At 42.4% G+C, this 57,671-nt stretch carries 51 protein-coding genes (1 of these 51 cut by a window edge); 25 read left to right on the forward strand and 26 right to left on the reverse strand.

All coding sequences use genetic code 11. The features are described 5' to 3' along the window. The first annotated feature begins 128 nt into the window (after nt 1–128). The gene (gene hemB / locus ACFOHL_RS12090; protein WP_376920494.1) at nt 129–1,127 is read left to right on the forward strand and encodes a porphobilinogen synthase; all 999 of its coding nucleotides are present in this window, start codon (nt 129–131) and stop codon (nt 1,125–1,127) included. 51 nt (nt 1,128–1,178) lie between these two features. Here the strand turns inward: hemB and panC are convergent, their stop codons facing one another. The 6 genes from panC to dksA form a co-directional block, all read right to left on the reverse strand. Beyond that, nucleotides 1,179–2,033: a pantoate--beta-alanine ligase gene (gene panC / locus ACFOHL_RS12095; protein WP_376920495.1), complete on the reverse strand. Its 855-nt coding sequence runs from the start codon at nt 2,031–2,033 to the stop codon at nt 1,179–1,181. A gap of 5 nt (nt 2,034–2,038) precedes the next feature. Beyond that, nucleotides 2,039–2,833, reverse strand: a complete 795-nt coding sequence (gene panB / locus ACFOHL_RS12100; protein ID WP_376920551.1) for a 3-methyl-2-oxobutanoate hydroxymethyltransferase — start codon at nt 2,831–2,833, stop codon at nt 2,039–2,041. Nucleotides 2,834–2,871: 38 nt separating this feature from the next. Further along, nucleotides 2,872–3,390 (reverse strand): 2-amino-4-hydroxy-6-hydroxymethyldihydropteridine diphosphokinase, encoded by a 519-nt coding sequence (gene folK, locus ACFOHL_RS12105; RefSeq protein WP_376920496.1) that lies wholly within the window; start codon nt 3,388–3,390, stop codon nt 2,872–2,874. Nucleotide 3,391: 1 nt separating this feature from the next. Then, nucleotides 3,392–4,672, reverse strand: coding sequence for a polynucleotide adenylyltransferase PcnB (gene pcnB, locus ACFOHL_RS12110; RefSeq protein WP_376920552.1), 1,281 nt, complete (start codon nt 4,670–4,672; stop codon nt 3,392–3,394). 97 nt (nt 4,673–4,769) lie between these two features. After that, nucleotides 4,770–5,699: a tRNA glutamyl-Q(34) synthetase GluQRS gene (gluQRS, locus tag ACFOHL_RS12115; RefSeq protein WP_376920497.1), complete on the reverse strand. Its 930-nt coding sequence runs from the start codon at nt 5,697–5,699 to the stop codon at nt 4,770–4,772. Between the two features lie 49 nt (nt 5,700–5,748). Continuing rightward, entirely contained in the window at nt 5,749–6,195 is a 447-nt protein-coding gene (gene dksA / locus ACFOHL_RS12120) for an RNA polymerase-binding protein DksA (protein ID WP_376920498.1), read from the reverse strand. A gap of 628 nt (nt 6,196–6,823) precedes the next feature. Here dksA and pepB point away from each other — a divergent pair. Further along, nucleotides 6,824–8,107: an aminopeptidase PepB gene (pepB, locus tag ACFOHL_RS12125; protein WP_376920499.1), complete on the forward strand. Its 1,284-nt coding sequence runs from the start codon at nt 6,824–6,826 to the stop codon at nt 8,105–8,107. A gap of 76 nt (nt 8,108–8,183) precedes the next feature. Here the strand turns inward: pepB and ACFOHL_RS12130 are convergent, their stop codons facing one another. Beyond that, a complete protein-coding gene (locus ACFOHL_RS12130) occupies nt 8,184–8,366 on the reverse strand; it encodes a helix-turn-helix domain-containing protein (protein ID WP_376920500.1) in 183 nt (60 codons plus the stop codon). 125 nt (nt 8,367–8,491) lie between these two features. On the opposite strand from ACFOHL_RS12130, the gene ACFOHL_RS12135 reads away from it, so the two are divergent. Then, nucleotides 8,492–9,085 (forward strand): DUF416 family protein, encoded by a 594-nt coding sequence (locus ACFOHL_RS12135; RefSeq protein WP_376920501.1) that lies wholly within the window; start codon nt 8,492–8,494, stop codon nt 9,083–9,085. Here the strand turns inward: ACFOHL_RS12135 and rsmD are convergent. After that, entirely contained in the window at nt 9,074–9,703 is a 630-nt protein-coding gene (gene rsmD, locus ACFOHL_RS12140; protein ID WP_376920502.1) for a 16S rRNA (guanine(966)-N(2))-methyltransferase RsmD, read from the reverse strand. The two genes, ACFOHL_RS12135 and rsmD, sit on opposite strands and share 12 nt — an antisense overlap. A gap of 144 nt (nt 9,704–9,847) precedes the next feature. Between rsmD and ftsY the strand changes: the two genes are divergently transcribed. From ftsY to ftsX, 3 genes are all read left to right on the forward strand, one after another. Next, nucleotides 9,848–11,062: a signal recognition particle-docking protein FtsY gene (gene ftsY, locus ACFOHL_RS12145; RefSeq protein WP_376920503.1), complete on the forward strand. Its 1,215-nt coding sequence runs from the start codon at nt 9,848–9,850 to the stop codon at nt 11,060–11,062. A gap of 82 nt (nt 11,063–11,144) precedes the next feature. Beyond that, on the forward strand, nt 11,145–11,834 hold the full coding sequence (gene ftsE / locus ACFOHL_RS12150) for a cell division ATP-binding protein FtsE (RefSeq protein WP_376920504.1): 690 nt from the start codon (nt 11,145–11,147) through the stop codon (nt 11,832–11,834). Further along, on the forward strand, nt 11,831–12,811 hold the full coding sequence (gene ftsX / locus ACFOHL_RS12155) for a permease-like cell division protein FtsX (protein WP_376920505.1): 981 nt from the start codon (nt 11,831–11,833) through the stop codon (nt 12,809–12,811). The genes ftsE and ftsX overlap by 4 nt, the downstream gene beginning before the upstream one ends. Nucleotides 12,812–12,818: 7 nt before the next feature. Here the strand turns inward: ftsX and ACFOHL_RS12160 are convergent, their stop codons facing one another. After that, complete coding sequence (locus ACFOHL_RS12160; RefSeq protein ID WP_376920506.1) at nt 12,819–14,045, reverse strand: EAL and HDOD domain-containing protein; 1,227 nt, start codon at nt 14,043–14,045, stop codon at nt 12,819–12,821. Between the two features lie 114 nt (nt 14,046–14,159). Continuing rightward, nucleotides 14,160–15,401, reverse strand: coding sequence for an EAL and HDOD domain-containing protein (locus tag ACFOHL_RS12165; RefSeq protein WP_376920507.1), 1,242 nt, complete (start codon nt 15,399–15,401; stop codon nt 14,160–14,162). Nucleotides 15,402–15,727: 326 nt separating this feature from the next. Between ACFOHL_RS12165 and rpoH the strand changes: the two genes are divergently transcribed. After that, the gene (gene rpoH, locus ACFOHL_RS12170) at nt 15,728–16,579 is read left to right on the forward strand and encodes an RNA polymerase sigma factor RpoH (RefSeq protein ID WP_376920508.1); all 852 of its coding nucleotides are present in this window, start codon (nt 15,728–15,730) and stop codon (nt 16,577–16,579) included. Nucleotides 16,580–16,668: 89 nt separating this feature from the next. On the opposite strand, the gene ACFOHL_RS12175 is transcribed toward rpoH, so the two are convergent. The 3 genes from ACFOHL_RS12175 to pip form a co-directional block, all read right to left on the reverse strand. Beyond that, complete coding sequence (locus ACFOHL_RS12175) at nt 16,669–17,577, reverse strand: bifunctional GNAT family N-acetyltransferase/hotdog fold thioesterase (RefSeq protein ID WP_376920509.1); 909 nt, start codon at nt 17,575–17,577, stop codon at nt 16,669–16,671. Between the two features lie 101 nt (nt 17,578–17,678). Beyond that, entirely contained in the window at nt 17,679–18,116 is a 438-nt protein-coding gene (gene dtd / locus ACFOHL_RS12180) for a D-aminoacyl-tRNA deacylase (RefSeq protein WP_376920510.1), read from the reverse strand. An 11-nt stretch (nt 18,117–18,127) separates the two neighbouring features. Continuing rightward, nucleotides 18,128–19,054, reverse strand: coding sequence for a prolyl aminopeptidase (gene pip, locus ACFOHL_RS12185; protein WP_376920511.1), 927 nt, complete (start codon nt 19,052–19,054; stop codon nt 18,128–18,130). A gap of 158 nt (nt 19,055–19,212) precedes the next feature. Here pip and ACFOHL_RS12190 point away from each other — a divergent pair, with 158 nt between their 5' ends. Then, nucleotides 19,213–19,866: a DUF2959 domain-containing protein gene (locus tag ACFOHL_RS12190; RefSeq protein ID WP_376920512.1), complete on the forward strand. Its 654-nt coding sequence runs from the start codon at nt 19,213–19,215 to the stop codon at nt 19,864–19,866. Nucleotides 19,867–19,877: 11 nt separating this feature from the next. On the opposite strand, the gene metJ is transcribed toward ACFOHL_RS12190, so the two are convergent. After that, entirely contained in the window at nt 19,878–20,189 is a 312-nt protein-coding gene (gene metJ / locus ACFOHL_RS12195; protein ID WP_376920513.1) for a met regulon transcriptional regulator MetJ, read from the reverse strand. Nucleotides 20,190–20,438: 249 nt separating this feature from the next. Between metJ and ACFOHL_RS12200 the strand changes: the two genes are divergently transcribed. Then, the gene (locus ACFOHL_RS12200; RefSeq protein ID WP_376920553.1) at nt 20,439–21,314 is read left to right on the forward strand and encodes a virulence factor BrkB family protein; all 876 of its coding nucleotides are present in this window, start codon (nt 20,439–20,441) and stop codon (nt 21,312–21,314) included. Between the two features lie 104 nt (nt 21,315–21,418). On the opposite strand, the gene mutH is transcribed toward ACFOHL_RS12200, so the two are convergent. Beyond that, on the reverse strand, nt 21,419–22,093 hold the full coding sequence (mutH, locus tag ACFOHL_RS12205) for a DNA mismatch repair endonuclease MutH (RefSeq protein ID WP_376920514.1): 675 nt from the start codon (nt 22,091–22,093) through the stop codon (nt 21,419–21,421). Between the two features lie 93 nt (nt 22,094–22,186). Here mutH and rppH point away from each other — a divergent pair, with 93 nt between their 5' ends. The 4 genes from rppH (at nt 22,187) to ACFOHL_RS12225 (ending at nt 26,780) form a co-directional block, all read left to right on the forward strand. Further along, nucleotides 22,187–22,723, forward strand: a complete 537-nt coding sequence (rppH, locus tag ACFOHL_RS12210) for an RNA pyrophosphohydrolase (RefSeq protein ID WP_376920515.1) — start codon at nt 22,187–22,189, stop codon at nt 22,721–22,723. Nucleotides 22,724–22,741: 18 nt separating this feature from the next. Beyond that, complete coding sequence (gene ptsP, locus ACFOHL_RS12215) at nt 22,742–25,036, forward strand: phosphoenolpyruvate--protein phosphotransferase (protein WP_376920516.1); 2,295 nt, start codon at nt 22,742–22,744, stop codon at nt 25,034–25,036. Nucleotides 25,037–25,129: 93 nt separating this feature from the next. After that, nucleotides 25,130–25,942: a prolipoprotein diacylglyceryl transferase gene (gene lgt / locus ACFOHL_RS12220; protein ID WP_376920517.1), complete on the forward strand. Its 813-nt coding sequence runs from the start codon at nt 25,130–25,132 to the stop codon at nt 25,940–25,942. After that, nucleotides 25,929–26,780, forward strand: a complete 852-nt coding sequence (locus tag ACFOHL_RS12225; RefSeq protein WP_376920518.1) for a thymidylate synthase — start codon at nt 25,929–25,931, stop codon at nt 26,778–26,780. The genes lgt and ACFOHL_RS12225 overlap by 14 nt, the downstream gene beginning before the upstream one ends. A gap of 77 nt (nt 26,781–26,857) precedes the next feature. Here the strand turns inward: ACFOHL_RS12225 and ACFOHL_RS12230 are convergent, their stop codons facing one another. After that, on the reverse strand, nt 26,858–27,283 hold the full coding sequence (locus ACFOHL_RS12230) for a type II toxin-antitoxin system VapC family toxin (RefSeq protein WP_376920554.1): 426 nt from the start codon (nt 27,281–27,283) through the stop codon (nt 26,858–26,860). Beyond that, nucleotides 27,283–27,531, reverse strand: coding sequence for a type II toxin-antitoxin system Phd/YefM family antitoxin (locus tag ACFOHL_RS12235; protein WP_376920519.1), 249 nt, complete (start codon nt 27,529–27,531; stop codon nt 27,283–27,285). Before ACFOHL_RS12235 ends, ACFOHL_RS12230 begins: the two co-directional genes overlap by 1 nt. Before the next feature lie 305 nt (nt 27,532–27,836). Here ACFOHL_RS12235 and ACFOHL_RS12240 point away from each other — a divergent pair, with 305 nt between their 5' ends. Both ACFOHL_RS12240 and ACFOHL_RS12245 read left to right on the forward strand, forming a co-directional pair. Continuing rightward, nucleotides 27,837–28,856: a response regulator gene (locus ACFOHL_RS12240; RefSeq protein ID WP_376920555.1), complete on the forward strand. Its 1,020-nt coding sequence runs from the start codon at nt 27,837–27,839 to the stop codon at nt 28,854–28,856. Further along, a complete protein-coding gene (locus ACFOHL_RS12245; protein WP_376920520.1) occupies nt 28,857–29,825 on the forward strand; it encodes a sensor domain-containing diguanylate cyclase in 969 nt (322 codons plus the stop codon). Between the two features lie 51 nt (nt 29,826–29,876). On the opposite strand, the gene ACFOHL_RS12250 is transcribed toward ACFOHL_RS12245, so the two are convergent. From ACFOHL_RS12250 to rapA, 4 genes are all read right to left on the reverse strand, one after another. Beyond that, nucleotides 29,877–30,200, reverse strand: a complete 324-nt coding sequence (locus tag ACFOHL_RS12250) for a hypothetical protein (RefSeq protein WP_376920521.1) — start codon at nt 30,198–30,200, stop codon at nt 29,877–29,879. Nucleotides 30,201–30,417: 217 nt separating this feature from the next. Continuing rightward, entirely contained in the window at nt 30,418–31,332 is a 915-nt protein-coding gene (locus ACFOHL_RS12255) for a DUF3530 family protein (protein ID WP_376920522.1), read from the reverse strand. Nucleotides 31,333–31,382: 50 nt separating this feature from the next. Beyond that, a complete protein-coding gene (locus tag ACFOHL_RS12260; RefSeq protein WP_376920523.1) occupies nt 31,383–32,066 on the reverse strand; it encodes an RluA family pseudouridine synthase in 684 nt (227 codons plus the stop codon). Next, a complete protein-coding gene (gene rapA / locus ACFOHL_RS12265) occupies nt 32,066–34,888 on the reverse strand; it encodes an RNA polymerase-associated protein RapA (protein ID WP_376920524.1) in 2,823 nt (940 codons plus the stop codon). Before rapA ends, ACFOHL_RS12260 begins: the two co-directional genes overlap by 1 nt. A gap of 344 nt (nt 34,889–35,232) precedes the next feature. Between rapA and ACFOHL_RS12270 the strand changes: the two genes are divergently transcribed. The 3 genes from ACFOHL_RS12270 (at nt 35,233) to ACFOHL_RS12280 (ending at nt 40,601) form a co-directional block, all read left to right on the forward strand. Next, nucleotides 35,233–36,663: a PhoH family protein gene (locus tag ACFOHL_RS12270; RefSeq protein WP_376920525.1), complete on the forward strand. Its 1,431-nt coding sequence runs from the start codon at nt 35,233–35,235 to the stop codon at nt 36,661–36,663. A gap of 310 nt (nt 36,664–36,973) precedes the next feature. After that, nucleotides 36,974–37,915: a diguanylate cyclase gene (locus ACFOHL_RS12275; protein WP_376920526.1), complete on the forward strand. Its 942-nt coding sequence runs from the start codon at nt 36,974–36,976 to the stop codon at nt 37,913–37,915. 301 nt (nt 37,916–38,216) lie between these two features. Continuing rightward, complete coding sequence (locus ACFOHL_RS12280) at nt 38,217–40,601, forward strand: DUF5060 domain-containing protein (protein ID WP_376920527.1); 2,385 nt, start codon at nt 38,217–38,219, stop codon at nt 40,599–40,601. A gap of 145 nt (nt 40,602–40,746) precedes the next feature. Here the strand turns inward: ACFOHL_RS12280 and ACFOHL_RS12285 are convergent, their stop codons facing one another. From ACFOHL_RS12285 to gorA, 3 genes are all read right to left on the reverse strand, one after another. Next, nucleotides 40,747–44,262, reverse strand: a complete 3,516-nt coding sequence (locus ACFOHL_RS12285; RefSeq protein ID WP_376920528.1) for a hypothetical protein — start codon at nt 44,260–44,262, stop codon at nt 40,747–40,749. A gap of 4 nt (nt 44,263–44,266) precedes the next feature. Continuing rightward, entirely contained in the window at nt 44,267–44,893 is a 627-nt protein-coding gene (locus tag ACFOHL_RS12290) for a hypothetical protein (protein ID WP_376920529.1), read from the reverse strand. A 361-nt stretch (nt 44,894–45,254) separates the two neighbouring features. After that, entirely contained in the window at nt 45,255–46,613 is a 1,359-nt protein-coding gene (gene gorA, locus ACFOHL_RS12295; RefSeq protein WP_376920530.1) for a glutathione-disulfide reductase, read from the reverse strand. A gap of 456 nt (nt 46,614–47,069) precedes the next feature. On the opposite strand from gorA, the gene prlC reads away from it, so the two are divergent. From prlC to ubiB, 5 genes are all read left to right on the forward strand, one after another. Next, nucleotides 47,070–49,127 (forward strand): oligopeptidase A, encoded by a 2,058-nt coding sequence (gene prlC / locus ACFOHL_RS12300; protein WP_376920531.1) that lies wholly within the window; start codon nt 47,070–47,072, stop codon nt 49,125–49,127. 2 nt (nt 49,128–49,129) lie between these two features. After that, the gene (locus ACFOHL_RS12305) at nt 49,130–49,834 is read left to right on the forward strand and encodes a DNA-3-methyladenine glycosylase I (protein ID WP_376920532.1); all 705 of its coding nucleotides are present in this window, start codon (nt 49,130–49,132) and stop codon (nt 49,832–49,834) included. 173 nt (nt 49,835–50,007) lie between these two features. Next, complete coding sequence (ubiE, locus tag ACFOHL_RS12310; RefSeq protein ID WP_376920533.1) at nt 50,008–50,796, forward strand: bifunctional demethylmenaquinone methyltransferase/2-methoxy-6-polyprenyl-1,4-benzoquinol methylase UbiE; 789 nt, start codon at nt 50,008–50,010, stop codon at nt 50,794–50,796. Nucleotide 50,797: 1 nt separating this feature from the next. Then, nucleotides 50,798–51,472: a ubiquinone biosynthesis accessory factor UbiJ gene (locus ACFOHL_RS12315; protein ID WP_376920534.1), complete on the forward strand. Its 675-nt coding sequence runs from the start codon at nt 50,798–50,800 to the stop codon at nt 51,470–51,472. Between the two features lies 1 nt (nt 51,473). Next, the gene (ubiB, locus tag ACFOHL_RS12320; RefSeq protein WP_376920535.1) at nt 51,474–53,102 is read left to right on the forward strand and encodes a ubiquinone biosynthesis regulatory protein kinase UbiB; all 1,629 of its coding nucleotides are present in this window, start codon (nt 51,474–51,476) and stop codon (nt 53,100–53,102) included. Here ubiB and ACFOHL_RS12325 read toward each other — a convergent pair. Further along, complete coding sequence (locus ACFOHL_RS12325) at nt 53,086–54,600, reverse strand: Ppx/GppA phosphatase family protein (protein WP_376920536.1); 1,515 nt, start codon at nt 54,598–54,600, stop codon at nt 53,086–53,088. The two genes, ubiB and ACFOHL_RS12325, sit on opposite strands and share 17 nt — an antisense overlap. A 28-nt stretch (nt 54,601–54,628) precedes the next feature. Beyond that, entirely contained in the window at nt 54,629–55,915 is a 1,287-nt protein-coding gene (gene rhlB, locus ACFOHL_RS12330; protein ID WP_376920537.1) for an ATP-dependent RNA helicase RhlB, read from the reverse strand. 102 nt (nt 55,916–56,017) lie between these two features. On the opposite strand from rhlB, the gene trxA reads away from it, so the two are divergent. Both trxA and ACFOHL_RS12340 read left to right on the forward strand, forming a co-directional pair. Then, the gene (trxA, locus tag ACFOHL_RS12335) at nt 56,018–56,344 is read left to right on the forward strand and encodes a thioredoxin TrxA (protein ID WP_376920538.1); all 327 of its coding nucleotides are present in this window, start codon (nt 56,018–56,020) and stop codon (nt 56,342–56,344) included. Between the two features lie 362 nt (nt 56,345–56,706). Continuing rightward, nucleotides 56,707–57,671 carry the 5' end (the start) of a DUF1553 domain-containing protein gene (locus ACFOHL_RS12340; protein WP_376920539.1) on the forward strand. Its footprint extends 2,293 nt past the window's final position, so 965 of the gene's 3,258 nt are visible here — the first part of the coding sequence; the start codon lies at nt 56,707–56,709; its stop codon lies off the right edge, out of view.

A 57,671-nucleotide genomic window follows, 5' to 3' on the forward strand; every position in this document is an offset into this window, starting at 1 on the left:
GTAAACGGCCAAGTATAATAACGCACGTATTAGTGCGTTTGTAGACGGTGTAAAAAGATCGCAATCAAACCAGCCGTGCTGCATAATACGCATACTTGCTTACTTTTTTTCATAGTTTTTTAATCATCATGTTTCCTTATCAAAGACCTAGACGCTTGCGTCGCACTCATTCTTTACGTGGACTTGTTGCTGAGCACCGTCTAACGACGGATGATCTTATATTTCCCATGTTTGTTTTAGAAGGTAATAATTGTACAGAAGACATAGCTTCAATGCCCGGCATACAACGTTTTAGTATTGATCGCCTAATTGCTGAGGTAGCCGATTGCTTGAATTTAGGGATTTCTCGTTTTGCATTATTTCCGGTCGTGTCAGAGGGTAAAAAATCTTTGTTGGCCGAAGAATCCTACAATAGTGACGGCTTGGCGCAGCGCGCGATAGTGGCACTTAAAGATCAATTTGGCGATGATATTACCTTGATTTCTGACGTCGCTTTGGATCCTTTTACTACTCATGGGCAAGATGGCATCATTGATGAGAATGGCTATGTGCTAAACGACACAACAATGGAGGTACTGGTCAAACAAGCCCTTAGCCATGCGCGTGCAGGTGTGGATGTTGTTGCACCCTCAGACATGATGGATGGCAGGGTTGGCGCGATTCGTGAGGAACTAGAAGCGAACGGTTTTATCAATACCTGCATTATGGCATATTCAGCAAAATACGCGTCAAACTACTATGGCCCTTTTAGAGACGCTGTTGGTTCAGCTGGTAACCTCAAAGGTGCAAACAAAAATACTTATCAAATGAACCCCGCCAATGCAGAGGAAGCATTGCACGAAATTGCCCTTGATATCGATGAGGGCGCGGATATGGTAATGGTAAAACCGGGCATGCCATACTTGGATATTGTTTCTCGTTGTAAGGAAGAGTTTGCTGTGCCTACCTTTGCATATCAAGTAAGTGGTGAATATGCTATGCATAAAGCAGCGTTTGCTAAGGGGTGGCTATCCGAAGAAAAAGTTATCCTAGAGTCCCTACTTGCGTTTAAGCGAGCCGGCGCAGATGGTATTTTGACGTATTTTGCTAAAGATGCCGCTAAGCTGATCCGTGCCGCTGGATCATAATTAGGTCTTTTGGGGCTAGTCGCCAACTAAAAGTTGGCATTCACTCCTTATTCATTGAAACAGCTTGACCTGTAAGTTATCAATAAGACGGGTCTTGCCTAAAAATGCCGCTGCTAGGATAACCAAACTTGTGTCTTCATGGCTGGGTGGCATTAAGCTCTCTGCGCAGCGTATTTCCAAATAATCTGGTTTGAAGCCAAGCGCTGCTAAATTTTCTTTTGCTTGCGTCAATAATTTTGTGTAATCGGTTCTGCCGCTTTCAATGGCGCTTGCGACCTTGACAATCTCTTGATACAGCTTGGGGGCAATACTCCTTTCCGCGTCACTGAGGTAGTGATTTCTTGAGCTTAAAGCTAAACCGTCTGCACTTCGCTGAGTGGGCACGCCATATATGCTTAGGTTCATTGATAGATCCGTTACCATGGCGCGAATGACTTGCAGCTGTTGGAAGTCTTTTTCGCCAAAATATGCTTGGTTGGGTTGCACCATGTTGAATAGCTTACATACTATAGTTGCCACGCCCCTAAAATGACCCGGGCGGCTAGCTCCACATATCATGTAGGATATGCCAGGTACTTCCACAAACGTTTGTTGTTCTAGGCCCCTTGGGTAAATGTCTTCGTTGTTTGGCAGAAACAGTAAATCAACACCTAATTCTCGCAATTTGCGGCTATCTTCTTCTAAAGTACGGGGATATGCATCTAAATCCTCGTCTGGCCCAAATTGAAGTGGATTAACAAAAATAGATACGACCACGATATCGGCGCCTTGTTTTGCATGTTTTACTAGCTCCAAATGCCCATCATGCAAATTGCCCATAGTGGGTACAAACGCAATACTCGTTTTAGCGGCTTGCCATTTTCGGCGGATTTCTCGAAGTTGATTAATGTCGCTGACTATTTCCATACTACTTACTCAAATGAATGCTCAGGCCCCGGAAATGCGCCGCTTTTTACTTCTTTTATAAACTGATCCACAGAAGAGCTGATATCGCTACTTTCTAGCAGATAGTTCTTCGAGAACTTAGGCATGTAGTTAGCACTAATACCAAACATATCGTGCATTACTAGAATTTGCCCGTCTGTGTCCGGTCCGGCGCCAATGCCAATGACTGGAATGCTTAACTTATCACTAATGAGCTTTGCAAGCGAAGTGGGGACACATTCTAAAACCAATAACTGGATACCTGCTTCTTGAAGTTCAATGGCCGCTGTCAGCATCGCTTCTGCCTTCTCGGCGTTTCTGCCTTGCACTTTAAAACCACCAAATACATTGACAGACTGTGGGGTTAAACCGAGGTGACCGCAAACAGGGATCCCTCGCTCAATCAAGCCTCTTACGCTTTCGAGTAACCAGGTACCACCTTCTACCTTTACCATGTTAGCGCCACTTGCCATGAGTTGACTGGCATTGGCATAGCATTGCTCAGGTGTGGCGTAACTCATAAATGGCATATCGGCGACAATCAGTGCTCTTTCGACACCATTTTTGACACTTTTAACGTGGTAAGCTATTTCATCTACGGTCACACCTAGCGTGCTATCTTCCCCTTTTAACACCATGCCAAGTGAATCACCGATTAGGATCATATCGATACCACAGGTATCGAATAACTTAGCAAAACTTGCGTCATACGCAGTTAAACAAGCGATCTTGTCGTTCTCTTGTTTCATTTTCATTAGCGTTGTCAAGCTTACCTTTTTCATCATCTCACCATTCTCTTTTATCTTGCTCTACAACGTTTTTAAGCGTCTAAACGCGTCGTGTCTATTTTAATACCGGTACGTTTTAGTCCTTGTAGTTGGCACTTACTTACCCATTTTGCTATGCTTCTTCCATCATGCATTATTAAATCTGGTTCAATTTCAAATAAGGGGACGAGCACAAACTCTCTCTCTTGCATACCATAGTGCGGCACTTTGAGCCTTGGTTCGTCTATGTTTATCCTATTATACAATAGTATATCCAAATCGAGCGTACGAGGTCCCCACCTATCACCGTCGCGTGTACGATCATGAATATTTTCTATGCTTTGTAATGCATCGAGTAGTTCAATTGGAGAAAACGAAGTTGTAATTTTACATACAGCATTGGTGTAATCAGGTTGTCCTGCTGGTCCCATTGGTTTGCTCTGATAAAAATGAGAGCAAATTTGTACTGATATTTGCGGCAGGCGATGCATTTTCTCCAGAGCACCCGTGAGTTGTTCGCTTGGGTTAACCAAGTTGCTCCCAAGACCAATATAAGCCGTTTCTGTTAGCATGCTAATCCTTGCTCGGTTTTTTGCGGGGGCGGCGAGCTTTGTGTTTGTTTGCGCCTAACATTTTTCTTCGCTTAGGTTCGTCTGCTTTTTGGAAGTCAGTCCACCATTCTGCCAGCTCTTGAGTTGCCCCGCCTTCAACTTGTCCACGCAATGCCAAAAAGTCATAGGCGGCTCTAAATTTAGTGTGAGTGAGTAAAACAAAAGGTCGCTTCGATGTGCGTTTGCTTAGGCGATACTGTAAAGCCCATATATCCCGAATAGTACTCGTAAAGCGTTTCGGTATCATTACGCGTTGAACTTGCCTGTTAAGTACTTCAACACCTGCGATATTGATCGCATCGTATTCAGACATACCTGATTCAAAGCGCAATTTATGCGATAACTCTTCGAGTGGGTACCACAAAAATGACGCATACAAAAATGCAGGAGTGACACGTAAGTTTTGAAGCAATCGTGCATCGGTGTTTTCGAGCATAGCTTGTATAAACAAGTATTCTTTTGATGATTGATCGCGTAAAGACGCGGATAAACATGGGAATAGTTGGTAGATTAAGTTAAGCGTCAACAGTTTGTTGAAGGCCTTGGCACCGTATGTCGATAATAAGAGTTTGTTTGTTTCTTCAAACAAACGCGCTGGGGGAATATTGGCCAATAGTCCCCCCATTTCGTCAATAAGTGCAACCATGTTGTCACTTATTAGCATATTCAATTTAACAGAAAAACGGGCTGCTCTTAGCATTCTGACGGGATCTTCTGCAAAACGTGTTCGAATATCGCCGATCATGCGAATTTCTTTTTTGTTAATTGCGTCTATGCCTTCTGCAAAATCGAGTATTTCTTCTGTTTGCGCGTTGAAGTACATTGCATTAAATGTGAAATCACGTCTAGCTGCGTCTTCCTCTATTGTACCGAAGACATTGTCACGTAAAATTTGGCCGCTGTCGGCTGATAATGCGCGCCTATCAGTACTGTCTTCGTCATCTTGCGCTTCGGTGTGGTGACCCCGATAGGTTGCCACTTCTATTATTTCCCGCCCAAAATGAATATGTGCAAGTCGGAAGCGTCTGCCAATCAGTCGACAGTTTTTAAAAACACTTTTGACCTGTTCTGGGGTTGCATTCGTTACTACATCAAAGTCTTTGGGATGGTATCCCATGAGCCTGTCTCTAACGCATCCGCCTACGGCATAGGCTTCATATCCTTTTTCGCATAATCGATCCAATACATTGAGGGCGTACTTTGACAAGTCTTCGCGGCGCATACAGTGCTTTTCGCGAGAAATAAGGGTGGCATTTAGCTTTTTGATAACTTCGGTACTCTTCAAATTATTATTGTCTTGTCATCATTGATTCAAGTTTAATTTACCTAGCAGACCTGTTTCAAGGCTTCATCACTGAGTATATGCCATTTGCTTCAGAAACTATAATTTCAGCATGCTTTGGCAATAAATCAGGGTGCCAGTTGTCAATGCTCCATGAGAGTAACTCAGGCGATGCGGTGGTTTTTGGTATACGAGTATGGTGAATACCAATAAATTCCAAACAAGCGTGCAAGTTTTGTAAAAACATATTGTTGTCAATGGGTGTGGAGAAGGCCTGTTTTGCATACTTTACACCTGCACTGTGCACAGCAAGGGGAAAATGAGCGTAACTCGGTTGTACATGTGACAAGGCTTTGTATAGCTGTATGTGCAATGGTGTGACTGACAATAAATCCATCCCCCTGACAACTTGCGTAATGCTTTGCTCAATATCGTCTGCTACTACTGCTAGATGATAAGCCGAAATGCCGTCAGCTCTTTTTAACACTGGGTCTTCGTATGTAAGATAGTTTTGAATAGTCGCTTGACCCAAAAATAAATCCGCAAAGCTTTGAATATCACCTGGATTTTTAAATCTTAAGGCGTGTTCGGTAAGCGGTATATTACGGGTTCGGCAATATTGATCATAATGATCTGCTCTTGATTTAATTGCTTTTCTAGAGCAATTACAGCCATACAAATACTCTTTTGCTTCAAACTTTGCAAGATAGGCACGGTAGATTTCCGAGCGCTTTGATTGATAAACTACTTCGCCGTCCCACAACAAGCCATGTGCTTCGAGAGTACGTAAAATAGAGTCAGCATATTTGTCTTTGCATCGTTCTCTATCTACGTCTTCTATACGAACAAGCCATTTTCCTTGTTCTCGTTTTGCCATAATGTAGCTCAACAAAGCGCAAACCAGAGAACCAAAATGGAGAGGGCCAGTAGATGAAGGGGCAAAGCGCCCGATAGTTTGTCTAGATGAAAAATCAGATGAGGCGTTCATGAGTAGGCTGTAAGAGGGAGCATAAATCTCCCTCAACTAGAAATAACAACTAACCTTGTAATTGCTTTTCTTTGATCTCAGCCATTGTTTTACAATCAATGCAGAGATCGGCGGTTGGGCGCGCTTCCAATCGTTTAATCCCAATTTCGATACCACATGAATCGCAAAAACCAAAATCATCCTCTTCAATACGTTTGAGGGTTTTTTCAATTTTCTTTATTAATTTGCGTTCTCTATCGCGAGTCCTGAGTTCAAGACTGAATTCTTCTTCTTGCGCTGCTCTATCAACCGGATCAGGAAAGTTTGCAGCTTCATCTTGCATATGATGAACGGTTCTATCTACTTCTTCACGCAGTTGGGTGCGCCACGCAAAAAGAATGGTTTTAAAGTGCTCAAGTTGAGCCTCATTCATGTACTCTTCACCGTCTTTTTCTGCATACGGCGCCAAGTTTGCTAGGGCTAGCAATCCGATTGACTTATTTTTTTCTGTTGGCATCTGCCTTTCTCCTAACCAAATACGCGACATTTTCACGCTAGCGAGTAGCTTGGATAAAATGACTTTGAGTCAGTTCCGTTATGTACTTAACCCGAGTTCAGGTTACTTATTGAGTGCAAATTTGCCCGTACTGCAAACAACTAAAGGCTTGAGTTGCAACCCAAAAAAAATCAAGGACGGTAATATGGGGATTTTTTGAAAAAAAGCAATCTTTTTTTCAATCTTTTTCCTTTGCATCAGTATTTGCATTGATACTTTTGTATGCGTTTTGCACTCTACTGAATAAAAATACACTAGCTATCCCCTTCCAAGTGGGCAATATGCCCATACTAGGGTCTGTTGATCTTTGATGTGCAATTTTGCAGCGGTTTGTGCTTCATTTATACAATGCAGAGTGACTGTCATGTAGTTGTTCTACATCAAGGAGCGATAAAACAGTAGAAATGAAGCACAAGCCCTGCCCAGAAGGGTTAAATTATAGTCTATCTGCTCCTTGTTGCAGCCTTTTGACTTAACCCATTAGGCCTGCAAGTCTGCGCCGCGATCAGATAGACTATAATTGAACAAAACTTGTACACCAAAGGTCAACAGACCCTAAAGATAAACAATCCCGAAAAGTGAGAAAATAATGTTAGCGTTAAAGATTCAACTTAGACAGTACGAAAACCATGTGAATCCTGAAGAATATAAAGCACTGGACTTTACATCAGGCGCTGTAACGATTGGGCTTAAAGGGGAAGACACACTCAGAGGTATTCAGTTGGCAGCTAGAAAGCTCGTCGCGATTGGTCTGACAGAAGCATGTTTAGTAGGTGTGTGGTCGCGTGAGCAGCAATATGCGTTTTTACAAAGTTTTGTGTCTCCGTCAGCTAATAGAACCTTACACTTTTCGGAAGCATCCTGCGAAGAGGATAAAGTGTGGCTTGAGCAACATAAAAAAGCCCTCTTATTCTTGCGCACTTTGGTGAATGCTACGCCAGAACAATTGAGTCCAGAGAATCTTGCTTACGAGGTTGAGTCATGGCTTAAGTCATTGGCTCCCGAACATATTAGCGTAAGAACTTGGGTGGGGGATGCGCTTCAACAGGCGCAATACAATGGAATTTATCACGTGGGGAGAGGCAGCGATCGCCCGCCGGTATTACTTGAACTAGATTACAATCCCTCAGACTCGAAACAAACTGATCTTGCACTTGTGGGCAAAGGCATTACTTTTGATAGCGGTGGTTACAGCATGAAAAGTAGCGAAGGCATGTTAGACATGAAGTGCGATATGGGCGGTGCGGCTACTGTTACGTGTGCCTTAGGCTTAGCAATAATGCAAGGGCTAAACAAGCGAGTGAAACTATATTTGTGTTGCGCGGAAAATTTGGTAAGCGGTCATGCATACAAATTGGGTGATGTTATTCAGTACAAAAATGGCACGACGGTAGAAATAGTGAATACTGATGCGGAAGGGCGACTGGTTTTGGCCGATGGATTGCTCGCCGCGTCTGAGAATAACCCCGATCTCATTGTTGATGCGGCAACCCTTACGGGAGCCGCAGTCACCGCATTGGGAAGTGACTACAATGCCGTATTCTCCATGAGTGATGAATTGAGCGACCGTTTCATCGCGGGGGCTAGGGCTGTCAACGAAGCGCACTGGCGATTACCACTTGGCTTAATACATCAGACCAAATGCCCATCTCCGTTTGCAGATACTGCTAATAGTCGTCCGCAAAAAGGGGGTGGTTCTGGTGGCGCATCCAACGCAGCGGGCTTTTTATCTAGGTTTGTTGGACAGCACCTTGATAAATGGCTTCACCTTGACTTATCAGCTGCCTACAATAGAAATGGATCAGATACCATGCCTGAAGGAGCGACAGGTATCGGCATGAGGGCAATCACTGAGATATTGAAAAACGCGTAGGCAGACGACGCAACAATTGTCAGCCGCAGGGACGCGGAGACGGTTGGAGATGTAATGGCGGTAAGCTTAAGTGTGCTTAAATCCCACCTAGCCTTTCTGCCAGTTCTTTATACTTTTCTACATCTTCTCTTTCGAAAAGTGGATTGCCGTCTCCATCTTTGTCTTTTGACATAAGCAGGCTTTCGCGCTCTAGCCGTTGTACTCTTACTTCTTGAATAGATAAAAACTCAGCAACTTCGGTTACACTCATTAGTGCCATATAAAACTACCTTTATTTAAATATGTTTGGTTTACAATATAACGACCATGAACAACAAACTATTAGTATAAAATTGCAATTATTTATTCATAATGATTGGTATAACAACGAATAGGAAACTAGGTTTGACCGCACAAAAATTAAATACCTTCGCTCGTTTACGTGAATTAGATTTAGCAAAGAGCTTGTTGATAGCCACCGCACTAACGCAGCGGATGGCTGTTAATGCGGTTTTATATTTTTCTTCCACCAAAAACAGTGATGCCTTGAGCCATATAGACAAAGTCCTCGATGGATTATGGGATGTTTGTCTTAAGAGACGAAAAAAGCTTAATGCAGAGTCTCTGTTGGATAAGTTGGAAACATTTATTCCTGATCCGGAGAAGGACGACAATATTGCCTCTTTCTCGGTCGTTGATTTTTGCGTTGCTCTCAGTACTTGCGTTTACGCAACGCAAAAGGAAGAAGATAATCCCGCTGTAGTTGTTGCTAAGTTAAGCCAAGGGGATATTGAACGCTTTTTGAGAATTACCGGAGGTCGAGACATGAGTACACAAGAACTTCGTGAAACGCCTTTGTTTACGTATGAGATTGATATTGTTGAATCATTTTTAGCTTTTGTAGAGAGTGATGACTTGGCAATCGAGGACATTGCTGATTTTAGAGCTTTCATTGTTGATCAAGATTTGAGTAACCTCGGCTTAGCTTCAGATATCTGAAGCTTGGTATTCGAGTAGCAATGCGCGAAGTGTCTTACTGGCTTTTTCTTTGATAATTTTTAGCTCCTTCGGTGGATTGAACGATAGATCTGACTCAAATTCAAGGTACAACTTAGCAGCCGGATTGAGGTTTTTGGAAGCGAGCAAGGCTTCTACACTCTTGTCAAGGAGCCCCATATTAAAAGGTGGGTCAATAAATACCAAGTCGACAGGCCTCGTAAGCTTGTTGGCTAATTGCAAGGCATCGCCTTGCAGTATATGAACATACTCGTTTTCTTTTAATTGCTTTGCATTTTCGCGTAATAAATCCGTTGTTTTAGGATCCAGCTCAAAAAACGTCACGTTGTCAGCATGACGTGACAAGGCTTCAAATCCCAAGCTACCGCTTCCAGCAAACATATCCAATACTCGTTTACCGGCCACATCACCGATTAACCAATTAAAAAGTGTTTCTTTAATGCGATCAGTGGTTGGTCGCAGTCCCTGAGCATCTCTTACAGTTAACTTTCTGCCTCGGTGTTTACCAGAAATGATCCGTACGAAGCCGAGTTGAGGTTTATGGTTTGGCGCATGTTTTATGCCGCGAGACAGCTTGTTACGTTTACTATTTGATGGCATCTTGTCGCTATGAAATGCTATTATTGGCGGCAATTCTATATAATTCAGTAAATTTTAACTAGGGCTGTTGCTTCGTTGAAACGAAAGGCAAGCGGACTTTCTCTTGTGGAAGTCAAATCTTGTCTATGGTTATTGCGGTTTAAAATGGCTCCGAAAACACGTAGAGGATTGATCTTGTTCAGTTGGTTTAAAAAAGATTCCACATCAAAAAATGCAGACAAACAGCAAGTACCCAGTTCTGACTCAGTTGAACAAAACGCACCAAAAAATGAAGAAGAAACTGTCGAGCCAATAGAGCGGTGCGAATCAGTAGACTCTCCATCTGCAATAGAAGAGGAAGCAACGCGTGACTCAGCACCACAAATAGACGCAGATAACTCAGAAAAGCAAAGCTATGCTGAGCAAACTACGCCTACAGAAACAGACAAAAAAGCCGGCTTTTTCACTCGCTTAAAAGAACGTCTCTCAAAAACACGTGAAAACATAGGTAGTGGCTTCGTCGCCTTGCTAAAAGGCAAAACGATAGACGAAGAGTTATACGAAGAATTGGAAACCCAATTGCTTGTTGCCGATGTTGGAATGAAAACAACTCAAAAGCTAATTAGCAATTTGACGCAAGAAGCCAAGCTATCACAATTAAAAGACGGTGATGCCTTAGCTTCACTCTTAAAGAAACAACTCTCAAGCATTGTGCGCCCCGTTAACGTGCCGCTTGATCTCGAGGTGACCGATCAACAAGGTGAAAAATGCCCATTCGTTATCCTCATGGTGGGTGTGAATGGTGTCGGAAAAACGACAACCATCGGTAAACTCGCCAAGCAATTTCAGCAGGAAGGTAAGTCTGTTATGTTGGCTGCAGGTGATACCTTCAGAGCAGCTGCAGTAGAGCAACTTGAAGTATGGGGAGAGCGCAATGATATTCCCGTCATATCTCAATTTACGGGTGCTGATAGTGCATCTGTAATTTTTGACGCTGTTGCTTCTGCAAAGGCCAAAGGCGTGGATGTACTGATTGCAGACACCGCTGGACGATTGCAAAACAAAGATAACCTTATTGAAGAGCTCAAAAAGGTCGTACGTGTTATGAAAAAACAAATGCCAGACGCCCCGCACGAAATCATGCTGACTCTGGATGCTAGCACTGGACAAAATGCAGTGAGTCAAACCAAAATTTTCAATGAGGCTGTTGGCGTCACTGGGATAAACCTCACAAAGCTAGACGGTACTGCAAAAGGGGGAGTGATCTTTGCTTTGGCAGACGAGTTCTCAATTCCAGTTAGGTACATTGGTATTGGCGAAGGTATTGATGACTTGCGTCCATTTGACGCTGACGATTTTGTAGAGGCGCTTTTTGACTAAGCGTGGTAAATTTAAAAAAGACATAGAGCCTGTATATTTGCAATTCAAGTGAACACAGCCAATAACAAAAAGCGCGTGAGCAATGATTAAGTTTGAGGAAGTTAGTAAAACTTACCCTGGGGGGCAACAAGCTCTTTCAAAAGTCAATTTCCATTTAGAGCCGGGTGAAATGGCGTTTTTAACGGGTCATTCGGGCGCTGGCAAGAGTACTCTACTCAAACTTATTAGTATCATGGAACGCCCAACTGTCGGCAATGTACTCATTAATGGGCACAATCTCAATAACATTACACGAAAACAAATTGCCTACATTCGCCGTGATATAGGCATGATTTTTCAAAGTCATCAATTGCTGATGGATAGATCGGTGTTTGATAATGTTGCGCTTCCCTTAGTTATCGAAGGCCATACACGTAAAAATATTTCTAATCGAGTCATGGCTGCACTCGATATGGTGGGCTTAAAAAGCAAAGCTAAGCACTCTCCTGTGATGCTGTCAGGTGGTGAGCAGCAGCGTGTCGGTATTGCACGTGCCGTAGTGAATCGCCCTCCTTTGTTACTCGCTGACGAACCCACAGGCAACTTAGATCCCAAATTATCGATGGAAATCATCCGGCTATTTGAAGATTTCAATCAAGCAGGGGTGTCCGTATTAATTGCTACACATGATCTAGGGCTGATTGCCCGCATGAAGTACCGCACACTTACCTTAAAACGCGGAAAAATGATTACCGATGGCTTGGATCAAACTAGCGAGGAAACTTACTCGTGAGTATTCTTTTTAAAGGCCGTCAGCACGGTGCTACACGCCAAAATGTAGGGATCGTGCAAGCATTTTTCATGTTTTTCGTTGATCATGTTCGCCAAGCATTGTATAGCCTCGGAGAATTGTATCGAACGCCATTTGCTTCATTAATGACGATTGGTGTGTTGGGGTTTAGCTTAACCTTGCCTGGGACTTTGTACATTGTTGTTAAAAACACTGAACAAATCAGTCAACAATGGCAACAAGCTTCTGAAATATCTTTGTTTTTGCGGCAAGACATTTCTGATGCCAATGCACAACAGTTGGTAAAGAGACTCAATGTTTGGCCAGAAATTCAAAGCGTGAGCTACTTATCTGCAAGTGAAGCATTGACTGAGTTTGAGCAACTTTCTGGTTTGGGCGATGCGATTGGTTATTTAGAACGGAATCCCTTACCCGCCGTTGTATTAGTTGTGCCCACATCACGCCACGCCGCACCGACAGCAGCAAGTTTGTTGCTTGACAAACTGCGGCAAGAGCGAGAAGTCGAACTCGGTAAGTTAGATATTGAATGGTTAGAACGGCTATATGCTGTTTTAGACGTGGCAAAAGAGCTTGTATTCCTTCTCGCCATCCTACTTTTCTTTGCGGTAGTGCTCATTATTGGCAATACCATTCGCTTGAATATTATGAATAAACGGGACGAAATTCTTGTTATGAAATTGGTTGGGGCAACGGATGCCTTTATTCATCGCCCATTTATGTACACTGGGTTTTGGTTTGGCTTGGTTGGTGGTTTATTCGCGTGGTTCATGATCAGTTTGGTGCTTTTTTGGATTGATTGGAATTTACAAGAAATGCTATCGCTCTACATGTTAAATTTAGATATTACCGGAATGGATTTTGGTGCCATTGGCATCATGCTGTTAATTTCGGTGAGCTTAGGCTTAGCAGGCTCCTTTCTCTCTGTGCAGCGTCATGTTAGAGATATAGAGCCGGAGTAAAGTAGTACTAACGGACTTTAGTGACTGGGTAGTCTTTTGACACGGGGATAGAAAAATCGTTTGCCCAGCGAATAGCTTGTAAAAAATAATCACCCGCCTCCTCTGTTGACACGGATAACTCAGCAGTAGAAGCGAATGTGCTTGCCCAGTGAGCTGACTCCAAACCAATACAGAGTCTAATCATATTGTGTAGCTCTCCTTTTTTGTCTACTAACGCCGTTTCAATTTCTGGTGCAAGGGTAACTTTTTGCATCAACTCTTGGATGTCTCTGTCCAAAATGACGTCGATCAAAGAAAATAATCCGGCTAAAAAACTTGTTAATGCTGTTTGCTTATCGCCTTTGTGTGAGGAGATAAGTTCGCAAAAACGCGCTCTGATCAGTGAAACTTGTAGCAACTCTACCGTGTTACCTTCGTTGATGTGAGTCAGTGAAACAATGGCGACGAACTTTCGAAGCATCACCTCACCCAAGTAAGTAATGGCGTGTTTGATGGATTTGATTTGATGCGATTTGTTAACCATTGGATTGTTAATAAAACGCATCAGCAAGTATGATAAAGTGGCATCATGTTCAAAAATAGACTTTATGCGCATGATATTGAGCTCGGGTTTGGCCAATTCTGATATGAGATCTAGCATGGCTAAACGACTTGCTGGCAAGTCTTTACTTGGTTTGTCTTTCCTCGATAGAAAGAAGAAACCTTGATAATAATCAAACATGAGCGGTTTGCAGCGATCAAAATTATCGTGTGTTTGTACGTCAGTGACTATAATTTTTAATTGAGGATTAATGGTTTGAGAGCGTAAATTAGATACATCCATCGGTGCTACGTTATTCATGCTCACCTTCACATAGTCAACAAACTTGAGTGTAAGGTCGTTGATACGCTTTTTGTCACTGCATACAAATCTAAACCCTACTTTCTTTAAGTCTAAGATTCGATTGATGAGTGCGTCATCATTGACTTCAAGCGTATCTATTTCAAAAAAGGTGTCTTCAGGCGTCAAGTCTTCTGGAATGTCATCGAGTAGCTGTGAGAACGAAACACTGATAATGCTCTGATAACCCTCTAATAATTCAGTCCAGGATACCTTGTTGGTTTGACTGTTTTCCAGATTGTGCTCGGCGACGGATGAAGCAAATGCGTTACCTATACCGTCTCTGAAAGTCAGTTGATAGGCAAATACTCGGCCATTTTCAGTAAAGATAGGTTCGCGAGCGAAAACAATCATTTTGATCCTTTTTTGTTGAGCATGAGGTGTAAAACTATGGCTATCTACACCTAAAGGGAGCACATACAACACTATTTGTACTAGATATCGACAATCGACGGGATTTTTATAGTTTTATTGTGCGCACTTTCTCATTTCTTCAGCCCAAAGCATAGATGCATAGTAGGCTTCAAATACATCACTTTCACACATATTCAGTTGTTTACATAACTCGGCAATTTTGTGGAAGTCGGCATGCTCAAATGCTTTACACATCAGCAATTGTTTGCCAAATACGCAGCTTGGTGTTTTGTCTTGACTTGCGCTGCACAATGCAGACTTAATTTCATCTGAGAAAGGCAGTGTTTGCGTCACTTTTTCCATTGGCATATCGATTAGCGCATCGACGAAGGAAAAGAGGCCCATAATCAAACTGCTGGGTGGGTTTTGCGCCATGCTCATTAAATCGGCTTGTATCTTACAAAATTGTCCTCTAACCAAACTCATCACAAGCAATGCTTCAGGTTTACTGCCCCTTAAATTGGCAATGGCTAATAGGGCAATGAATTTTTTTAGTTCGACGCTGCCTAAATACTTTAGGGCGTGTTCCAAAGATTCGATTCGTTCGCGTTTGTTAAAGGTCGGGTTATTGATAAAGCGCATGAGTTTGAAACTCAAGCCCAAGTCTTTTTCGAACACGGCATTAAGTTTGGCAAAATCAAACTCAGGCTCTGAGCTTATGCTGATGAGCTCCATAACGGACGAGGCAGCAGCATCGAGGCTTTTATGCTCAATCATTTCAGGCTTAGATAAAAAATAGCCTTGAAAGAGTTGAAAGCCGAGTGCTCGGCATGCGTTAAACTCTCGTTGGGTTTCGACTTTTTCAGCTATCAGCGTAATGCCAAGCTGCTTAAATGCTTTGATTTTCTCTAAGACAAATTGTTTTCCCGACAATACGTAATCAACTTCTATTTTTACATAGTCAACAAGGGATTCTAACGCCTTCCATTGTTCTGAAAAGTCATAGTCGTCTAGGGCTAGTTTGTATCCCATGCCCTTGATATGCTTGCAAGCTTTTACTAGTTCATCTGTAACGTTTACTGTTTCTACTATTTCAATAACGGTGCGTTTGGGGTCGAGAGTAGTCGGAAAATGATGGATCAAGGTATCTTTGTGGAAATTAATGAAGGCTGTTTTATGGGTCGTGATGTTTTCTAAGCCGATGCTCAAATGGCTGTTTGCAAGAATATTACTCGTTGCTTCATCTGGCGATATGTCTGGGAAGCAGTTTTCTTTACCATCACGAAATAACAACTCATAGGCGATAACATTTGCATCAATGTTATAGATTGCCTGACGGGCAATATGGGTGATCATATCGTTGATCTCATCGGCATAGATGGCATAAATACCTCGTTACAAATTTTAAGCAAAAATCCAAGAATGAAGTACTACAGCGATTAGAATTTCTTTAGATTCTGTTGATCTTTAGCAGGGCAGAAACTGTAAAACAGCAAACAGTAAACTTCATACTAAACTCGTTATTTAGGATTATCAGTCGATATTGAAAAAACTTTAATATTGGGACTTGTGTTTTTGGTATTAATCCTTATATTTACATATCGGACATATTGAAAGAATAACCATCATCCTTTGGTCTAGTAATTTGGTCATTGTAATAAGTTGAATAAACTGGAGTAATAATGAAAGAAAACATGCAATCTTTTGCTCTTACAGTACCTGCTAGTGGTAGCTTAGAAAGCTATATACAGGCAGTGTCCAGTATCGACATGTTAACAGCAGAAGAAGAAAAACGCCTTGGTGAGCGTCTTCAAGCAGACGGCGATCTAGAGTCAGCACGTAAACTGGTTATGTCGCACCTGCGCTTTGTTGTACATATTGCAAAATCATATTCTGGTTATGGCCTGCCTCAAGCCGATTTAATCCAAGAGGGCAATATTGGTTTGATGAAGGCGGTAAAGCGCTTCGACCCTACCGTAGGTGTAAGGTTGGTATCTTTCGCAGTGCATTGGATTAAAGCTGAAATACACGAATACGTCCTCAAAAACTGGCGTATAGTAAAAGTAGCTACGACCAAGGCGCAACGTAAATTGTTTTTTAACTTGCGAAAAGCAAAAAAGCGTTTGGGCTGGTTTACTCATGAAGAAGTGCAAAAAGTAGCAGATGATTTAGGTGTCAGTACTAAAGAAGTGCTGCAAATGGAATCTCGCATGAGTAGTCATGATCAGGCATTTGATTTAGCCAATGACGATGATGATTCGACTAATTTTAGTCCTGCGCAATATTTAGAAGACACGTCTCAAGATGTTGAGACTACAGTTATAAATAATGATTGGGATACAGCTGCAACTAAACGTTTGTATGCAGCGCTAAGAACACTTGATGAGCGCAGTCAGCATATAATTGAAACACGTTGGCTAGCAGACCAAAAGGCGACCTTGCAAGACTTGGCTGATGAATATCAAGTATCTGCTGAGCGCGTGCGTCAGATAGAGAAAAACGCGATGAAAAAATTACAGTCTGCAATGATGTAATTCAAACGCCTAACAAAATAAGTAAAAGCAGCTTCATAGCTGCTTTTTTTTGTGCTAAATATTTAATTATTTTATTTTTTGAGCATGATTTATTTAGGTTCACGCTCAGGTAGTACCCAATACTGCCCAGAAAACTCAGCAACAGACAAATCGTTGTCTAGAATATCAACCTTTAATGAAACAGGTGATTTTTTGCCCTTTGCTAATAGCTCAAACCTTGTATGTAAACTCTCAATATTACATATGGCTCTGGGACGCAGAGTAATGGGTTTGTGATAATGAATAGAGGCGTCACCGAGTACTATTTCTCCTGCTAGGCCTTTTTGCTTAAGTTGCAAAAAAATCATTCCCCAGCCAGTCAGTGTGGCCAACGAATAAATGCTGCCAGCAAACATACTGCCATGTAGATTAATATTTTTGTTCAATGAGGCGCGGGTTTCAATTGTGCGTTCAGTATATTGGTGCAGCTTTATTCCCATGTGTTCACTAATGGGGATTTTTTCGTGCCAAGTAAGTTGGAGTTCTTTGCACCACTTAGGGTGCAATACAAGGGCGTGTTTGTCCGTCAACAACTTGCGCATTTGTTTGCGTTTGAGTTCGCCCAATTCATTGGGTGCATCATCAATAATTTCAAAACCACATGATTCGAAAAAGCTCAGCGACGCTTCTCTAGAATTCGTCACGGCGCGCTCTGCGCCAAGTTCTCTGGCAACAGACTCCAGTGCATCCATTAGCAATTGCCCAACCCCCTGACGGCGATGCGAATCACTCACTGCAATGTAGCGAATTTGCGCTTCTTCAGGTGTGTTTAAATGGACTCTGCCACAAGCTACAATATTCCCAGCGTGGTCTTTTATTATTCTGTGTTCGCTGACATTCTCATATTCATCTTTTTCTGAGCCTAGCGGGTAATTCCAAGGCTTTCTCAATAAGGCCCATCGGAAACAAAAATAACTATCCAGCTCCTCTGCAGTTTGAGGTTTGTAAACAATCAGCAAATTTTACTTCCATTTAACATGGTCAGAATTGCCTTATTGTATCTCTTAATTGCCTAAACTGCACTTGTATCAATGGTGCCACAAACAAAGCCAGAGCTAAGTCAAACCTTAAAATAAAATGTCACGGGGCCATCATTCACTAGGCTAATCTGCATGTCCGCACCAAATACGCCTGATTCACAGTCTTGATAGTGTGCATTTACGTGACTTAGAAAGTCTTCATAAATGCGTTTACCCTTCTCAGGGGGGGCGCCATCAGAAAAGCCTGGGCGGTTACCTTTATTGGTTTGTGCGACCAGAGTAAACTGTGATACGACAAGTAATTCACCGCCCACATCCAGTAAACTGAGGTTCATTTTGCCGTCTTTGTCGGAAAATATCCGATAGTTCATGACTTTTTTGGCTAATTTTTCTATCTGCTCTTGACTATCATGCTTTTCAACCCCTAAGAGCAATAGCAAGCCTTGATTGATATTGCCAACGCAATTGCCGTCGACCTCAACACTTGCATGCTTGACACGCTGAATTAATCCTATCATTTGTTTCTCGACTATTTGGCGATATGTTTCATTATTCTTAATATGGTTTTTTTAATGCCGGCTTCTTGGGCGCTGTGCCCAGCGTCGTCGATCACAAACAGTTGTGAATCATTTAAGGCTTGGTCTAGCTTAATCGACGCGCTGACCTTACAAACAAGATCATATCTACCATGCACAATGTAGGTGGGGATGTCTGCAATTATATGTGCGTTATCCAGTATGTAGTTTTCTGCAATAAAGCATTGATACTTGATGTAGTGGCATTCGAGCAAGGCCAAGCTTTTCATTTGTAGAGTAGAGGCGGATTGATGCTTATGATTCGCTTCGGGAATTAACTTAGATATGGCCACTTCCCAGCTAAACCATTTATTGAAAGCCTCTTGTCTTACTTCGGCACTTTTATCCTGCATCATTTGGTAGAAGGTGCTACAAATCGCTTGCCAACAGTCGACCTTGTTCAAACCTCTAGTAAAGCTTTCATACTCTTTTGGGAACAATTGTGCCGCTGCCCCCTTGTTGGATAAAAACCAATCGTAATCTACACTACGCGCTAAAAAAGTCCCACGCAGCACAAGCTGGCTTGTGTACTGGGGGTGCTGAATCGCATATAGCAAAGCTAAAGTTGCGCCCCAAGAACCACCAAAGACGAGCCATTTTTCGATTTTCAAGTGCTGCCGAATCGACTCCATGTCAGCTATCAAATGATCAGATGTGTTATTAGTCGTATCTGCAAAAGGTTGCGACTGCCCACATCCTCTTTGGTCAAAGGCAATCACATAATATTTGCTCAGATCGAATGGCCATTGATAGCAACTATTGAGCCCCGCGCCGGGGCCGCCGTGCAAAAACACAACGGGTATACCGCAGGGATTTCCCGTTAGTTCGACGTGCAGCACGTGGCCATCAGATACTGGCTGCTTGAACGACTTAGTCGTCATAAATAGGTTTTCCCCATTTTAAGGAAGGCTTACTCCGTTAAAAAATGTGTTTAATTGATTTTGTTGATGCATAATATATCCAGAGTAACAAGAAAAAGAAGATGAACTCAAATGCTGTTCATTAATCCATCATGTTTTTCGCTAAAAGGACGTCACACATGCGTAAATTTTTAATTTTAATGAGCTGTACTTTTCTTTTGTTAAGCGGATGTGGTTCGACAATACAAGACACCTATTTTGATTTATGGGAGAAGGTCGGCGTCGAAAAAAGAGACATCTTGGTAGACAGAGTTGAGGATGCTCAGGAAACTCAGCAAGAAGCACAAGAGCAGTTTTCCAGCGCTTTAGAAGAATTCAGTGCTTTAATTAATTTTGAAGGTGGAGAGTTAGAGAGCGTTTACAACAATTTAAATGACCAATATGAAGCGAGTCAGAGCACTGCACAAGATGTGAGCAAGCGCATCGATAAAGTCGAATCAGTGGCGGATTCGCTTTTTAGGGAGTGGGAAGAGGAGCTGGAACAAATTTCTAACCAAACACTCAGGCGTGATAGTCAAAAGAAACTGAGTGCAACGAAAAGGAATTATGCATCACTAGTGCGCTCGATGCGCAAAGTTGAAGGTAGCATGGAGCCAGTGCTTCGTTCTCTAAAAGATAATGTCTTGTATTTAAAACACAATTTGAATGCTAATGCCATTGGTGCATTAAAAGGTGAACTAAGCACAATACAGCGTGATGTAAAATCCTTGATTGCTGAGATGTCGGCGGCGATAAAAGAGTCTGACGCGTTTATCGATACATTGAAAAATTAGCGGCTGGGTAATTATTCCTCGTCATCACTGTTATTCATTGCCGCCATAATGGCGCGTGCTTCAGCCGGAATACGATGGGTGTTGTCTTTACGCAGGTCATCATCATTAGGTAAGGGTTGTCCTGTAAAGGCGTGTAAGAAAGCCTCGCACAACAACTCTGAGTTTGTAGCATGTCGAAGGTTGTTTACTTGGCGACGTGTTCTCTCATCAGTCAGGACTTTGAGGACATTGATGGGGATGGAAACGGTTACCTTTTTTACCTGTTCACTTTTTTTTCCATGCTCTGCATAGGGATGCAAGTATTTACCGTTCCATTTTGCCATTTTATATCTTGTTTGTTTTTCTCATTTGTTCGAAATTTTAACTGGATAAAATAAAAGATCAATCTAGACGTGTAAACTTCTGTACGTCTATACGACAAAATTTTGCCTCAGCTTTGAGCTGTCAATGATCACACTACTCAAAAACTCGAAAGTAGTTAGATTGTGCTCGCTAGCAAATCGCCAATTAGCCTTGTAAACTATGACATATTGGGATTTGAGCCTTTTGGTTGTTGATGGAGTTGTTTCTTGATTAATAAAGCTGACGCAGTCGCATATTACCGAGCCCGAAAGCCATTAGTTTGGGATATTTTAAAAACGTTTTTTGTTTACGTTAAACGTGAGCGCATAACTGTATCTGCCGGCCATTTGGCTTATGTTAGCTTGTTGTCATTGGTGCCAGTAATCATGGTATTTTTCATGATTATGTCAGCGTTTCCTGCTTTTGCTTCGATCAGAGAGCAATTTGAAAACTTCATTTTTACAAATTTTGTGCCGACCGCTGGTGATGTTGTTCAAGAGTATATGGGAGACTTTGTTGCCAATGCTTCAGGTATGAGTGCGGTCAGTATATTTTCTTTATTAATTGTTGCCCTAATACTGATATCTCACATCGACAAGACATTTAATCACCTTTGGAAAACAGAAGTGCAGAGGCCACTAATATACACCTTTGCAATTTACTGGATGATCATTACCTTGGGTCCCTTGCTAATAGGGTTGAGTATTGCGGTAAGTTCCTACTTAGCGACAATCGCAGCATTTGCTGATGACTACACTCCAGGCTTCGGTACTTTGTTTTTGAAGGCTGTCCCTAGTATGGCTGCAATTGGTGCTTTCTTAATTTTGTACATGGTTGTCCCCAACCGCCCCATACGTGCAAAGTATGCGTTTGCTGGCGCTATTTTAGCCGCTGTGTTGTTTGAGCTGTCCAAAAAAGCATTCGCATTTTATGTGGCGAGCTTTCCCTCTCATCAGGTTATCTATGGGGCACTGGCAACCGTCCCGATACTTTTTATGTGGGTGTATTTATCTTGGATTGTGGTGTTGATTGGTGCTGTTTTTACCTATGCGATTACCACGACATGTGAAGGTGGTAGCGAGTCAAATTCGTTGCAAAGCGAATAAAAGCCTTTTCGGAATCACCATGGATGGGGTAATGACGACTTTGATTTTTAGCATAAACACTTCACCAGAACACAGTCTCTGTAAAACCCGTATCGCTTGTTATATCAACAAAATACTTCATCGAGTATATGTTGAGTAAAGTTTTTACGTAAGTAAAATCCTCTAGGACGAGTGGTAATCGGGCGGCCGTCTTTACCAATGGCGTCAGTTAGTGCCTTACCATTCGCGGCCTTCGGTCGAATTTGCAATACTTCCCCTATGCGAGCTGTTATTTGTTCAACTTTTCCTAGACATATCATGTCCATCAGTTCTTCCCAATCTTGTTGCAACAGCTGTTGCTGACGTTGATTTGGCTGCCAGATAAATCCTTGCCCGATTATTCGATCTTTGGGAGGGATTTCTCGTTCACCCTGAATAGGCACCCAGAGCACCTTTTGAAGTTTGTTTTTGACATTACTGGTCTCCCAGTGAATACCAGACAGGCCTGTCAGTGGCGCATAACAAACGTAAGTAGTTTCCAGAGGTTGGTTATTGTAAGACAGTGGCAAGGTTTTTAATTCGATACCGAGTTCGGGAAAATCTTGCTGAGGTTTACTTCCTGCACTTGCGCCCAAAGCCAGTTCAATAAGTTGACCACTCCAACCTTTTTCTCGCTTAAAATTTTCGGGAACTTTAACGTTTAACTGCGCGGCTAACTCGCCAAAAGTTAGCCCTGCGATATCCCCAACACGCTTCATTAGCTCTTTTTCATTCGTGGGTGAGAGGGCAAAAGACCCCATTTCGTTAACCCTTTGTTAAGTTATGCTTTGATTAAGTCTAAGTTTATGAAAGAATGCAGTATTATTAAAGATTTAACGCGCTAGGTAATCTGTGTGATTGATACCGAAGGATTCCGCGCGAATGTTGGCATTATTATCTGCAACAAGCAAGGCCAAGTCTTCTGGGCAAGACGGTATGGTCAACATTCATGGCAATTCCCGCAAGGTGGGATTGACCAAGGCGAAACAGCCGAACAAGCTATGTATAGAGAGTTATACGAAGAGGTTGGGCTAAAACAAAAAGACGTTAAAATCCTTGCCGTAAGTCGAAATTGGCTACGATACAGACTACCTAAACGCTTAGTGCGAAAAGGCAGCGACCCAGTGTGCATTGGACAAAAGCAAAAGTGGTTTTTACTTTCACTGAGTTGTAACGAGAAAGATGTAGACTTATCTTTATCAGGTCATCCAGAGTTTGATGATTGGCGATGGGTCAGTTATTGGTACCCGATTAGAAATGTTGTCTCGTTCAAACGCGATGTGTATCGCAAAGTCTTGAGTGAGTTTTCGTCTGTAGCTATGAGCGTACATCGGCAAAACTCTCAGCACTACCGAAAAGGAAGAAAGAAGCAAAAAAGCTCGCCTAAATAACGACTTGCTGGAAATGATATGCTCACGACACTCAAACAAATTATCCAAGAAGTCAGTCAACTACCAAGCTTGGAAGAGTCCTTAGATCGCTTAGCTACTTTAGTTAAACAAACAATGGGTGTCGATTCATGTGCCGTATATTTAGCAGATTGGCAGTCGCGTAGGTACGTGTTAACTGCCACAGATGGTTTAGATAAACGAGCGATTGGACAGGTAAAGATTGGCTTTGATGAGGGGTTAATCGGTCTTGTCGGTGACCGTGAAGAGCCGCTCAATATAGAAAACGCACCTGCCCACCCTAGTTTCAAGCATTACCCTGAAGTCAAAGAAGACAACTACCATGCTTTTATTGGTACGCCTATTGTGCACCAAAGAAAAGTACTCGGTGTTATTTCTTTACAGCAAGAGATTAGCCGTCGATTTAGTGAAGATGATGAAGCGTTTTTAATTACGCTTGCGGCACAAGTCGCGCTCTACATTGCTAATGCTGAAATGCAAGGCCAGCTAAAGTTTTCAGAAGAGCAAGCATTAGAAGATAAAGACAAAGGAATACGGGTATTAAATGGTATTCCTGGCTCACCTGGTTTGGCTATTGGTATCGGCTATGCGGCTAACTTTCAACACGAATTGCGAAATCTCGTCACTAGGCGAGCACCTGATACCGAAGTACAAATAAATAGATATCGCCAAGCCGTTGAACTCACTAGAAAAAGTGTTGAAGAACTCTCTTCTGGACTGAGTGAGGCCTTACCCGATGACGTGAAAGCTATTTTCCAGCTTTATCACCAACTACTCGACGCAAATAGTTTAGGACGCGAAGTAGAAAACAAGATCAGAGAAGGTTGGAACGCCTCCTCTTCGCTCAAGTTTGTGGTTGAAGCTTATGCGGCTCGGTTTGAAAACATGGATGACCCGTACATGCGAGAGCGTGCCGTTGATATCATCGATTTATCAAATCGTATTTTGGCTAACATTATTGGGGATGTCGAAAAGCCGCAAACATTGGAAGCCAACGTAAAATACATTTTGGTGGCAAAAGAAGTCAGTGCGCCTATGTTGGCAGAGTTTCCGCCAGAGCAACTTGCCGGTATTGTGTCAATAAAAGGCTCCAATAACTCTCATGCTGCTATTCTTGCCCGAGCGATGGGGGTGCCGGCAGTGATGGGCTTGCCCCATATTTCTGTTAATTTGTTGAAGTCTCAAGAATTGTTCATTGATGGGTATTCTGGTCGTTTGGTTCTGAATATCGACACAAACACGATGGCTGGCTATCAGCACTTAATTAATGAAGAGCAAGCGTTATTTGAAAAAATAGACAGTGAAGCTGATGCGCCGCCTATTACTCAAGATGGTCAACGCGTATCTCTGATGGTAAATGCTGGTTTATCAGCCGACTTGGAATTGGATCAATACCGGCAAGGTGATGGTGTGGGTTTATATCGCACCGAAATTCCTTTTATGATGCGCGAAAGGTTTCCATCAGAACGTGAACAATATGAAATTTATAAACATGTTTTGGTCACGCATCCCAACAAAGAAATCACTATGCGGACGCTGGATGTTGGCGGAGACAAGCCTCTCGCGTATTTTCCAATTTCAGAAGAAAATCCATTTTTAGGTTGGCGCGGTATTCGATTAACGCTGGATCACCCCGATATTTTTCTTGTTCAGGTCAGGGCTATGTTGAGAGCAAGTATTGGCCTGTCCAACCTGCACATACTCTTGCCCATGATATCCAGCCTTAATGAAGTTGATGAAGCGAAGCGACTAATAAAACAAGCGTTTTTAGAAGTGAAAAGCGAAGCGATGGAACAAGACCAAATGCTGTCTAAACCAGCTGTTGGCGTTATGTTAGAAGTGCCTGCAGTATTGTTCCAATTGCCTCAACTTGCTGAACGCGTGGATTTCTTTTCGGTCGGCACTAATGATATGACGCAATACTTGCTCGCTGTTGACAGGAACAACCCTCGCGTCGCGTCTTTGTATTCTAGCTATCATCCGTCAGTATTAAATGCCTTACAGCAAATTCAACAAGTGGCGGCGCAATACAACGTTCCCGTTACTGTTTGTGGTGAGCTAGCCGGTGAACCCAGAGGCGCGCTAATATTGATCGCCATGGGGTACAGAAAACTCAGTATGAATGCACATTCCTTGCGTAAAATCAGTTGGGTAATTCGCAATATGTCAATTCATGATAGTAGGCAAATGCTGAGTGAAATTCTTAATTATGATTCTCCGATGGCGGTGCAAGAGGCGCTGTCTGAGTATTTAGAGGCAAAAGGCCTTGGTGGTTTGGTGCGGGCAGGCAAGTAGATTGGCCTGTTGTTGCAACCATAAACAAAGATAAACACCCTCTAGTGCTTGTGTTAAAATCATGAAATAGCTTGCAAAGGAATAAAATAATACATGTCAGTTGGTCAGCACCTCGTTTTTCCTGATATCAATCCCATTATTGTTGAAATTGGCCCCTTGGCTCTGCGTTGGTATGGTCTGATGTACTTAGTCGGGTTTGCAGCAGCTTATTGGCTGGCAAATCGACGACTCAGTCGTATGGCTTGGACAAAAGAGCAGCTCAGTGATTTGTTGTTTTGGTGCTTTATGGGCGTGATTATTGGCGGGCGTTTAGGTTATGTTTTTTTCTATCAATTTGCGCACTTAGCAGAAGACCCATTGTATTTGTTTCGCATTTGGGAGGGCGGTATGTCCTTTCACGGGGGCTGCATCGGTGTGATTGCGGCAGCTTATCTTTATGCAAAAAAACAAAGTTGGTCATTTTTACAAGTTGGCGATTTTATTGCCCCATTGGTGCCGATTGGTTTGGGAGCCGGTAGAATCGGAAACTTTATTAATGGTGAACTATGGGGGCGAACAACTGATGTGCCTTGGGCATTTGTTTTTCCCACTGGGGGGCCAGAACCACGTCACCCATCACAGCTATATGAGTTTTTTCTGGAAGGTGCAGTTCTCTTTGTGATTTTGTGGCTGTATTCGGCTAAACCAAGACCTGTTGGCTCGGTAGGCGGTGGTTTTTTATTGGGATACGGTATTTTCAGATTTATCGTCGAGTTTTACCGTGAGCCAGATCAACACTTGGGACTCTATTCGACAGGTTTAAGCCAAGGTCAAATGCTCTGTATACCAATGATTTTGGCTGGGCTGGGTTTAATTGTTTATGCCCTGAAAAGTAGTAAAAAAGGGGCAAGCAATGAGTCAGTATGAAACGCTTTGTCGGCGTATTATTGAAGAAGGGCAGTGGGTGAGCAATGCGCGTACGGGTATTCGTTGTTTAACCGTCATTAATGCAGACTTAACTTATGATGTAGCTAACAATGCTTTTCCACTAGTTACCACTCGGAAATGCTTTTACAAAGCCGCTATCGCTGAATTATTAGGGTATTTGAGAGGGTACGACAATGCCGCACAATTCAGAGCTATTGGTTGTAATACATGGAATGCAAATGCCAACGAAAACCAAGCATGGTTGAATAATCCCGCACGCAAAGGCGAAGATGACATGGGGCGCGTCTATGGCGTTCAGGGGCGTCGCTGGCAAAAGCCAGATGGTGGGAATCTCGATCAATTAAAAAAAATAGTGGATAACCTATCTGCCGGCATTGATGACAGAGGAGAAATTCTAACTTTTTACAACCCTGGGGAATTTCACCTTGGATGTTTGCGCCCATGTATGCATACCCACACCTTTTCATTGCTGGGAGACACCTTATATTTAACGAGCTATATGCGAAGCTGTGACGTCCCGCTCGGGCTTACTTTCAACATGCCTCAGTGCTTTGTATTACTAGCTTTGGTTGCACAAATTACCGGGCATAAACCGGGCAAAGTCTTCCACAAAATTGTTAACGCGCATATCTATGAAAACCAATTGCATTTGATGCAAGAAGAACAGTTAAAACGAACGCCTTTTTCTGCACCGAGCTTATGGATAAACCCCAAAATCACATCTTTAGAAGATATAGAAACATGGGTGTCAACCGACGATTTCAGAGTGGAAAACTATGAATATCACCCCGCTATCGCATATCCGTTTGCGGTTTGAGTTGGATAATATAGAGTCAACGACAAGCCCTTTTATCATGCAGTGATAGGCGGGTGAAGAAGGAGCCGAGACTGCGTTTACTTAATTGTTTTCCATGGATTTATCAATTGAACATCAATATGTTGAAAATCACGCTCGTTGCGGCTTACTAATGTAAAACCATGGACTATGCTTGTCGCTGCGATCATTGCGTCACGTTCTGACTTAGGGTCTGGTACATGCAATTGTGCGCATTTGAGCGCAATGCTCGTATTAAATGACAAAATGCGTTCTGAAAAGGCCTTTAACACTTGGTCGTTTAGCCACATTTTATAAACTGAAGCCTGCTTAATATCTTTTCGCTCTAATTGCAAAACACCCAATTCGATTTCCAGTATTGAGATCGAAGAAATAAACATATTGCTTGTCGATATGCTCTGAGCCCATTTTATGACGTTTTTATTTGCTCTATTGGTTCCTGCTTTTCTAAGCTCTGAAATGACATTAGTATCTAGCAAATACATCAATCAAACTCTAAAGGTTTAATTGAACTGACATTCAGTTTTTCAAATTCAAAATTATCAACCTCGGCGCGCATTGCTAACATATCCACTATATTTACAGATTGTCCTGTAATAGCTTCATAGTCATCAATTGAAAGTAATACATGGGAAACCTTACCACGCTCGGTGATCCTTACAGGGCCTTTATTGGCTGAACGTTTTACTGCTGTAGGATTCTGATTAAACGCTTGGCTAGTAACTGTTTGCATAATAGGCTCCAAACAATGGTTTCATGTAGTGATTATATTACATTGATAGTTAAAATCAAATTTGTAGTTATATAACTACTTTATTTAAATGGCTGGTGGTAGGTAATCACACGCGAATGTGATTACCTTAGATTTGTAGAGCAGAAGCCTCAAGGTATAAAAAACTTAATTCATCAAAATCTATCGAATACGTATTTAGCTATTAATTTTTTTCGCGTCATGCAGATAACCCTTTTATCGATTGAATGGTTTTTGACCAAAACATGACACTACCACAAGCTGGTAGCTTGGAAGATACTACGCTTATGTCTTTACCTGTGCTAATTTGTGATGACTCGGCCTTTGCGCGAAAGGCAATGGCGCGCTCTCTGCCTGATGGCTGGGATGTGGAGGTTTCCTTTGCTTCTAATGGGCAGGAAGCCATTGAGGCAATCGAGCAGGGTAAAGGCGATATGCTGTTCCTCGATTTAAACATGCCTGTAATGGATGGCTATGAAACCATGCAAGTCATTCGAGAGCGCGATTTACCTACCATGGTTATCGTTGTATCCGGTGATGTACAAGAAGAAGCGCATAGGCGAATGAAGTCAATGGGGGCCATCGACTTTATTCGCAAGCCCATCGATAACGCCAAATTAACGGATATTTTATCTAAGTATGGTATCTACAATGGCGAAAAAACTGCGGCTAAGCGAGCTGCGCAAACTGATGTAAAAATCGGTTCTAGCCTTGAAGAAAAGATGGATGCCTTTAGAGAAATTTCAAATGTTGCCATGGGCCAGGCTGGAGAAAGTCTCGCACAAGTTTTTAAGCAGTTTGTCAATTTACCTATTCCCAATGTCAGCATGGTGCACACCAATGAACTTGCGATGACTTTGGCCTCTATCGACAGTGAACAGCAGGTCTCAGCGATATCCAAGGGGTTTGTGAGCAAACACATAAAAGGCGAGGCCATCATAATATTCAATGATGCAAATATTGCCTCGGTCAGAAACTTATTGGGTCGACAAAGACATGCGACACTGCCGAGTGACATAGAAGTATTGATGGATGTGTCAAACATTATTATTGGTGCTTGTATCAATGGCTTGTCAGAGCAATTAGGTGTCAACTTTACGCATAATTCGCCCATTATTCTGGGTATTCACTGCGATTTAAATGAGCTGGTTGCAAACAATATTTCTCGTTGGGAACAAGTGCTCGTGATCGAAATTGCCTATGCAATATCCAAAGAAAATATAAATTTTGAATTGCTATTAGTGATCCCTGAAACAGAGATCGATGCCACCTTCAAGCAACTGATCAACGTAAGAGGGGCTGCGTAAATGGAAATGGGTACGCAAGTTAGTGGGTCTTCGAGTTGGCAACATGCACTCGTGTCCTCGATTGAGGTGGGGATTGTGGTTGTCGATACCAATTTTGTGATCGAACAATGGAATCAATTTATGCAAAACCACTCCGGTTATGATCTCAACGACGTGCGTGGTCGATCGTTATTTACATGTTTTGATGACTTGGACGAGGCGTGGTTGAAGAACAAATGCCAACCTGCCGTAGAAATGAATACGCCGGTCTTTATGATTTGGGAGCAAAGGCACTATTTGTTTAAGATGGATACGGCTCGACCCGTTACCTCGCCTGCCGAGTACATGTACCAAAACATCAGTATTTTTCCCATACTGTGTGAAAAGGGAGCCGTTGAGAAGATTTGCTTTTTGGTTTACGACGTTACCGATCAAGCAATGAGTAAAATGCGCATTGAGGGCTTAAATCAAAAACTAAAAGAAATCAGTCGTGTAGACGGTTTAACTCAGCTTTTTAATCGGCGTTACTGGCAAGAACGTTTTGAGCGAGAGTTTAAACTAACTATTCGTAGCAAAAAGCCAATTTCAGTATTAATGTTAGATATTGACCACTTTAAAAAAGTGAATGATACCTATGGCCATCAAGCCGGTGATGCGGTAATACAATCCATTTCAAAGCTAATTAAAAAGGCAACAAGAGAAACGGATATAGCAGGTAGGTACGGCGGTGAGGAGTTTGTAATTTTGTTGCCAGATACTACTGCAGAAAATGCCTACACGGTTGGTGAACGTATAAGAAAGGCGGCAGAAAAAACACTAGTCGAACATGAAGGCGCTGAGATTAGCGTTACCATAAGTGCGGGAATAGCTGAGTTTAATGCGGCCTACACACAACCCTTGCTTTGGCTTGAAGCTGCTGATCAGGCTTTGTATGATGCCAAAAATGCAGGGCGCAACACGGTAATTGTGTCCGCAGTGAATACTGCTTAAATAACCTGATCTCGGGATAAATACGTTAACAGCACTTCGAGACCAAGGGGCTTAAGGGCGTATACCTATGACTTCAACTGGACACAATTGATTGTTATGAAGATAATGCATTAGCGTGACTAACTCCCTTTTCATCTCCTCGTCATTTGATAGCGTGTTGGCATCTAGGTGCTGCAAATGGAACAATATATGCCAAAACAAACGCTCTTTGTGCGTATAGACTTCTGATACTCGGTCTTTGTACAAGGTCCATTCTTCGAGCGTGTCCCACAAGAAATGTTCTAATTCTTTATAGTCAATCCGATGTGCCCAATATGCATCTACATAGTAGGTGAGTTGTTTCGATTTATTTGCAATAAATGCACGGATTGACACAGTAAGTCCCAAAAAAAGTTAAGATAAGTATGGTTTGTCTATAAGTATAGTTAACAATCCTAAAAAGTTGATGAACTAAGCCAGAATATTGTTAAGTGCATAATTTTTAGGGTAATAAAGTCGAGCATGGCTTCACGGCGTTATTGTTAATTGTAGCTAGACTCAAAGAAGGTGGTAGGAGGGGATGGCAATAATAATGCAAGGGAAAACTGTCTTGCTAATAACCCAGATAGCTAAGCCAGCCATATATCTCCTTACTCAAATAGTTGCTTTGAAGAGATGTAAGGCTAATACCAACAATTGCTCTTTGCCTGTAATGCGTTTTTATTTGCCGTGTCGCCATTATTTTACGCTCTGCTTGCGTATCCATTGCCCAGATGCTGTCCCACTGACTAATTAAGTCCAATATTGGCAATGGGCTTGTCGCCACTAGTTCTGGAATTTGTTTGTTGAGTACACGATTGGGTACGTGCGGAGACAATAAAATTAAACTACTGAAATTACTAGGATTACCTTTGAGCAGACAGTAGGCGGATAGTCCATGAGCTGTGAGAATGGTTCTATTACTTTTATCGCTCAAATCATCTAATATGGCCGTTAAATAAGAAACACTGGCAGTGGCGCAAGCCTTTGCGTGCTCCTCGGTAAAACTATTACCGCTGGTGAAGTCTGTACTTGATATTTCTTGGTCGCGACCAAATGCACTTTGTGGTAAAAACGCAAGTACCACCTGCCAGCCATTTTCGCGCAAATGCGCTGCGATATCGATCATGTAATGGGTATTTAATGTACCGCCGAAGGTATCAGGTATCAGCAATATAGTGCCTCTACGAACAGCAAGATTTGAAGGCAAATCTAAATAAGCGTGGGGCTTATTTTGATAAGTAAATTCTTTGTATTCGTCTGCGTGTAGTTGATGCTTTATGTCTTGGTATATCGCTAATTCGTAAGCATTGTTTGTTTCGACATTAGTAGTGTCTTCTGGCGTGAGCTGACTGTCATCCGCCTCCTTTTCGACTGTAGCCACAGAATCGTTTTGCGTATTGCTCTGTGCATGAGCTAAATGCAGGAAACTATATGTAAGTACTATCAATACACAAAATAGCGTAAATTGCCTAACTGCCCCAAACACAAGTACCTCAAAATAAAACGCCTAGCTTAACTTGTTTATCGGCGGCAGCATTAAAAGCTCAACGGCTTTTGAACGAAGGAAAAATCAGGGGGATTCTCAAAAGTGAGTAAGTTGTCACTTACCGGATGCCTAAATTGAATGAAGCTAGCGTGCAAGCAAAGTCGTTGAGCCATAGCTTTCCCTTCTGGGCAAGCGTATAAACGGTCACCCAAAATAGCGTGACCGATTGACAGCATATGCACGCGTAATTGATGCGACCTACCAGTGACGGGAACTAGTTTAACGAGGGAATATGTCTTACTTTGCTCAACCACCTCGTAATGTGTTTTTGCTGGTTTCCCGCGTTCAAAGTCAACCATTTGCTTAGGCCTATTAGGCCAGTCGCATATCAGCGGTAACTCAATCGTGCCGGCAAGATTTTTAGGCTTCCCTTTAATTAAAGCGTAGTAAACTTTGTTTACTTTGCGATGCTCAAATTGCTTAGAAATGTTCCTGTGTGCGGCTTTGTTTTGTGCAGTCACGATGATACCAGATGTTGCCATGTCCAATCGATGCACGATACTCGTGTTGGGTAATACTCTCATCAAACGAAGTTGCAGGGAGTCTCTGTGCTCCGCAGCTTTTCCAGGTACGCTTAAAAGCCCACTCGGCTTATTCATCACCGCGATGTGGTCATCGCGGTATATAAATTCTAAGTAAGGATCTAGAGGTGGGTTGTATTCCAGTAAGGCCATTATTTGGGGTTGTTGATAACAAGGCGAACGCTATCTAAATAAGGTGTCGCTTCAGAAATAACCTGCATGAGATGTTGTTTTTGCTCTACCAAAAATTGCACCTCTTCGTCACGAATACTTGGGTTATGTGCCTGCAGATGCTTTAAACGCTCGACTTCATTGTCTATGCTTGCTTGCATATTGTTGAGCGCATCGTTCTTGATGCCTAACAAAGATTCATTCGCCAATGACAAGCCCTTGTCGACAGCGGTTTTCAATTGCTCAGACAGCGCAGTAATGAGTTGTTGCGCCATTTTAGGTTTAACCTTGAAAATACTCTCGAAATGAATGTCTTCTGCTTCATATTTTGCATTTATACACAAGCGAATGGGTGTGGCGGGTAAGTATCTATATAACTGCCATTTTGCGTCAGTGACTGGAGCGAGAACACCAATAATTTCCAGCCAAAATGCACCAACTGGTGCGTCGACTTGATTGACAAAACAGACACTACTTTTGCCAACGACATCTGTGAGTATTGCATCAATACAATGTGTCACAATTTCACTGTCCCCACTCAAATAATGCACATGTTCTAGTTGCGTGGCTACACTTCGCTTGTAGGTGACTTCTGTGCCTTCTTCGTGCAAACCAGGAATAGGAAACATCATCGACTCGCCCTGACGAAGTATAAAGACTTGGTCATCTTTTTCTTCCTGAATCACACCCAAAGAATCTAATAGACGGGACATAAACTTCATCATTTTTACGGCATTATCAGCACCAATGATCCGGTCGATGACCGCTTCTACTTTATCACCTCCTGATGAATTGAGCTCTAGCAAACGATCTCGGCCACGCTCAATGTCTGCTTTTAAGGTTTTGCTAAGATTATTGGCTTGCTCTACTAAATCTTGCCAGTTTTCCATATCTTCAGGACTTTGCAATGCAGCATGCAAATCACTATGCAACGCTTCATATACGTCTGAACCCACTGGGCAGGTATGGGTAAAAGCATTTAGGCCGTAGTGATACCAGTTGAACAGTACCGCTTGCGGATGATTTTCAAAATAGGGCAAGTAAATATTAACATCATGCATTTGCCCTATGCGATCCAGGCGGCCAATGCGTTGCTCTAACAAATCAGGATTGAGAGGCAAATCAAATAAAACCAAATGACGGCAAAATTGAAAGTTACGACCTTCCGAGCCTATTTCGCTGCACAGCATTATTTGTGCGCCTTGTTCACTCGTCGCAAAAAAGTGCGCGGCTTTGTCGCGCTCGACAATGCTCATTCCCTCGTGAAATACTGTGTGTCGTACCGATGTTTTGCTGCGTAGGTATTCTGCCAGTTGCATAGCTGTCGAGGCATACGCACAAATTAGGAGCACTTTATCGCCCTGTACATCCTCCAACAGTTTAATAAGCCATTGAATTCTTGAGTCAAATAAAGGCCATTTGTCGTCTAATATTGCGCTTCTCTCTGGATGCAGTTGAGTTGCGATATCGTCAGCGGGATCATGCAAAAGCGCATATTCTTTAGGCAATTTCAATGGAACCGAGTGTGCAATTCGCTTGGGAAAGCCGCTAATCGACGCTCTTCGATTTCTAAACATAAGCCGTCCTGTGCCATGTCGATCGATAAGGTCAGCGACAAGCTTTTGCCTTTCTTCTGGCGTATCCAAGTTAACTGGGTCAACGTCTGCTGAAACCGCCTGTAACTGGGTGATCTCTTCATCTGACAACGGCTCATCATTTAATAAAGGATTGACAGCCTGCGCGAGCTCTGAATACTTCGCTTCTTCTTCCACAAATGATTGATATGAATGAAAGCGTGCAGGGTCGAGCAAACGCAATCTCGCAAAATGGCTCTCATGACCCAGTTGATCAGGCGTGGCGGTTAATAATAGTATGCTGGTCGCCTTGTGACTCAGTTTTTCAATTGCCAAGTAGGCACTGGAAGGCGCATCGGGTGTCCACTTCAAGTGATGTGCTTCATCCACTACTAGCATGTCCCAGTCTACACTGAGTGCTTGATGCAGGACTTCTTCCTCTTCAATGAAGCTTTGACTGCACAAGACCAGTTGTTCTTGTGAAAACGGGTTTTCTCCACTTTCTTTTACCGCCTCTATGCGTTCTTCGTCAAACACGGAAAAGTGCAGATTTACGCGGCGTAACATTTCTACTAACCACTGATGCACCAAGGGCGAGGGAACGCAAATGAGGACGCGTTTGGCTCTGCCACTCAATAACTGCTGGTGTATAATCAATGCGGCTTCGATGGTTTTTCCTAAGCCGACCTCATCAGCAAGTAATACACGTGGGGCATAACGTTTACCTACTTCATGAGCGATGTGTATCTGATGAGGAATCAACTCTACTCGCGCGCCGATCAAGCCCACTGCGTCAGAGCTTGCAAAGTCATATTGTTGCTGCCAACAAGAAAGGCGCGTATCGAACCATTTGGGGTCATCTAATTGACCGAGAAAGAGGCGTTTTTCTGGTTGATGAACCTTCACGTGGTGATCTAGAGCAACTTCAACAATTGACGCGTACTCTTCAGTATCGTGCCGTTTGCCAGAATATGTATAAAGACCGTCTTGTTCTGTCGCCTTTTCAACGGTTATGGTCCAGCCATCGACATGGGTGGCGGTTTCACCGTCACTCAGTATCAAACGCGCCAAGGCATTTTGCTTTTTCGCGTAATTTCTTTCTTCATTAACTGCTGGGAACAATACCAATACGGAGCGGATGTCTTCCGCCATAACAACACCAAGTCCAAGGTCTACTTCGCTATTGCTCAACCAACGTTGACCGACTACATACTCAATTTGTTGTGACATTTATTCTTAAATTTTTGCTTGGGTAACGCATAATTGTAATACCCAAATACTGGATTGTCAGCACAAAATAGCTAACTATAACCCCATCGTGAATAGTCAACAAAAATTTAAAATAAAAGTCGTGATAAATCCTTCAATCTTGTTTATGGTAGAGGGAGTATTGAGCAAATCTCGACGGTAAAGTGTCAATGTGAGCCAGAAATTCACAGACGCGAGTAAAAATGCTCAGTTATGACCTGAACTACGAGGTTTTCTCTTTCGACACCTTATCTTTGTATCGGAAGTGGCTTGGTTGCATCCAATACAGGGATAAAGCATACACTGTCCCATTAATGGAGTGATGAATGCCAAAAAACCAAACTGTAGAGACACTTGATATTCAAACCGCTGCCCGAGTTCATCGTAAATTATTCGTACTAGATACCAATATTCTTCTTCACGAGCCACTGGCTTTTTTATCCTTTAAAGAACATGACGTTGTTGTGCCGATGACGGTACTTGAAGAACTTGACTACATCAAAGACAGTAAAAAGGATGTAGCGAGAGATGCTCGCGTGTCCATTAGAGCTATGGAAGACTTGCTGCACGATGCCTCACCTGAACAAATGCTCGAAGGCGTAACTATGCAAGGGCTGGGATCCGGCAAGACTGCGCCGACTGGTGCGTTGTCGATATTTGCTGATTTGAGCATGCAAGACAAGCAACAGGTTTTCAGTAGCAATGAAAACGACAATCGAATTATTAATGCGGCTTTGTATTTACAGGCGCAAAACCCCAAACGCGACGTGGTTTTAGTTACTAAAGACATCAATATGCGCCTAAAAGCCAAGGGCGCAGGTATGAGCCTAGTACAAGATTATCGCTCAGATCAATTGATCAGCGACATGAAGTATTTGACTAAAGGATTTTATAAATTTGAAGGGAATTTCTGGGACAAAGTCAAATCTGTTGAGAGCGTGACTGAAGGCAGGGATACCGTGCACACCATCGACAAGTCGCTGGTACCTGAGCCATATATCAACGAGTTTATTGTTGATGACGACGGCAGTTTTGCAGGATTGATTGAAGCGATTGATGAAGACACTATCGAAGTCTTAGATCTCGGCGTTGATCGTTTAATGGCGCGCAAAGCTTGGGGGATTCATCCAAAGAATATTGGGCAAGCAATGGCACTTCACACCTTGTTAGATCCCCATATTGACTTGTGTATATTAACCGGCCCAGCTGGCAGTGGTAAGACATTACTTGCCTTAGCGGCGGCTTTACATATGGTGATTGAGCACAATATGTACGACAAGATCATCGTTACCCGCAGTACGCCAGAAATTGCTGAATCTATTGGCTTTTTACCCGGCACCGAAGAAGAAAAAATGGCACCGTGGTTAGCTGCCATTACAGACTCGTTAGAGGTTTTGCACAAGAATGATGAAAACACCAAAGGTTCAATGAATTACATCATGGAAAAGGCCAATATCCAGTTTAAATCAGTGAACTTTATGCGCGGCAGGAGTTTGCAGAATGCAATAGTGATTTTGGATGAATCGCAAAACCTAACGGCTTCTCAGCTGAAAACCATTATCACCCGTTGTGGGGAGGGAACAAAGTTAATCTGTGCGGGTAATCTGTCGCAGATAGACAGCAACTATTTAAATCCTTTGACCTCTGGATTGACGTATTTGGTCGAAAAATTCAAATATTTTTCCGGCAGTGCGACAGTTAGCCTTGACGGAGTTGTACGTAGTCGTTTAGCTGAATTTGCTGAAAAGCAGTTGTAGTCTATCGCCTTTGATTATAGTTTTGAGGGCTTCGCGCCCTCTTTATAATACGAAAGTTGAGAAATATGATTAAAATTCGAGACTTTAGCTATGTATTTTGTTAAAACTAAAGTTATCGGCGTTGTTCATCCGATAAACAATTGTGATTCTTTAGTTAGGCCGTGTTGCACTGTAATGCACGCTCCCTAATTTAACTGCAGTAGTCTCATGAAAACTACAAAAATGGCGATATAAGTCATTATAGAGGCAATAAAATGCAAGGATCGCGCGGTTAACAAGTATGCTACAGCGGATGTAACGAAACTTAAGAATGACCGATTTAAAACCTAAAATACTCATTGTAGACGATGAAAGGCTCAATATTAGGTTGCTGTACGAAGGCCTAAAAGACGAGTATCAAATTATCGTTGGTAGTACTGGAAGAGATGCAATTAGGCTGGCGACTAAAGAACTGCCAGATCTTGTGCTCTTGGATATTGGTTTAGACGACATCAGCGGCCATGAAGTGTGCAAAGCGCTCAAAGCTAACCCCACGACCAAAAACATTCCTATTATTTTTGTAACTGCGCAAGATACTTATGAAGATGAACTTAAGGGGCTCGAATTAGGCGCAATTGATTATTTTCGAAAGCCCTTCTCTATACCTTTAGTACGTGTTCGCGTTAGAAATCAAATTGAACTGAAAAGAAAAACAGATATGTTGCAATATTTGTCCTCGATTGACGGTTTAACTGGATTGGCTAACCGGCGTCAATTCGATGAGCACTTGAGCAGCACGGTGCGCTATGCTGATCGACAACACAGAGGCTTATGTCTTTTGATGATCGACATTGACAGATTTAAGCAATACAACGACTTATATGGTCATGTTAGAGGTGATGATGCCTTAAAAGTTGTCGCTCGAGTACTTAAAAAATGTGCGGCTCGCCCCTTAGATTTTATTGCGCGATTTGGTGGTGAAGAATTTATTATTTTACTCACGGACTCTAGTCCAGAAGAGGGAGCCTTAGTTGCCGAACGAATTAGGGAGCAAGTAGAAAAGTTGTTTATTCCGCATGAAGGTTCAGAATACGGGTTTTTAAGTGTCAGTGTGGGGGTGGCCAATATCAAACCTGATGTGGGTGAACATATCGACGAACGAGCGTTTGTAGAGCACGCTGATACTTGTCTATATTTTGCAAAGGAGAGCGGCAGAAATCGGGTTATTTCAGAAGACTTTGAGTTGCAAATTAAACCAAACTCCAAGAAATGATGGTTTACCTTTTTGACTCAAAAATTCGGTTAACAAAATCTACGGGCTCTAAATTTTCCGTGTTCATATGGCTTTGTGAAAAAACGTAATTCTGAATGTAAAAAACGTCCTGCGATAAGGTCTAGCGAGTCTTTTTCACTTAACTCCGCGTGTGTACTATGTTTTCTCGGCATGCTCGTCTTCATGCATTTATGTTTTTACAAGTTTGCGTTAAAAACAGCTGCTTTCATGCACTTGTGATCAATATGTGTAATATGGTAAAAATTGTGTTAAATTCAAAAATGCAATTGTCGATTTACATATGAAATATTTAGTTTTAGTAGGCGCTATTCTCGCGCTGAGCACCTCGCTTGCTTCTTTTGCAAATCAAGAAAAAAAAGGTATCACGCTTAGTGCTAAAACCTTAATACCCGAAGCAACCAATTTTGGAAATGTACCAAACGGGTTAGCTATTCGTACCCATCGAGGTTACAGAGAAGCGCAAATCAATATTACCACGCCAGTTGGCAACACTGACTTTGATATAGCTTTTCATGCGTTGTCAGAAGTGGCGGGTGACTCCGAACATGAAATTATACTTGGCGGAAAAAGCTTAGGTAAGTTTACGGTGCCTGCTGCTAAGAATAAAGAAACACCTTTTGTTAAGACCTTCAAAAATATCTATATTAATGAGGGTGAGTCACTCACGATCAAGTCAAGCGTTTCTTCTAAAGATGGAGAGACATTTAGTTCTGCCGAGTGGCACAAATTAGTATTTGTCCCGCTTTCTGTTGACCCAGGTCGTCTGAAAACACGGATAAACATCGCGCGTTCTCAGGAAGAGATTGAGTCAGGTCCAGACTTATATGTTGCTAGGCAAGCCGATGGTGACGCTTCGATTCAAATTACGGGGGAGCTGAAGCAATGGCATCCCGTCACGCTCACTATGCAAGGCCCCTTTGCACATGAGCAAGATATTCAGCCGAATGCCTTCTTAGATTACCGTATGTCAGTCGAGTTCTCGCACGAAAGTGGCGTGCCGACTTATACTGTTCCCGGTTATTTTGCTGCTGATGGTAACGCTGCAGAGACTTCAGCAGAAGAGGGGACGGCATGGCGAGCCCATGTTTCACCTGATAAACCTGGCACTTGGTATTACCGTGTCTCGTTTGTAAGTGGTGAAGACGCCGCTATCGTACCCGCAGTGGGCGAATACCTAGCGCCATATCACGGAAAATACGGCACCTTTAAAGTGGCCAAAACCGATAAGCGAGGAAAGGATTTTAGAGCAAAAGGACGATTAGAATATGTTGGCGGAAGATATTTACGCCATGCAGGTACTGGCGATTATTTCCTAAAAGCTGGGCCTGATGCACCAGAAACAATATTTGCTTACGAGGATTTTGACAACACAATTAACATGAAACCTGACTTGCCTTTAAAAACATGGGAAGCCCACGCACAAGATTATGTTGAGGGTGATCCAACTTGGCAAAATGGAAAAGGTAAAAACTTAATTGGTGTGATGAATTATTTGTCAGATGTGGGAGCAAATGCATTTTCGTTCTTAACGTATAATGCAGGTGGTGACGGTGACAATATTTGGCCCTATGTAGAGCGCAATGGAAAGTTACATTTTGATGCCTCAAAGTTAGACCAGTGGGACATCGTGTTTGCCCACGCTCAAGCTAAAGGGCTCTATCTGCATTTTAAACTACAAGAAAATGAGTCCGATGATAATCGACGTGGCAGCGCGAAAAAATTTGCAGAAATCAAAGAGTCGATGGATGGCGGATTATTGGGTACTGAGCGTAAGCTTTATTTGCGAGAAATTATCGCAAGATTTGGTCACCACTTAGCCTTGAACTGGAATATAGGGGAAGAAAACACGCAAAACTATGAAGAGCAGCGCGACATGGCTGAATACATATTAAATGTCGATCCCTACGATCACAATATCGTTATTCATTCGTTCCCCAATCAGCAAGAGAAAGTTTATAAAGAACTGTTGGGTTCTCGTTCAGTACTAACCGGCGCCTCTTTACAGAATTCTTGGAATACGGCACATAGCAAAACACTGCGTTGGATTGAAGCAGCGAGCGCCGCTGGTAAGAACTGGGTTGTGGCTAATGATGAGCAAAATCCGGCCGGTATGGGCGTACCACCCGATCCAGGTTACAAGGGCTTTGATGGCTTTGCGAAAGGTTGGAAAGGCAAGTATGACTTACATGACATCAGAAAATACACGCTTTGGGGTAACCTAATGGCAGGTGGTGCGGGTGTTGAATACTACTTTGGTTACAAGCTGCTCGAAAATGACCTTAACGCAGAAGACATGCGTAGCCGCCACCGTTCATGGATATATGCGGGTATCGCTGTGGACTTCTTCAGCGAACACGAGATTCCTGTACAACGAATGAGAAACCTTAATACCTTGGTTGGCAATACCAAGCGCAGCAACGACATATATTGTTTTGGTAATGAAGGTGAGCTATACCTCGTGTATTTGCCTGAGGGCGGCACAACGGATATCGACTTGTCTCACGAAAGTAAGAAAACCAAGTTTAAAGTAAGCTGGTTCAACCCTCGCACTGGTGAGAAGTTAAAACGCGGAAGTGTGCGCTCGGTAAAAGGTGGCAGCACCGTTTCTATTGGTAATCCACCTTCTGACGAAAATGAAGATTGGCTGGTGGTGTTGAAGCGTTAGTTTTTAGAGTTGACCCTGAGGCTAGCCTCAGGGTCTTTGCTTTTGCATATCCTTCAGTCTACTGCATTCAGACAACAGAACCCTTGCCGTTTACCAAAAACTATCCTACCAATAGCTTCCTAGTCTGCTATCAACCAAAACCGCTTTATTCTTCGGCGACTGTGAAGTCGATGGCCTCTTCTTCTTTAAGATCTAATTCTGGTTGCTGTGTTTTTGGTATCGCGTCACTAATAAATAGCGTTTTAGTTTCATAATCGTTGAGGCTTTTGTTCCTTTTATCAAAGTGCTTTTTAGCGATGTCCACATAGAGCAATTGATGTATTTTTTTTGTTAGTTTTTCTTGGTCACCACATTTTTTATCTGCTCCAAGTTCGTCAATTAATGCATTTGAATAGTTCACGACTAAAGTGATAAAGCTAGTTATTTGGGTAGCTTGAGCTTCAAAATTATCTTCCTTAACATCCTCAACTGTTGAAGCTATCGTTTTTAGTGAAGACTCACTACTAGTAATGGCTTTATTTATGTCGCCGGAATGGCTGTTGCAAAGCGTATCCAGCGATATTCTCCAATTTTTATCAGCTAGCCAAGATTTGATTTCCTGAAATTGCGCTAGGGTAGACGTTTGATATTTATCTATATTGCTTGCATACAACACATCAAGCGCATTTGATGAATTTGCTAAGCCCAATATACCTTCTCCTGCGTTTAAAAAACTACCTGCTTTGCCGGCGGTATGGAACAATACAGCATTTGATAGCGTTCGGTACATGCTTTTCGGGTCGACAGAATAACTTTTGACGTACCAGTTACCAATATCATCTTTTACAATAACATAGTTCACTTCATTTGAGCCATTAACTCTTACCGTATTAATGTTTTGCCAATATTGTTTGTCGATTTGTTGTTGTGTTGAATTATTGCGAGTAAACGCAAGTTCGCCTAAACCTGGGACTGCCCTCAAATTGTTGTGAACTAACATGTTATCCCAATTTTCTGCACCGCTATCATCTTGTAAAGAACTTGAAGGGTAGCTACTTCTTAAATAGGCACTGGCAGGCACTAAGTATTGCCGACGTGCCCTTAGGTCGTATGCACTGGTGAGAGCTCTTTCGGTATTAAGTAAGATGGCACTGCCATCGGGGTATTGCGTTTTCTGGAGTATAGTTAAGTGCTCTAAATGGCGGATAACGCCATCTAAGGCCTGACTTGAGTCGCAATGCTTGGCTGGCACTTTATTGTTACTATGTGACTTATCTTGTTCATCTTGTTGACAGGAGAAACCGTGTTTTAAGGCCTTGTTTAATGCCCATTTTACTTTTTTATCAACTAGCTGTTGTTCATTTGTATTCAGGCCTGTACGCAGTTGTTCTTGCCAAGTCTCGATATTATCCACATCATCGAGATGAACACCATCTACATGCGCGATCAATTTATGGGTATATTGCTGCTTTTCTCTCATGTTTTTGGTGAGAGCGTCAATTTTTTCAATACTGATATCACTCAACCCTGTTGCGGTCTTAATTTTGCCAATTAGTTCCTCAGATTCAGTTTGAAGTTGAGCATGTTTGGTTTGTACCGCCTTTTTTTGTACTGCGACTGCACTTGTCACTTCTTTGAGTGCAGTGTTGACAAAGTTAGTCCAATAGGTTCTTGCTTGATTGCTTCCGTCATTAATAAACAAAGTATTTGCCCGACTTAGCGTATATTGCAATGCTCGGTGCTCACTGCATTTTGAATTATTTTGCCCAAAGATATAGGTACAACCGGATTTTGAGAGTGCTGATTCAATTCTATTGATACTTTGGTTCACTTTATTATTTGCTTCATTGAGATAGGCGCTAAATGTGATAGTGGTTGGATCGTTTTGCATATTTAGTGCTTGGGTAAAAGTATCTAGTGAGGCTGAGGCTTGTTGAAATCCAATAAGGCTTGATTTCAGTTCTTGCAGTCTTTCAGCGTGTTGCTTGAGATCAGACGCTTTATTTTCATTCCATGTTTTAAGTTCACCCCGTAGTGCTTGCAAGGCTTTTTCTCTTTTGCTCAAGGCTGCCTTGTCATTCTTTAATGATATTAATACGCTATCTTTAAAATTTGCGGCACTCAATCCAAAGTGTTTTTCAATGTTTGTCCAGTCAAACTGTTGCCAATCTTCTTGCTTATCAGCGTGTGCACGCTTGCGTTTAATTTCGTTTATTTGCACGACAATAGTGGTGCCAATAGCTTGTAAGACCTGAACGTATTGTTTGAGTGATTTTCTCGCTGTGCCCGTGATATGCTCGTTTGTCAGTGCTTTTTTGTCTGCCAAGGCGAGTAGCTTACCCGCATAATTGAGTAGCATTTTTTCCAGCGCGAGTTCGTTATCGACTAAGCCAAGGCCGTCGCCTGCGTCAATGTGATTGATTAAAGTAATTAGGCCAAGTTTATTTCTAGTTTGATTAAATACGTCAAGATCTACTACTGCATTGGTAAATGAGGCAAATGTATTTTGCGCTAGGCGATTAAAGGGGTCTTTTAATACCTCGTCCATGCTGCAATCATTTGTGTTCGTACTTCCATTATTGCACTCGTCTAGCAAATCTTTAAACACGCTGATTCCTCGAGCAATGCCTGAGGTATTGATACGACCATTTTGACTAATCGCCATAGCTAAATTGAGTGTATTGAGTAAGGAGCGGGCAAACGCAGTGTTGTCGGACAAGCTCAATTGCTTGGCTATATTATTGCTGGCTTTTTCGTACGCTTTCCATGTTGCGTTTTTTTTACGATTTTGATTTGCAATTGCCTTGTCATTTGTTTGTTGTTCTTGGCGCGAGTTGGGGTATTTATCGTCGATTTCCTTTAGCTCAGTTTTGAAGTTTTGTAAACTCTTTAAAGTATCTTTGTATTCAGAATCAAAACTGGATTTATAACCGGTTTGTTTTGCCCCTCGGTATATATCGACTTCATCAATGGCTTGCTTAAGAGTATTCGGATTAATCAAGGTCCCGACTAACTCAGCAGCACTTTGAAGCATATTGATTCTGTCGCTTTCCTTAAATGTCTTGCGGTCATCTGCGGGTAAATTGTGCAGATAGTCAATCACACGCAAAGAGCTTAAAATGATGTAGTTATGCGCTTTTCGTATGTTTTTATTATACTCGTTAAAATTACGAGTATTTTGCGAATTAGCGGATAAGGCTTTAATTCGAGCAAATTGTTGGCTCACGTCTCCGTAGTATTCACTTATTTGTGTCGGCGCCAAGTCGTTAAAAAGTCCTTGAAGTCGAGTTAGGCTGCATGCGAGGCTGACGTTTGATGCATAGCCTTTGTTTTCCCAAATAGAGGGTTCTTTAGTTATCTCACAGGCATTAAGATTGATGAGATCCATGTGACTTATCGGGCTATCTGTATGTTTACGACTGCGTTTGCTCTTTAATGAAAATTGCGCGCCAAAGGGGCGCTCTGCATATATCAGATCGCGTTTTAAGTTTTCCTCCAAGTCCGACAATATCTGTTTGGAGGTCATCGTCAGTGACGTTAGTTGCTCGTGCTGCACTTTTTCTTGATCAGCCAATGGGCCTTTATATACATCTACATCAATACGTATTGATGAACATGAAAATAAAATTGATGTTAGGACTATTACAGAGAGTGCGCGATATGATTGATTTCTACTGTTCATCGAATCATTCTCCTTCCTGATATTTACTCTCGCCTAAACTCAATTGTTTCTTTTGCTGATTGACATCTTTCAATGATTCAAAGAGCAGTTGCACGAGTTCTGCGCTCATTGTTGTGTTTTGGATTTTTGCAGACTCTCCCATTGTTCGATCAACCGCTTGAAAAAATGCGTCTGGCGACGTACCCATTACCACCACTAGTCGGTGATTTTTGGGAGTAATACGAAAGCCCTCGGGGCCAAATGCAATCATTTTGCGTTGACTATCTATGCCAAGCTCTTCCTCGAACACTTTACTACCATCGCCACTTAGCGACTTGATTTCATCGAGTAGGTTGTTTTGAGACGACAATGAATCGACTAACTCAGATTTGACCCAACCAGAACCAAATTTAACATCATTTAAGAAGCTGGCTTGTCCGTGTATCCGTATGCGGTATATGGTTTGTGGCGCTTGCTCTTGTGGGTCGAACATACCCACATAAAAAATTTGCTCTAGTTCATTAGTGGGGCTGATTGCGGCAAGGGATGCGCCAGAAACAAACTGCTCAGCTGGTGTTAGTTTGCAGCCTTGTAAAAAAATAATGATTATTACGAAGGGGGGTAACTTTCCAATACCTACAATGTTTAGCATTTCTAGTCCTTGTTTTTTTAGCTTTATTTTTTAAGTGCCACTAGACTTAGATATCTCCCGCCAGCGCTTCGAATAAAGTTAAAACTTGAATTATTGTGAGGGTAACGCTTGGCTGAAATGATATTTTGCTTAATAAATGGGGGGGAGGGCGATTAATGAAGAGTACCGCCATGTGATATGTGTGCTTAAAATAAGTTGAGTGATGGTTTTACAATTAGAAGAAATTGTGTTTTTGGTGCTTGAAGTTCAAAAACAATACAAGGCTTGAAGAAGTATAATACCACCGTGCAAAAACATACTACTCCCGAAGAACTAAACACTTAGTTTTTTTACGAGAGTAGTACGATTTAACAGGCTTTTCTTACAGAGTCACAAATTCCTCGGCAGAGGTAGGATGTATTGCTACGCAAGCATCAAAATCTGCTTTTGTTGCGCCCATTTTAATTGCTACACCAAAGCCTTGTAAGATTTCATCCATGGCGAAGCCAATGCCGTGTAAGCCTACTACTTTTTCCTCAGAACCAGCCGTGATAAGTTTCATTTTTGTTGCTTGACGGTGTTGGGTGACGGCGGTATACATGGCTGCAAAACTGGAGTTGTAGACTTTAATATTGTCTTTGCCATAAGCATCTTCGGCTTCTTTTTCGCTTAAGCCTATAGTGCCAATGGGTGGGTGACTAAACACGACTGTTGGAATGAGGTCGTAATCCATTTTAGCATCGGGCTTGTTGTTAAATAGTCTTTCTGATAACAAACGACCGGCTTTCACGGCTACTGGGGTAAGATCTACTTTTCCGATATTGTCACCGACTGCATAAATGCCCTCGGCTGTCGTATTTTGAAACTCATCCACTTTAATATAGCCGCGTTCATTTAGCTCCACGTCTGTATTTTCAAGTTGAATCTTATCATTAGCTGGTTCTCTACCTATTGCCCATACTACCGCATCAGCTTCTATCGTTTCACCGCCATTTATGGTGACTAAGATACTCCCATCACTTTGTTTTTCGAGTGAATTCACGGCGGTGTTTTTGTGTAGAGTTGGGCCGTCTTCTTGCATAATTTCAACAAGTGTATCGGCTATAGTGTCGTCAAAGTTACGCAGTGGTTTTTCTTTTCTAACAAGTAGGTGAGTTTCTGAGCCAAGAGAATGCATAACACCGGCTAGCTCAACGGCAATATAGCCAGCACCTACCACAACGACGCGTTTAGGTTGTTCTTTTAAGTCGAAAAATCCATCTGAGTCAATGCCCAACTCGGCTCCGGGAATATTCGGCTTAACAGGTCTACCGCCTACCGCAATGGTAATATGATCGGCGGTGTATTGGGTGCCATTTACGTCGATAGTTTTGTTGTCGATAAATTTCGCAAACCCGTTGATCACGGTCACATCGTTATTGCCAAGCACACGGTCGTATGATTGATGAATACGATCGATATATGCGCTGCGACTTTCAACGAGCTTTGCCCAGCTAAAATTATTGAGCGTGACATCAAAGCCGTAGTCTGGCGCATATACTTTAATCGCTTCTGCTACTTGTGCGCCATACCACATGGCCTTTTTGGGAACACAACCCACATTGACACAAGTGCCGCCAATGGCCTTTGCTTCAATGATGGCAGCCTTTTTGCCATAGCGAGATGCCCGATTAGCAGAGGCAATACCGCCAGAGCCGCCGCCAATACAAATATAATCAAAATGTGTCGTTTCTGAAGTCATAGCAACCTTTTCTAAGTAGTGTTATGTGCATTGGCACAATCGAGCACAAAGCTCACAGTATTTTATATAGTGATATTGAGACCTGTAAATTCAAGTATTATTTCCAAATTACTTTTGGGCATGTCCCTTTAGAGGTTGTTTATCGCAGCGCAAAAAAACAAGCTTGTTGCTAAGCATTCTGCGACGTCCTCAAAAGCGCCCTTGCTTCACGGTGAGATTATATTTAGAAGTTCCCCCCTCTGTTGTCGCAAAATTTATTTTTCATGGACGAAAAATCAAAGCGTATATGGATATACTCGCAGCGGTTTTGCGACAACAGAGGGGGGAACTTCTACATATAATCTCACCGCGGCGCTGACTTAAATAAAAGGCCGTTAATCTTGAATTTTGTATTTCCACCCAAACTATAACCTTAGCCAGTTTTCCAATAAATACCAATAGTAAATAGGAATCTTCATGTCTGTCTTACCTCTTGAGCAAGCCAAAATTGATCTGACACAATTACCGAAGTTTTCGGAAATCAAACCTTCTGAAATACAGGACAAGGTTAAGGCGGCAATAGTCAATTGCAAAGAAACCATCGAAAAGCTTGTAACGAGTAAAGAGGTGTCTTATCGAAATGTCGTTGAATTACTTGAAGAAGCCGATGACCAACTCAGTAAACTGTGGTCACCCATTGGGCATATGAATTCAGTACTCAGTTCTGACGAGTTGCGGGAAGCACACGACGCCTGCTTACCGCTGTTGTCTGAATATGGCACCTTCGTAGGGCAACACAAAGGCTTGTGCGACTTGTATATCGCCTTGCAACAAAGTGAAGAATACAAGAGCTTGTCGCAGGCAAGTAAGAAGCTCATTGATAACGCGGTAAGGGATTTCAAATTATCGGGTGTGGCCTTGCCCGAAAAAGAAAAAACAGAGTATGCCAAGATACGTGCAGAGCTGTCTGAGTTAAGTTCGACTTTTGCAAACAATGTGATGGATGCCACACTCAACTTTACATACCACACTACTGATGAGGCTGAATTATCTGGTTTGCCAGATTCTGCAAAAGCAGCGGCAAAGCAAGCAGCAACGGCAAAAGAGCTAGACGGATTTTTGTTCACTTTGGATTTACCTAGCTATTTACCAGTGATGATGTATGCAGACAGTGCGGATTTGCGTGAAAAAATGTATCGAGCATACACCACTCGAGCCTCAGAGTTTGATACTGATGATGGTAAATTTAACAATGCGCCGCTAATTAAGCGCACGCTAGAGCTTAGGCAGTCACTCGCATCCTTGCTTGGTTTTGAACATTATGCTGAATATGCTTTGCAGACCAAAATGGCAGAAAGTCCTACACAAGTCATTCGTTTTTTAGAAGATCTTGCAGAAAAATCGAAGGCGCAAGCGCAAACGGAAGTTGGTGAGCTTAAGGCATTTGCTAGAGACAAGTTCGGAATAAGCGAACTTGAAGCTTGGGATTACCCTTATTATTCAGAGAAAATGAAACAAGCCAAATACGCTGTATCTGATGAAGTGCTCAGGCCCTATTTTCCGGTAGATAAAGTGCTAAATGGCCTGTTTGAAGTTGTGTCTCGCTTATACGATGTTGACGTGGTTGAAATTGAAGGCGTCGATACTTGGCATGAAGATGTGCGTTTTTTCGAGATCCGTCAAGGTGATACCTTAAGAGGCTGCTTTTATTTGGATTTGTATGCACGAGCGAAAAAGCGCGGTGGAGCATGGATGGACGAGTGTAGAGTAAAACGGGTGACTGCTGAGCAACAGGTACAAGTGCCAGTGGCATATTTGACCTGTAATTTTAATGGGCCTGTCGATGGCAAACCCGCTTTGTTTACACATGATGAAGTGGTGACCATGTTTCATGAATTCGGTCACGGCATTCATCACATGCTCACGCAAATTACTGTTGGTGGCGTGTCGGGTATAAATGGTGTCGCTTGGGACGCCGTTGAGCTACCCAGTCAGTTTTTGGAAAATTGGTGTTGGCAGACAGAGGCATTGCAATTTTTGTCTGCACACTACGAAACTGGCGAGCCATTGCCTGAAGATTTACTTAACAAGTTACTCGCCGCAAAAAATTACCAATCGGCTATGCAAATGTTGCGTCAGCTTGAATTTGCCTTGTTTGATTTTACCTTGCATATGCAAAATACTGCCGAGTTAGATGTACAGGCCTTTATTGACGAAGTTAGACGTAAAATTGCCGTGATTATTCCGCCTGAATTCAATCGATTTCAAAATAGTTTTTCTCATATCTTTGCTGGTGGCTATGCTGCGGGGTATTACAGTTACAAATGGGCTGAAGTATTGTCTGCTGATGCTTTTTCTAGATTTGAAGAAGAAGGAATTTTCAACAAGCACACAGGACGAGACTTTTTAGTCAATATTTTAGAGAAGGGCGGCTCTGATGAACCTATGAATTTGTTCAAGGCCTTTCGTGGTCGAGAGCCAAACATTGACGCGCTATTGAGGCATTCTGGTATTGGCGAGAGTGACGCGGCGTAGTCATGGACAAGACCGAGCATTTTGAACAAATTTACCAACGGGCTTCGGATCGCAAGGGGGGCGAAAATGCGCTTCTTGCCATGGTGTCAAAGCCGCTTGAAATGGACGCACTGTTGGGTATTAGTGATGACCGGTGGTTAGCCGAATTCAGTAAAAAGGTGTTTCAGTCAGGTTTTGTCTGGCGCGTGGTGAGACAAAAGTGGCCGGCTTTCGAAGAGGTGTTTTTTCAGTTTGATATTGACAAAATATTGATGATGCCAGACGAAATGCTAGAGAAAAAAGCCAGCGACCCTAGGATAATCAGAAATCTTACTAAAGTCCGCACTATCCGAGAAAATGCACTGATGATAAAGGATGTCAGTGACGAGCATGGTAGTTTTGCTGCATTTGTAGCTAAACGTGATCCCAGTGATATTGTGGGTTTATGGGATTTTCTAAAATCACATGGTGCTCGCCTTGGTGGTAATACTGGTGCCTATGCTTTGCGTTTTTTAGGAGTAGATACCTTTATTTTATCTCGTGACGTTGAGACTTATTTTCGCCACCATGATTTGATTTCTGGTTCGGTACGTTCAAAACGCAGCCTTTCCACCATTCAATCAGCATTTCAGTACTGGCAAACAACATCTGGGCTCTCTTTTCAAGAAATCAGCCAAATCCTTGCGTTTAGTGTGGGTGACAATTTTGTACTTGCGGAAACAGACTAACTTTTTCCGTTGCATTGGTTGTTACTCTGTTGTGCGGTAGCCAGCTATTGCACTACTGCACACCAAAGGCCAACAGACCCTAATAAAGCATTGAGCCGTTTATAGCGGCACTAGTAAATTTGCGATACACTACTGGCCATGTTTTATAACAACAATTCAATGAGTTATCCATCATGTCAATAGACGCCTCGTCCTCACCTAATGAACAGCAAAAAGCAGAAAAAGAACTCATTGATTTTGGTTACAAGCAAGTCGATAAAAATGAGAAAGTAAATTTTGTCGCCGATGTGTTTCATTCGGTGGCAGCTAAGTACGATGTAATGAATGATCTGATGTCCTTTGGCATACACCGACTGTGGAAGCGATATACAATTGACTGTAGTGGTGTAAAACCTGGTCATAGAGTACTTGATTTGGCTGGTGGAACAGGCGATTTGGCTGCTAAATTTAGTCGTATTGTGGGTAAGCAAGGTCAGGTCATCCTTGCAGACATAAATCATTCCATGCTCACGGTTGGAAAAGAAAAGCTGATCAACAAAGGGATCGTTGGGAACTTGCATTACGTGCAAGCGAATGCTGAGGCGCTGCCTTTCCCTGACAACCATTTTGACCTTATCACCATAGCCTTTGGTTTGCGCAACGTGACGGATAAAAGTAAAGCCTTGGCAAGTATGTATAGGGTACTGAAGCCGGGTGGGCGCTTGTTGGTCTTAGAGTTTTCTAAACCAACAAGCGAAACTTTAAGTAAGGTCTACGACGCATACTCATTTCATGTATTGCCGAAGATGGGTGAATGGGTGGCACAAGATGGGGACAGCTACCAGTACCTAGCTGAGTCGATTCGTATGCATCCACCTCAAGAAGAACTAGAAGATATGATGAAGCAAGTGGGCTTTGAACAAACCAGCTATACGAATATGACTGGCGGTATAGTCGCACTTCACAGAGGGTTTAAGTTTTAGTATGCCAGCCAAGCAAGCAATATCTGCCGCAATCGAATTTGCAATGAATTCCGCTTTAAGCCTTGCCATTAACGGTGACGAGCTTATTGAGCCTTTGGCAGGGCGCTGCTGTACGATACATATTCAGGAGCTGGCTTTAAGTTTTAGCTTATATTTTTCTTCCTCTCGAGAACAAAACGCAAGTAATAACCAAGTGCATCAATATCTTGATGTGTGTGTCGATGATGATTGGAGCGAAGAGCAGAAACAGAGCATAGACGAGCGGCACTGCTATGTTAGTGTATCTGTTGAAGCCTTACCGGAGCTAAAAAAAACAAGCCAGCTTACCCGCCTGATTAAGCAGGGAAAGTTAGATTTTTATGGTGATTTGTATCTGCTACAAAAACTGAGTGCCTTGTTTGCAGAGCTAGACATAGATTTAGAAGATATTGTCTCGAAGTATATTGGTGATGTGCCCGCGCATCAGTTGTTTTCCCTAGCAAAGGCAATGAAAGAAAAAATACGAGAGCAGCATGCCCTGTGTATGCGCACCTTATCCGATGCCTGTCTAGAAGAAAAACCCGTTGCGGTTAGACCAATCATGCTCCACAACTTCATTGACCAAGTAAAAGTATTGCAAAGCGACGTAGAACGGATGAAGGCAAGAATTGAAAAACTAGAAAGGGATCGAGCGTAAGATGAAGCTACGTCGTTTTTACAAAATAGGTGCTGCATTGTTGACCTATGGTTTGGATGAGCTGATCCCAAAGCGCTTCAGACCGCGCTACTTTAGGTGGATGAGAAAGTGTATTTTTTGGCTGCCGAATCGGCACAAACAGGAAAACCATGGCCGCCGTTTGCGACTGGCTTTGCAAACTCTCGGACCAGTTTTTATCAAGTTTGGGCAGATGCTGTCTACTCGGCGAGATTTGTTTCGCCCTGAAATTGCGGACGAGCTGAGTGTATTGCAAGACAAGGTGCCGCCTTTCGAATCGTTAGATGCAAAGTCGCTTATAGAGTCAGCATTAGAGTTGGATAATATTGAAGACTTATTTGAAGACTTTGAATTGACACCCCTTGCTTCTGCTTCGGTGGCGCAAGTGCATGCCGCGACATTAAAACCGAACGGTAAAAAAGTCGTGATAAAAGTACTGCGTCCCAATATTCGTCAAACGATTGAGGCTGATGTTGATTTACTTTTGTATTTTGCTCGGCTTGTTCAACGTTGGCTTCCACAAGGCAAACGGTTAAGGCCAGTAGAAGTGGTTCAAGAGTATAAACGCACGATACTCGACGAACTAGATTTATTGAGAGAAGCCGCAAACGGTATCCAGATTCGACGCAACTTTGAGGATTCTGAGGCACTGTATGTCCCTGAGTTTTATAGTGACTACTGTCGAAAAAATGTCATAGTTATGGAGCGAATTTACGGCGTGCCTGTTTCAGATATTGACGCTTTAATTGCCCAAGGCACCAATTTAAAATTGTTGGCTGAGCGGGGGGTGGAAGTATTTTTTACGCAGGTGTTCAGAGATAGCTTTTTTCACGCCGATATGCACCCCGGCAATATATTTGTCTCAAGAGAAAACCCAGACAATCCACAGTATATTGGCATAGATTATGGCATTGTCGGCACCTTAAACAAGCAAGATAAACGCTATTTGGCGGAAAATTTTATTGCGTTTTTTAACCGTGATTACCGCAAAGTCGCAGAGCTTCATGTGGACTCAGGCTGGGTACCTGCGCATACAAATATTGATGATTTTGAAATGGGGATACGTACTGTATGCGAGCCTATTTTTCAAAAGCCGCTAGAAGAGATCTCATTTGCCAATGTTTTATTGCAACTTTTCAATACCGCTCGGCGATTTGATATGGAAGTTCAGCCGCAATTAGTATTGCTGCAAAAAACCTTGTTGTATGTGGAGGGTTTAGGTCGTCAGTTATACCCTCAGCTTGACTTGTGGTTAACCGCCAAACCCTTTCTTGAAAAATGGATGAAAGAGCAGATTGGTCCAAAAGCGATGTTCAAGAACATTAAAGAAAATTTGCCATTTTGGAGTGAAAAATTACCCGAAATGCCAGATCTATTGTTTGATAGTTTACGCCAAGTAAGGGCGCTACCCAATCAGCTTGCTGTGCAACATAGGGAAGAACAGCAGCATCGAACCAAAATTCAAAAAGCAAGGTTAGCTGGACAGTTGGCCGTAGTAGCGAGTATTGCAAGCCTGAGCCTCTATGTTTTTAAAGATCAGGTTTTTTACAGTGTTGTTTTGGGTATCGTGGCCTTGACCGCTTGGTTGGTATCGTTCAGGCAGCTTCGATAAGTTTCAATTGCCAACCTGCACGGTGCTGCAGCCAGCACTCATGAATTAACTCGGTATGGATCATTGGATGGCGTATTTTAAAATCCAATGGAAATACAAGTTGCCATTCCTCTCCGTTAATTTTTAACTTGGGTTCTGGTATAGCATCATTGCGACGTCTACTGGTGAGCAATACCGCTACTCGTAAGCAGCGCATAGCATTGATCAAGGTGGTTTGCAGGCTATCTTTGTACTGATAAATCGGAGCTAAATCGATGTCTCCGCGATGCAGTCTAACCAAATCTTTTATCATCATAGCTTGTAGTTTAGTAAAACCCGTAAGGTCAACGTGTTCTAAGATGTAAGCACCATGTTCATTGTAGGCTTTGAAACCAATGTGCAAACCAATTTCATGCAAGGCAGCGGCAGCCGCTGTTACTACTTCCGTATCAAAATCACAGAAATTAGTTTGACTACACATGCTTTGGCACAAGCGAATGGCTAGCTCTTGTGTTCGTTTGCTTTGTCCACTATCAATATGGAAGCGGTTGATGAGTTGATTTATACCTTGTTGGCGGCGGTCGCTCTTTTGATAAGTGTCAAGCATGCCATAAAATATACCTTCTCTCAGTGCTCCACCCGATATCTGCATGTTCTCGATCTTCAAACATTCGAATAGAGCAATCAAAATAGCCAGACCACTTGGGAATATGCCTTGGCGCGAAGCAGCAAGCCCCTCAATGCTGAGTTTGCCAATATGCCCCGCGTCAATACACTCTTGTTTTAAGCGATAAAGGTACTCTAGGCGAATAGCATCACTTACTCCTCGCTTGACTAAAATAGAGGTGACCGCCTGAGGAGTACCCGATGCGCCAAGGCATTGCTCCCAGTCAAAGCATCTAAATACATCAATATCAGAATCTAGAATGTTCGATGCATCGGAGATGGCTTGCTCAAAACCGGAGGCACTGATTTCACCTTCCGGAAAATACTTTTCCATGAAAGTCACGCAACCCATGTTAAAGCTGGCTAAATGTAAGGCTTGTAAATCGCGGCCAATAATTACTTCTGTGCTGGCTCCACCAATATCGATGACTAGTGTATTGCCTTTGTTAGCAGACGTGTAAGCAACACCTAGATAGATCTGTTTTGCCTCCTCTTCACCACTTATTATGTTTACTTTGTGGTTGAGAATGCGTTCTGCTGGGACAACAAAGTCCTTGGCATTTGTCGCTAATCGAAGAGTGGCGGTGGCGACAATTTTAATATTGGCAGGGGGAATATCTTGCAATTTTTCTGCAAAATTTCTAATGCAGTTTAAGCCTCTCTCAATCGCCTCTGTGCTCAAGGTATTGTTGTCATCCAAACCAGCCGCTAAACGGACTTTTTGTTTATTTTTGCTAACAATTTGTACGCTACCTGAGAGTACTCTTACAATAACCATGTGAAAGCTGTTTGAGCCGAGGTCTATTGCGGCGTAATACTCATCTTGCATCACGGCTGGTTGGTATTCACCCATACTAATATTTATTCATCCTGCTACGTTGTTATGAGTCATGGCTTTTTTTGGGAGCGCGCTTCCGATTGGGTTTTCCACGTCCGTTATCGCGACGTCCAGTGTTTCGCGGACGACTATTTCTCGTTCTAAATTTAGGCTGTTTTACATCGTCTAAAAGCAAGTTCGGGTTGTAGTCAGTTACAGGAATCTCGTGACTGATATACATTTCGATAGCCGGCAGGTTTTGGGCATATTTTTCACAAGCGAAACTGATAGCATGTCCCAATTCACCTGCTCTACCTGTGCGTCCAATGCGGTGTACATAATCTTCTGCATCGTCGGGTAAATCATAGTTAAAAACGTGTGTAACTTTTTCTATGTGAATACCACGAGCGGCGACATCGGTAGCAACCAGTACGTCTAAGTGCCCTTGGGTAAAATCATCCAATATGGAAATACGCTTTTTCTGTTGAACGTCACCACTTAATAGACCCACTCTATGACCATCGGCTTCTAACCAAGCCGCTACTGTTTCACAATCGTGTTTTGTATTGGCAAATATGATTGCCTTGTCTGGCCATTCTTCTTCCATCAATGTCAATAATAATAGGGCTTTATCTTCATTTGATGGGTAGAACAGTTCTTCGGTTATCCGTGTATTAGTTTTGCTCTCTGGCTCGATCTGCACATTGGTTGGGTTATTCATGTGTTCGTATGCTAATTCTTGCACGCGCATGCTCAACGTTGCAGAAAATAGCATATTTAAACGTTTGGCTGGTTCGGGCATCCGTCTAAACAAATAGCGAATGTCTTTAATGAAGCCGAGGTCGAACATTCTATCGGCTTCGTCGAGCACGGCTACTTGTACATTCTTAAGTGAAAACACGCCTTGCTTATAGTAGTCGATAATTCTGCCTGTTGTACCGATCAGAATGTCAACGCCGTCTTGCAATTGCTGGCGTTGACTTTCGTAGCCTTCGCCCCCATATACCACCCCAAGTGTGACATTGGTATGCTTGCTCAATGGTTTAGCATCATTATAAATTTGAATGGCTAATTCACGTGTAGGCGCCATGATAATTGCTCTAGGCCCATGATCTTTCGATTCAGAGGGCGTATTGAGCAAGTGGTGAAACGTTGCCAGTAAAAACGTCATTGTTTTACCGGTTCCAGTTTGCGCCTGACCGGCAATATCTTGGCCAGCGAGTAATTGTGGTAAGCTCATTTCTTGAATGGGCGTGCATTGCGTGTAATTATCTTCCTTTAACGCAGATAGTATTTGCGGGTGGAGCGGAAGCGAATCAAAATTTGTATCTGTTAAATGTGTTGTTGGCATAGCTTATAGCTTATCAATGCTTGCATTAAAAACGGGTTCTATATAACACTATTAGGTAATGACAGAAAAGAAATTCTACAAATTCCTAAATCGGAGAAAAGAATGAGCGACAAAATAATCGCGTTAAGTGACGACAAATTTGAAGCCGATGTAATCAATGCATCTGGTCCTGTATTAGTGGATTTTTGGGCAGAATGGTGCGGCCCGTGTAAAATGATCGCTCCTATTCTAGACGAAATTGCTGACGAATACGAAGGCAAAGTAACAATTGGTAAATTAAATGTTGATGACAACAACGAAACACCACCCAAATATGGTATTCGTGGCATCCCAACTTTACTATTGTTTAAAGATGGCAGTGTAGCAGCGACAAAAGTTGGTGCACTGTCAAAAACGCAGTTAAAAGAGTTTTTAAACGAAAACATCTAGTTGCAAATACAGCGTTTTTGCGTTGTACCTTAGTTTCGGCAAGGGCATAGACAGGTAGCTATGCCGCTTGCTTAAAAATTCAAATCTCCCCTTCGACACGCTCTCAATCTTAAAAGGGCATTAGTACAGCTTATTCTTTGTTTTACTATACTTGTTCGTTCCTTGATGCAGAACAACTACACGACAGTCGCTCTGTATTGTATAAATGAAGCACAAACCGCTGCAAAATTGCACACCAAAGGTCAATAGATCCTATTATTTTGTTAAAAAAATTAAAATAAATATAAATTTTAAGAAACACATTTAACACTGAAGACAATACTATATACATAAATCAAAAAGTAAGAATATGAGCTGTAAATATGAGATTACGACTGTGCTTATTGGCTAAACTAAGCTTGGTAGTGATGACTGGTTTTAGTTTAGTTGCATGTAATAACGAGCAGCAAACCCAATCAAGTACTTTTGGTAAGACCTTTAATTCAGATGAACCCGTCAGTTATAGTTTACAAGTAAAACCGATTTTGTCTGACCGTTGTTTCGGTTGTCATGGGCAAGATGCCGCAAACCGCAAAGCCGATTTACAACTTCACTCTCCAGAGACTGCGTATAAAAAGTTTAAGGATGGCTCACAGGCAATTGTGCCGGGCGATGCTGAACAAAGTGTAGTATATCAACGCCTTATTTCTGAAGATCCCGATTTTATCATGCCTCCTCCTTCGTCTCATACGAGCGTAACGGAGCAAGAAATACAAATAATTAAAGCGTGGATAGATCAAGGCGCTGAGTATGAAAAGCACTGGGCGTATATACCGCCAGAGCAACCCGCTTTGCCCGAAATAGACAGTGATTGGCCGAGCAATGATATTGATGTATTTACCTTAAATAAAATGCGCCATGAGGGTCTGTCATCTAGTGATGAGGCAGATAAGGCAACACTGATTCGTCGTGCGTTTATCGATGTAACAGGGGTTATACCGACCGCAGAGCAAATGGATAAGTATCTGAGTGACCAGTCAGAAAATGCATACAACCGCTTACTAGATGACTTGTTTGCATCGCCACGGTATGGCGAAAAAATGGCAAGTTATTGGTTAGAATTGGCTAGATATGGCGATACCGACGGCTACCAAAACGATGGTCCGCGAAACATGTGGCCATGGCGCAACTGGGTGATAAATGCATTTAACGAAAACATGCCATTTGACCAATTCATGACAGAGCAACTCGCAGGCGATTTGTTGGAGAAGCCAAGCAAATCACAAATAATCGCGACAGGGTTTAACCGGAACACGGCTTTAAACAACGAAGACGGCATTATTCCAGA

Source organism: Agaribacter flavus (assembly GCF_042646125.1).
GTDB classification, from domain to species: Bacteria; Pseudomonadota; Gammaproteobacteria; order Enterobacterales; family Alteromonadaceae; genus Glaciecola; species Glaciecola flavus.

Bases quoted from the DNA above. Each gene is read 5' to 3' on its own strand.
- hemB (WP_376920494.1), top strand. From the start codon at position 129: ATGTTTCCTTATCAAAGACCTAGACGCTTGCGTCGCACTCATTCTTTA.
- prlC (WP_376920531.1), top strand. From the start codon at position 47,070: ATGTCTGTCTTACCTCTTGAGCAAGCCAAAATTGATCTGACACAATTA.
- ACFOHL_RS12280 (WP_376920527.1), top strand. From the start codon at position 38,217: ATGAAATATTTAGTTTTAGTAGGCGCTATTCTCGCGCTGAGCACCTCG.
- dtd (WP_376920510.1), bottom strand. From the start codon at position 18,116: ATGATAGGATTAATTCAGCGTGTCAAGCATGCAAGTGTTGAGGTCGAC.
- panC (WP_376920495.1), bottom strand. From the start codon at position 2,033: ATGGAAATAGTCAGCGACATTAATCAACTTCGAGAAATCCGCCGAAAA.
- ACFOHL_RS12245 (WP_376920520.1), top strand. From the start codon at position 28,857: ATGGAAATGGGTACGCAAGTTAGTGGGTCTTCGAGTTGGCAACATGCA.
- ACFOHL_RS12240 (WP_376920555.1), top strand. From the start codon at position 27,837: ATGTCTTTACCTGTGCTAATTTGTGATGACTCGGCCTTTGCGCGAAAG.
- ftsE (WP_376920504.1), top strand. From the start codon at position 11,145: ATGATTAAGTTTGAGGAAGTTAGTAAAACTTACCCTGGGGGGCAACAA.
- rpoH (WP_376920508.1), top strand. From the start codon at position 15,728: ATGAAAGAAAACATGCAATCTTTTGCTCTTACAGTACCTGCTAGTGGT.
- gluQRS (WP_376920497.1), bottom strand. From the start codon at position 5,699: ATGAACGCCTCATCTGATTTTTCATCTAGACAAACTATCGGGCGCTTT.
- ACFOHL_RS12160 (WP_376920506.1), bottom strand. From the start codon at position 14,045: ATGATTGTTTTCGCTCGCGAACCTATCTTTACTGAAAATGGCCGAGTA.
- pepB (WP_376920499.1), top strand. From the start codon at position 6,824: ATGTTAGCGTTAAAGATTCAACTTAGACAGTACGAAAACCATGTGAAT.
- ACFOHL_RS12130 (WP_376920500.1), bottom strand. From the start codon at position 8,366: ATGGCACTAATGAGTGTAACCGAAGTTGCTGAGTTTTTATCTATTCAA.
- mutH (WP_376920514.1), bottom strand. From the start codon at position 22,093: ATGGGGTCTTTTGCCCTCTCACCCACGAATGAAAAAGAGCTAATGAAG.
- ACFOHL_RS12235 (WP_376920519.1), bottom strand. From the start codon at position 27,531: ATGCAAACAGTTACTAGCCAAGCGTTTAATCAGAATCCTACAGCAGTA.
- gorA (WP_376920530.1), bottom strand. From the start codon at position 46,613: ATGACTTCAGAAACGACACATTTTGATTATATTTGTATTGGCGGCGGC.
- ACFOHL_RS12190 (WP_376920512.1), top strand. From the start codon at position 19,213: ATGCGTAAATTTTTAATTTTAATGAGCTGTACTTTTCTTTTGTTAAGC.
- rhlB (WP_376920537.1), bottom strand. From the start codon at position 55,915: ATGCCAACAACACATTTAACAGATACAAATTTTGATTCGCTTCCGCTC.
- rsmD (WP_376920502.1), bottom strand. From the start codon at position 9,703: ATGCCATCAAATAGTAAACGTAACAAGCTGTCTCGCGGCATAAAACAT.
- lgt (WP_376920517.1), top strand. From the start codon at position 25,130: ATGTCAGTTGGTCAGCACCTCGTTTTTCCTGATATCAATCCCATTATT.
- ACFOHL_RS12325 (WP_376920536.1), bottom strand. From the start codon at position 54,600: ATGGGTGAATACCAACCAGCCGTGATGCAAGATGAGTATTACGCCGCA.
- ACFOHL_RS12260 (WP_376920523.1), bottom strand. From the start codon at position 32,066: ATGGCCTTACTGGAATACAACCCACCTCTAGATCCTTACTTAGAATTT.
- ACFOHL_RS12230 (WP_376920554.1), bottom strand. From the start codon at position 27,283: ATGTATTTGCTAGATACTAATGTCATTTCAGAGCTTAGAAAAGCAGGA.
- metJ (WP_376920513.1), bottom strand. From the start codon at position 20,189: ATGGCAAAATGGAACGGTAAATACTTGCATCCCTATGCAGAGCATGGA.
- ACFOHL_RS12275 (WP_376920526.1), top strand. From the start codon at position 36,974: ATGACCGATTTAAAACCTAAAATACTCATTGTAGACGATGAAAGGCTC.
- ACFOHL_RS12165 (WP_376920507.1), bottom strand. From the start codon at position 15,401: ATGATCACCCATATTGCCCGTCAGGCAATCTATAACATTGATGCAAAT.
- ubiB (WP_376920535.1), top strand. From the start codon at position 51,474: ATGAAGCTACGTCGTTTTTACAAAATAGGTGCTGCATTGTTGACCTAT.
- ptsP (WP_376920516.1), top strand. From the start codon at position 22,742: ATGCTCACGACACTCAAACAAATTATCCAAGAAGTCAGTCAACTACCA.
- ubiE (WP_376920533.1), top strand. From the start codon at position 50,008: ATGTCAATAGACGCCTCGTCCTCACCTAATGAACAGCAAAAAGCAGAA.
- ACFOHL_RS12290 (WP_376920529.1), bottom strand. From the start codon at position 44,893: ATGCTAAACATTGTAGGTATTGGAAAGTTACCCCCCTTCGTAATAATC.
- ACFOHL_RS12285 (WP_376920528.1), bottom strand. From the start codon at position 44,262: ATGAACAGTAGAAATCAATCATATCGCGCACTCTCTGTAATAGTCCTA.
- folK (WP_376920496.1), bottom strand. From the start codon at position 3,390: ATGCTAACAGAAACGGCTTATATTGGTCTTGGGAGCAACTTGGTTAAC.
- ACFOHL_RS12305 (WP_376920532.1), top strand. From the start codon at position 49,130: ATGGACAAGACCGAGCATTTTGAACAAATTTACCAACGGGCTTCGGAT.
- pip (WP_376920511.1), bottom strand. From the start codon at position 19,054: ATGACGACTAAGTCGTTCAAGCAGCCAGTATCTGATGGCCACGTGCTG.
- ACFOHL_RS12315 (WP_376920534.1), top strand. From the start codon at position 50,798: ATGCCAGCCAAGCAAGCAATATCTGCCGCAATCGAATTTGCAATGAAT.
- rapA (WP_376920524.1), bottom strand. From the start codon at position 34,888: ATGTCACAACAAATTGAGTATGTAGTCGGTCAACGTTGGTTGAGCAAT.
- ACFOHL_RS12225 (WP_376920518.1), top strand. From the start codon at position 25,929: ATGAGTCAGTATGAAACGCTTTGTCGGCGTATTATTGAAGAAGGGCAG.
- trxA (WP_376920538.1), top strand. From the start codon at position 56,018: ATGAGCGACAAAATAATCGCGTTAAGTGACGACAAATTTGAAGCCGAT.
- dksA (WP_376920498.1), bottom strand. From the start codon at position 6,195: ATGCCAACAGAAAAAAATAAGTCAATCGGATTGCTAGCCCTAGCAAAC.
- ftsY (WP_376920503.1), top strand. From the start codon at position 9,848: ATGGCTCCGAAAACACGTAGAGGATTGATCTTGTTCAGTTGGTTTAAA.
- panB (WP_376920551.1), bottom strand. From the start codon at position 2,833: ATGAAAAAGGTAAGCTTGACAACGCTAATGAAAATGAAACAAGAGAAC.
- ACFOHL_RS12270 (WP_376920525.1), top strand. From the start codon at position 35,233: ATGCCAAAAAACCAAACTGTAGAGACACTTGATATTCAAACCGCTGCC.